The organism is Mucilaginibacter sp., assembly GCF_028288225.1.
Lineage (GTDB): Bacteria > Bacteroidota > Bacteroidia > Sphingobacteriales > Sphingobacteriaceae > Mucilaginibacter.
This window is the reverse complement of sequence record NZ_JAQBOC010000028.1, coordinates 57,672-115,342: the sequence shown is the minus strand read 5'-3', so window position 1 is coordinate 115,342 and position 57,671 is coordinate 57,672. Positions and strand designations below refer to the sequence as shown.

The following is a 57,671-nucleotide window of genomic DNA, read 5'->3' as shown; positions in this document are numbered from 1 at the left end:
CCCCATGCTGCCGCAAGGGCTTTTCCGTTGCCGCAAGCGTCATACTGTGTAAAAAAGCAAATAAATCAAGCACATTTTTCTAAATATTCTTGATCGCTTTTCCATAATGAAAAAACGAGCAGGAGGAGTTTTCTTTGAACCGCGATTATGCCTTGCTTTTTAGCTTTTTGTCTTTCGTTAAGTTTGTTATAAAAAACCTTCATGGTTTTATTGGTCCTGCACGCGTTTAAAGCCGGCATATAAAGAACTCTTCTTAAATGAGAGTTCCCTTTCTTTGATATCCGGCCTTTTTTATTTTTTGTTCCGGATTGCTCTACTTTAACATCAAGGCCGGCATAGCCGATCAATTGTTTTTGATTCAAAATGATATTAAAACCATCTGTTTCTGCAATTATGGTAACCACCGATACAAAAGACAAACCCTTCACTTTCGTTATTCGCTTTATTTTATATTCAATATCCTGATTCTGTTTTACAATCAACTTCATATCTTTTTCGGTTTCCCTGATCTGCTTATCTAAGAATTGTATATGCTTTTTGATGCGGCTTATTGTTTGCGCTGTTTTTATAAATGCTGTTTTATAAGCATGTAATTGATTTTTAAGCTTGCTTCGCTGCAATACTAATGTTTCCCGCTCCCTGGTCAATGTTTTTAGTGTAGCAAAAACGGACGCTGGAGGCTGCCAGGGACTTAATTTCCTTTCAAGCCCCATCTGACTTAATAATTTAGCATCAATAATATCTGACTTTGCCCTAATGTTTATGCTTTTACTAAATGCTTTTGCCTTGTTAGGTAAAAGAATAACAATGGGCAGATCATTGCCCGCAAGTGTGTAAGCAAGTTGCTCATGATAAACACCTGTTGCTTCCATTACAAAGTATACCTGGGTTTCTTTGTTTATCAAATCACTTATGTCTTTAATAAAAAGTTTAATGCCTTTTGCATCGTTTGCATAAGTATGTTCATAAGTTAAGCTTATTTCAAGCTGTTCATCAATAACGCCAAGACATACTTTAAAATCATTTTTTGATACATCAATACCAATGGATTGCTTTAAGATTTTCATAAATTTGTTTTGAGATAATAAAAGTTGTTGGAAAATCTTTATTCCCTGTGACGTACTATTATGCGGGATGCCCCAAGCTCCCTAAATACTGTTCGGGTTATAAAGAAGGAGAGGAAAGAATGTAATGACGCTTACGATATCCTTCAAGAGGTATCTGCCGGCTTGCCTTCTTTTCTCTCTCCAACAAAATTAATGGCTAATTAATCTCAATTCAAACATACGTCCCCGGCTTGTGGCCCGAAGGACAGGTAGCCAACAAGCAAAGTAACCTGCAGGACAATAACCTGCACGCTATTTTACTATATAAATTATAAGCAAAAACTGTACTTTTAAATATGAGCTGTAATTATAAATTTAATAAATTGGAAGTATTATAGAGCGTAAAAGCGGATTACTTAGCATGCGGGCCACAAGCCGGGGACGTTTGCGGCACCGGGCGGAGATTAATGTTAGTTATCAACAACTTACCACCTCGTCATTGCGAGCCGGGCTGCTTGCAGACAGGTACGAAGCAAACTCTAAGCTTGCCGGTAATAAAGTATGATTTATGTGGCTGCCAAACAAGCTGGTATAACGCTCACCAGTATCAAGGTTCATTGATTGTCCTTCGCAGAGTTTGCTTCGTTCCTCGCAATGACGATCGGATCCAACAACTATAGTTCTATATTCTCCAAATACTTATACCCGCTGCCGGTATTTATCATCAAAACTTTTTCTCCCGGTTTTATCCATTGGGTAGCTTTCAGTTTTTTATAGGCCTGCCACAGGGCGGCGCCTTCGGGGGCAACCAGCATACCCTCATGGCGGGCTATCTCTTTTACTGCTGCATTCATTTCCTGGTCGCCTATGGTAATTGCAGCGCCGTTGGTTTCGCGCAGTACCCGTAATATCACTTTATCGGCATAAGGCTTCGGAACCCTTAACCCATTGGCAATGGTAAAGCCACCGTCCGCAAATTCAGATACATGCTTACCCGCATTAAATGCACTTACAATGCCGTTGCAGCTTTCAGACTGTACGGCCACCATCCTCGGGCGTTTGCTGCCTATCCAGCCCAATTGTTCAAGCTCATCAAACGCCTTCCACATTCCTATCAGGCCGGTGCCGCCACCGGTTGGGTAAAGTATCACGTCGGGCAACTGCCAGTTAAACTGCTCGGCAATTTCGTAGCCCATTGTCTTTTTTCCTTCAAGCCTGTAAGGCTCTTTTAAGGTTGATACCTGGAACCAGCCGTTTATCTCAGCAAGCTCATTTACCAGCCTGCCGCAATCGCTGATATTGCCATCTATCTCAACCAGTTCGGCACCGTACAGGCGGCATTCATCTTTAAAAACCTGCGGGGTTTGTTTGGGCATGTACACCACGGCTTTTATCCCGGCACGTGCCGCATAAGCAGCCAAAGCTCCACCAGCATTACCGGCGGTTGGGGTAGCAATTGTGTCAATCCCCAGTTCCTTTGCCTTTGAAACTGCTGCGCTGATCCCTCTTGCCTTAAATGAGCCGGTAGGATTGCCGGATTCATCTTTCCAGAAAACTTCATTGTCGCCTATAAATTGCTTTAGGTTTTCAATGGGTATTATAGGTGTAAAGCCTTCGCCAAGGGTAACAATATTCTTCTCTTCAGCAATCGGCAAAAATTCCTTATAGCGCCACATCGTAGCCGGGCGGCCAATCAAAATTGACTTATCTATATTGTCGCTTAAATTGTATTTTGCAAACAGGGTTGATCTGCATGCCTCATTTATACAAACAGTATTTACAACCGCAGCACTATGGATGGTGCCGCATTCAGGGCAGGTTAAATTTATTATAAGGGAGCCTGTCTCCGTTTCTGTATCGCTAATCATTATTTTAAGAATCAAGAAATTAAGAATTAAGAGCAAAGATAATAAGAGGCAGGCAGCAATAAATAGAATATTACTTCCATTTTATGTCGATTCCTGACTCTTAAATCCTGCCGCTACTTTACAGCGAAAATATCCCCCGCGTTCCAAGTTGGCCGCGCATCATCCTGTGCCACCAGGTAACCTATCAAAAAGTTAAGCTGCGCATATTTTTTACCTGCGGCAAAGTCAAAAATGCCGTTTATGTCATCCTGCGGCTTGTGGTAATATTTTGCGCGCCATTCGGCCACAAACTCGTTTAAGTTGTTTTTACCATCGGCGGTTTTGCTGCCATATTTAATGTGCAGCGCCGGGATCCCGTTCACCACAAAGCTATATTGGTCACTCCTGGTAAAACGGGCCTGTTTAGGTTCAGGATCAGGCTCAACGCCTAAATCTAAATAACCTGCTGCCTGGTTAACCTGGTTTATTAATGATGAATGCTCGGCGCCCAAAGCTGTAACTGAAAGTAAAGGGGCAATAATGGTTGGCATATCTGTATTAACATCGGCCACTATATTTTTAACCGGTACGGTTGGATGCGAAGCAAAATATCCTGATCCCAAATCGCCTAATTCCTCACCGGTTAACAATACAGTAAGTATAGAACGTTTAGGTTTATGTTTTATGCTGTTATAAATTTTAGCAATACCCAAAACGCTGGCAACTCCTGATGCATTATCATGTGCGCCGTTATAAAGAGAATCGCCCTCAACAGGCTTGCCAATCCCAAGGTGATCAAGATGGGCGCTATGTACCACATATTCATTTTTTAACTTAGGATCTGATCCTTCAATTTTACCCACCACATTATAGCTTAAAATATCCTGGTAGGTTGACGTGTAAGAAACACTTACTCCCGCATTTATTGCAAACGAGCCCGGCTGCCCGGCCTTAAGCTGTGCTAAAATTGTGGGAATGGTCTTTCCGGCCTGTTGTAGCAGCGAATTAAACACCGTATAGTTAAACAAACCCAGCACCTTTACCTGGCTTGAATAATAAACCCGTGATATTGCAACCGAGCCATCTTTATTCATCACACTGTAAGTGCCTCCCTTCGGGTTATTTAAGCGCGAGGCAGAATCAGTTGAGCATATAATAACCCCCACTGCGCCATGGTCGGCGGCGGCTTTTAATATGGTTGTAGGATTCATTGTATGCGCTGATACTGACGAAGAAAACTTATCAGGTGCACCACGCACCACCAGTACAATTTTGCCTTTAACATCAATCCCGGCATAATCATCATAACCAACGGATGGTTCGCTTGTACCATAACCGGCAAAGGCCAATTGTGCATTTAAGGTAACATCCGGCGTTTTGGGGTTGGGCAATATTACATAATCAAGGCCTGCTTTTAGGCCAGGATTGCTTCCCTGCCCGGTTAAAGAAAGTTCAGCGCTTTTAACAAATGCTTTACGGAATTTCACCTCCTGCAGCCAGGTGTTATTTTCACCGGCCGGTTTAACGCCCATGCTTTTTAAACGGCCCACTACATAATCAACCGCCATCTGGAAACCTTCGGTTCCCGGTGCACGGCCTTTTAACTTGTCATCAGCCAAATAAGCAATATCAGCCTTAAATTGAGCGGTATCAACTTTGCTTAACGCCTGCTCAACTTCGGCGCTTAATTTAATTTGCTGTGCAAAGCCTGCATGAACCAGGGAGATAAGGGAGAGTATCAACAGTGTTTTACCAATTCTGATCATTATTATGAGGAGATTAATTATGCCAATTACTAATAGCTCACAAGTTATTAACTAAGCAACTTAACCGCAAGATAATAATGAGATTGTAACACGAATGATGGAATAACACGATTAAAGGATTTTTAATGATTAACAGGATTGGTGTTAAGTCCAAAGTTTTTAGTCGTAAGTCATGAGTAAACTCTTTTTTCCGGCTTAGCACTAAAGACTAAATGTCAATTCATATATGATACGACAGTAGATCAAAAATCCTTACCTTGTCAGTCAATAAACCCTAAATCCTGTCAATTCATATAATCCCTAAATCGTGTTAAAAATTCTTCAAACCTTTTGGACTGGTCCATCCAACATAAATAATGAAAACCTGGTAAGCATGAAGGCCGGGTGGCTCTCGTGCGAATATCATTGGATGAGCTGGGCGCTAAGCTGTTTACAGGCCAAAAAAACTTTTGGAGAAGTTAGCCTGGTAACGGATTTAAAGGGAAAGCAGATTTTAATAGATCAATTACAACTGCCATATTCGCATGTATCCACTCAATTAGAAGGGGCACTCGATCATTACCATCCCAGCTTATGGGCCCTGGCAAAAATTTATACTTATAGCATCCAAACAGGGCCATTCCTTCATTTGGACGGGGATGTTTTTATATGGCAAAAGCCTGATGACAAATTTCTTAATTCACGATTGGCAGCTCAAAACCTGGATAAAAACCTGGAATTTTACACTAATGCTTTAAATGAGATAAATGACCATTTTATCCATATACCATCATCCCTGTTAAAGAAAAGCTATGAGCACAGGGATGTTTATGGAAGTAATGCGGGTTTACTGGGTGGAAATGACCTGGAGTTTTTTAAAACCTATTGTGAGCAGGCCTTTAAATTTGTGGATGAAAACAAAGCCAGCCTTGATAAGGTAAATACCGGCAGCCTCAACTTTATTTTTGAGCAATATCTTTTTTGCCGGCTTGCTGCTGAAGCAAATATTTCCGTAAGCTATTACGGGAAAATGGTAGATAACCCTGTGTTTAAGGACTACATTAAATTTGAAGACCATCCGCATACACAAATGGTACACCCGGTTGGCGGCTTTAAAAAATACCATCATGTATGTGATCATGTTGCAAAAAAACTAAGGAATGATTATCCTGATTATTATTACCGGGTAATTAACATGGTGCGTTCGGCCGGTGTAAATATGCGGTCGGCCATATATGTTTCGCCATTGCTTCACCTGGATGAGTTGCTTCCATTGGCAGAAAAATCATTAGCGCCAAAAAAAAACGAACCATTATTTGAGCGGACTAATGCCGCTATAGAATATTTAAATAAAAAATATCCGCTCAAGCTTTCAAGCCTTAAAACCCATATAAGCCGCAACGAATTTATAAAACAGGTAAAACTAATGCTGCCCGGCAGTGCAGAGCGTAACTGCTTACTGGAAATATTCAGGATAGAATCAACAACCAATTCTTTATTAAAAAAACTGTATGCCAGTCAAACTGCCATAACCGGGCTTTACAAGGCGGAACTTAAAAAATATAAACAGATCCAGGATGTGTTTTCATTACCTGAAAGCGAGCTGCTAAAAATCGAAATAGACCGGCCCGAACATTACAAATTACTTAGTACCGGATGGAACTGGAAACTTGATTACAAAGAACAAGTTCACGCGCTTATTGAAAGAAATTTTAATGAAGAAAAATCATCCCTGCACGTACTTTTAATACCAGATGAGTTACCGGGCAGCATTAAGGAATACTATTTAGATGAACTGGATCTGGTTATTTTCGATACCCTTAAAGATACTTTTACCATAGGTGACATTTTGCCTGAAATGAAACAATACTTTTCCTTAGATGAAATAGAGGAAGATTATTCGACATTTAAACAATTGATTATAAGTACAATTAAGGGAATACTATATGCCGGGGTAATTAAAATCAGTTCTTAGCTATTAATTAAATAATGCTTGTTTATTAAAAAACATATGTCTACATTTAATTAACCAATTTTAAATTTAAAAAATCATGAAAAAACAACCTAAACCTGCAGGCAAATTAAGCCTGATGAATGAGTTAACAAAAAAAGAATTAAAACAAATTACCGGGGGCACATTGCAACAAACTTATTGTTCTTCTACCACCAATCCGTTTCCGAACGGCCAGCAGCCAATTGGTTGTCAGCCGGCCTATTGTGCGGGAGCGGGTCACGGGTCCTTCCTGTATTGTGCCTGATTTTTTTGTTAAGTCTTGTAAAAAAGGTGTCTTTTAATAAAATGCACCTTTTTTTATTGCCCTTTAGTTTTCCAGTACATATAAGCTATACAGCCAATAACCATTATAGCCAATACTATAAGCCCCGTTTTGCCCTTGCGCTTATCCTGCCGCATCAGCCATATTAAAAACGCAACAAACGGCAGTACAAAAACCGCCCAGAATATAAGTGATGGTATGTTCATTTTTGTTAGTCCATAGTCGATGGTCCATAGTCCATAGACAACTTAGTTTACGTAATGTATATTCTTCTAAAAACTATGGACTATGGTCCATGGTCTATCGACTCTCTTAAAAAGGCATCCTCGCCAGCGGCGTTACCTCCTGCCCAACGAATTCGCCTTTTAAAAATTTATAATACCCCGCAATAGCTATCATAGCTGCATTATCGGTGCAATACTCCAGCTTTGGGATAAAACAGCGCCAATTATTTTTTTCGCCTAATGCAAGCAGCCCCTGCCGTAAACCTGTATTGGCTGATACTCCCCCGGCTAAGGCAATATCTTTTATGCCATAGGCCTGCGCCGCTTTAGCCAGCTTATTCAGCAGGATGGTTGCTATCCGTTTTTCAACCGATGCACAAATATCGTTTAAATTTTGCTTTACAAAATCAGGGTTGGCAGCTACATTATCCCGGATAAAATAAAGGATGGACGTTTTTAACCCGCTAAAGCTAAAATTATAACCCGGGATCTGCGGCTCGGGGAATTTATAAGCATCAGGATTGCCCAAACGGGCGTACTTATCAATCAGCGGACCGCCAGGATAAGGCAAGCCTAAAATTTTACTGGTTTTATCCATAGCCTCGCCGGCAGCATCATCAAGCGTTTGGCCAATCACTTCCATATCAAAATAGGCTTTCACCAAAACTATTTGGGTATGCCCGCCCGATACGGTTAAACATAAAAACGGAAATGATGGTTTATTATCGCCAATAAAATGTGCCAGCACATGCGCCTGCATGTGGTTTATATCAATAAGCGGAATGTTTTTTGCCAACGCAAAAGCCTTTGCAAATGATACGCCAACAAGCAGCGAACCTAAAAGTCCGGGACCGCGCGTAAAAGCTACGGCATCCACCGCATTTTTACTTACTTTTGCGTTCAACAGCGCTTGTTGAACTGCGGGAACAATATTTTGCTGATGAACCCTTGAGGCAAGCTCAGGGACAACGCCTCCGTATGCTTCGTGTATGGTTTGATTGGCAATAACATTGCTTAATATCTCACCATCAACGCATACTGATGCCGAAGTTTCATCACATGAAGATTCGATTCCTAAAATTACAGGCACGTGTTTTTAATTAGTGATTTGTTGAATTAGTGAATTAGTGATTTTTATATGGCCAATTTATTAAACCAATTTGCTTAAGCGATGTTAAACAATTCAATAAATCACCAATTCACTAAATCAATAATTATTAAAAGGCAAAGTTATTAAAAAAGCACTCAAAATAGCGTTAAGTATTGTATTGGTTATCCTATTGATACTTAGCATCCTGTTGCTCGTATTTCAATATAAGCCTGTACAAACCTGGGCCGCAAAAAAAGTGACAGGTTATCTTTCTGAAAAATTAAATACAAAGGTTGAGATCCAAAGCCTTTACATCAAGCCTTTTTCATCAGTGGTACTTGAGGGTTTCTACGTGCTGGATAAGCAAAAAGACACTTTATTAAGCACGCCAAAGCTTGAGGTAGAATTAAGCGGCTTTTCACTGTTTAACAGTATTAGCAAACGGGCAATTGATTTTAAATTGATCCGGTTGGATAACGGATCGGTCTATCTTAAAAAACAAAGCGACAGCACAACAAACCTTCAATTTATTATTGATAAATTAAGCGGCCCGCCCGATACAACTAAAACAAAAAGCAAACCCTGGCAGGTTGTGTTTGAAAAGATAGCCATCAATAACTTTCATTTCCGTTTTAAAAACATGCTGGTTGATACCCTTATTAAAGGGATAAATTTTGATGACCTGGATGTAAAACATTTTAGCGCCGTTGTTAAAAACATGGACCTGACCAACCATCTTTTTAAAGGAAATGTAACCAACCTTACACTTCGCGAAAAAAGCGGCTTCTACTTAAAAAAATTTAATGCGGATGCCACGGTTGATACTAACCAGATCCTGGCGCAAAACATGTTTGTTTTAACTAATCATTCAAGCCTTAAAAATTATTTCAGGATGAAGTTTAAATCATTTAATGATGTAGGCAACCATATTGAAGATAAGGTTTATATGGATGGCGACTTTAAATCATCAAAAATTTCATCTACAGACATTGCTTATTTTACCGATGGACTTGAATATGTAAAGTTTGACCTCGGTATTGACGGACGTATTAAAGGCTATGTAAATAATCTTAGAGCCAAAAACCTGACCGTTACCGGCGCTAAAGCAACTTATATAAGAGGTGATTTTAGTTTGAAAGGACTTCCTGACTGGGACAATACTTTCCTTGAACTGAATTTTGACCAGATAGCCACCAACAAGGCTGATCTTGATTTTCTGTACAGCAACTTTGTGGGAAAGCATTATGCTAAAACACCTGATATTATATCCAAATTCGGCAACGTTAATTTTTCGGGGCGGTTTACCGGCTTGCAGAATGATTTTGTGGCCTATGGAACATTTAAAACAAAACTTGGCCGGTTTGATTCTGACATCAACCTAAAAATAAATAAAGACGGCGTGCCGGCCTACAGCGGCAAACTGGATACCTATGCATTTGATCTGGGTGAATTGATCGATGAACAGGACCTTGGCCGGATTACCATGGTTGCTACTGTTAAAGGCCGTGGCGATGCACTTGAAACATTAAATGAAAACGTTGATGCTAAAATAAGTGAGCTGGCTTTTAAAGGATATAACTATCACAATTTAGCTTTAAATGGCAGCTTTATTAAAAAAGTAGCCAACGGTAAATTATCAATAAATGATAGAAAAATTAAGCTTAACGGAAACGGAAGTGTCGACCTGAACCCTGCATTGCCTGTTTACAGCTTTGCCGGAAATATTGAGAATGCAAAGCTGCATGATTTGAAGCTTTTGGATGATACCGTATCTTTCACCACCCAAATGAAAGCTAATTTCTCGGGCAATAACCTTACTAACTTAACAGGCGAGGCTTCTTTACAAAAGATTAGGGTAGTTGACCCGCGAAATAATTACGTGGTTGATTCTTTATACATATCAGCCAGCGGAAAAGGCAACCAAAGGGCCATCAATCTTAAATCTGATATTGCCGATGGGTATATAAAAGGCAGCTTTGACCTCGCAACACTTCCATCCTATTTTAAAACCATCGTTAAAAAATATGTCCCTTCATTAAAAACAGTCATAACTACACCAAAGCCGCAGGACTTTTCTTTCAACCTGAAGCTCAAAAATATTAGCCCTTTGATCGCCATTTTTATGCCCGATCTTAAAATTCCAGACCAGGGGACATTTGTAGGCGAATTTAATTCGGAGAAGAAAACGGCAACGCTTAACGCATACATCAAAACTATACAATACGGTAAAACCGTTTTTCATGATTTTATTATTGATGAAGGCACAAGCGAAGATTATTTGGGTTTAAACCTTTCATTAAGCAAGGTTAACATTACTGACAGCCTGTTTATTAAAAACATTACCGTTACCAATTTTTTAAAGAATGATAGTTTAAACTTCAACGTTAAGCTATCGGATAAAGATGCGATAAATCAGCTGGACTTATACGGGCTGGTGAATTTTGGGCGGGACACCACGGCCAAACTGCACATACTGCCATCTGATGTGATACTGGAGCATCAAAACTGGAAAATACTTGAAAAAGTAAGGGTAAAATTCCTGGACGGCAAAACGCAGGTACAAGGTTTTGAACTATCAAACGGACAGCAAAAAGTTAAGATAGATGGTTTTATTTCTGATAATCCTGCAGATAAGCTCAAGCTTACCTTCCAAAAATTCAACATGACTACCTTAAACCAGCTTACCAAGTCGGCGGGGATCCAGTTAAAAGGCTCGCTTAATGGCGATGTTAATTTAACTTCCATTATGAAATCGCCGGGGGTTGATGCCAAACTGGGCATTGATTCGCTGATAATGAACAAAACGCTGGTAGGCGATGTGAAGATAGAATCTACTTTGGGTAATGACCGCAAGCAGGCTGATGTAAATGTGAACATTAAAAACCGCGGCCTCGAAACTATGAATATTTCCGGCGTTTACCAGATTGGGCATGGTACAGAAGATAATCTTGATTTTGATGTAAACATGAACCAAACCGAGGCTATAATTTTTGAACCTTTTATAAAAGACCTGGTTTCGGATGTTAAAGGCACCGTTTCATCCAACTTAAAACTAACCGGTCCTGTTTCAAAACCTAAGCTAAACGGCAATGTTATATTAAATAATACGGGAGTTACTGTAAATTATTTAAAAACGCCCTTTACCGTTACGGATACTGTTGATGTTGTTAATAGCGTAGTAAAAATTAACAGCATGACCCTTAGGGATATTAAAAAGGGAACAGGTAATGTTACAGGCACCATTGACATGAACGATCTTGCCAATCCTGATATTGAAGTGGTTGTAAACGCCAGGAACCTGATGGCCCTGAATACCAATTTTAAAGATAACCACGTTTATTATGGCACAGCCTACGGCACAGGCAGGTTTAGCTTTAACGGGCCGGTTGACGATATGAAAATTGATATTAAAGCCAGCACCGAAGCAGGTACGATATTTAATATCCCGCTAAATACTTCAATGACAGTTAGCGATTACGATTTTATAAAATTTGTGAGCCATAATGACACCACAAAGGCAGGCCCTAAAACATTGGCTTTTAATGGGGTTACTTTAAATTTCGATCTTACTGTTGATGAAAAGACCACTGTAAAAATTACTACCGATTATGGCGTACTGGAAGGCAGCGGACAGGCAAAGGATTTAAAACTGAACATAAACAGCCTGGGTGATTTTGAAATGTTCGGCGACTTTTTAATTACATCGGGCAAGTTTGAGTTTACAGCAAAAAACTTTATCAGCAAAAACTTTACCGTAAACCAGGGCGGAACCATCCGGTGGACGGGCAACCCGTCAAACGCTTCCATAAACCTGAATGCCATTTATGAAGTGCGTACGGATATTCAGCCATTATACCAGGCTGCCGGTTCACAATCGCCAAAAGGACGGTCGCTGGAACTGGTACAGGCCGAATTGATATTAACTAAAACACTGTTACAGCCAACTATTGATTTCGACTTTAATTTCCCGCTCGATCCATCAATTAAAGATGACCTGAGCACATACCTGTCTGATAATAATAACCGCAGCCAGCAGGCGCTCAGCATTATTGTAAGGCGTAATTTTAGTAATGGGACCAACAACAATTTAACAAACCAGGTTTTGGGTACAGCCGGCGAGGCAGTTAGTGAATTTGCATTTAACAAGCTAAACAGCTTTATATCGCAATCAAACATAAAAAACCTGGATTTGAATATCCGGTCGTTTAATGATCTTGGTATATCATACAGGTTTAAGGACAGGTTGATACTTACAGGCAGCTTGTTTAACTCCACCTCAGGCAGCAGCGATCTTTTTAACAATAATACAAGCCTGTTTAATTCGAACTTTAGCCAGCTTACTAAAGATTTTGAAGCGCAATACCTTATCCGGAAGGATGGCAATCTTAGTGCAAGGTATTCATACCGGGTTTTAAACAGCACCACGTTAAACACGCTCCAGGATGCCCAATTAGGCGTTCAATACGTAAACGGTATAGGTTTAGTTTACCAGCGCGATTTTGACACTTTTGGCGAATTTATCAGGAACATATTCAGAAAAGGGAACAGGCCTAATGCACCCGTTAAACCTACACCGGTGCCGCCAACCACGCAAACACCGGCTGTTATAACCAAGCCCGATGACGAAGATCAGTGATCGCGCATAATTGCGTGATCCATCTTATCTCTTTTGGTTCTCAGGTAAGCCTCATTATGCGGATTTGATGCAATTTCGATAGGCACATTCTCTACCACTTCAAGCCCGTATCCTATCAAGCCGGCACGTTTTGTTGGATTATTGGTCATCAAACGCATTTTTGAGATACCCAGGCTGCGCAGTATTTGTGCTCCAACGCCATAATCACGCTGATCCATTTTAAAACCCAGCTCAATATTTGCCTCAACGGTATCCATGCCGTTTTCCTGCAGATGGTAGGCTTTAAGCTTATTGATAAGCCCTATTCCACGCCCTTCCTGGTTCATATATACAACTACCCCTTTGCCTTCCCTATTTATCATCTCCATTGCTTTATGCAGTTGCGGACCGCAGTCGCACCGGCACGAGCCAAAAATGTCACCGGTAACACATGAGCTGTGAACACGCACCAAAACAGGCTCACCGGGTTCCCAGCTACCTTTTACCAATGCTAAATGGTGTTCCCCGGTGTCTGCCTGCGTATAAGCTATCATATCAAAATCTCCCCATTGGGTTGGCATTTTTACAGATACATCTTTATGGACCAAAGTTTCGGTTGCTAACCGGTAAGCAATGAGGTCTTTTATTGAGATTATTTTAAGATCAAATTCTTTTGCCAAAGCTAAAAGCTCAGGTAAGCGTGCCATATCGCCATCTTCTTTCATTATTTCACAAATAACGCCTGCGGGTTCAAATCCGGCTAAAACAGCCATGTCAATAGCCGCCTCGGTATGACCGGTGCGGCGCAATACTCCACCATCTTTGGCAATCAGCGGGAACACATGGCCCGGCCGCCCCAAATCTTCGGGTTTTGTAGCGGGGTTAATTAGTGCCAGCGTAGTTTTTGAACGGTCAGAAGCCGAAATACCGGTGGTGCATCCCGCCAACAAATCAACCGAAACCGTAAAATTGGTTTCGTGCGATGTTGTATTGTGGCTAACCATGGGCTCAAGATCAAGCTCTTTAGCACGTTTTTTGGTAATTGGCGCACAAACCAGGCCACGCCCGTGGCGCACCATAAAGTTTATAGTTTCAGGGGTCGCATTGCGTGCAGCCGTTAAAAAATCTCCCTCATTTTCCCGGTCTTCATCATCAACTACTATAATTGTTTTTCCGCTTTTTATGGCTTCTACTGCTTCTTCTATTGTGTTTAACATTTATACAGTTTATTTGAATATGAACGCCGGTTAAAGCAACTCATAAACATTGTTTTTTGAACTTTACGCAAATTTAACTGTTAATAAGATCATTCCCGTCTGCGCTTTGTAAATTATGGTTAAGTTATAAGGGTTGTAAAATAAGTTGTAAGGGTTGTAAAAGTTGTAGTTGTTGTAAAGGTTGAATTATCTTAAACATTTACAGCTTACTTAAAGTAGTACGTTGTTTAATTAAATAGGTTGCCTGGTGGTGGTTGTAGTCGTTGTAAGGGTTGTAAAGGTTGAAGACATGTCCGCTTAGCGATTATCTTTTTAACTATTACAACCCTTATAACTTATCTCAACCACTACAACTTTTACAACCCTTACAACCTGTTTCAACTAACCACAACCTTCTTCTTAAATAACCTGGTAAAAAACCGCTTATAGCTCTCCATGTCAAATATTACAGAATCGGTAGCGGCCTTATAGGAAAGAAACATGCCTATTGGGGTAATAATAACAATTGCAACCCATGAACCAATAATTGGCGACAGATCCCCATCCTTAACTGCCTTTTCTCCAATAGTTGAAATGATATAATAGATCAGGAAAAAGATAACAGAAACTACAACTGGCAATCCCAGGCCGCCCTTACGGATAATTGCCCCAAGCGGAGCGCCAATTAAGAACAAGGCAATACATGCGGCAGAAAGTGTGAATTTTTTCTGGTATTCAAGCATAGCCCTGCGGATACTGTTATTCAAATCCTTATCCCTTTCCGACCTGCTTTTTAAAAGATCCTGTATCGAGCGTGCTTCGCTTGATGCATTTGCTACAGCACCTAACTGCTCATTAGTTTTTAAGTCGGCTATAGTTGCATCAGTGTGTTTTGCAACCAAAGCAGCATATTTTTTTACCGAATCGGGCTTGGGCGCAATTGAGTAATATTTAAAATAGGCTGTTATTAATTTATAATTTACGTTTAAGCCACTGTCAACCTGGCGCCGGGTAAAGTTTTCGTTAATTTTTAGCTGACTGAGGTTCATCATCTGGAAAGCGTTCTTAAACTCATTCTCATCCGTACGCTTCATTTTAAGGCCTGAGATATCAAATTTCTGCTCGGTTGCCTTAAAACGGTAGCGTGTTAGTATTTGACGGGTATTAAAATTCTCGCGACCATGATCTTCAGTATATCTTACACCATCTTTAAGCTTTAAAACAAGGAACTCGCCATTGGGCGTACGGTACATTTTCCCTTCTTTGGCTATTAAAACATCAGTATTATTTTCTGCAGCATTTTTTGAGTAGATCATAATATCATACAGGGTTTGCCCATCAGCATCCTTTCTTTTTACCCTGATAACATGCCCCGGAAAGCTGTTGCTAAATACGCCTTCCGGCAAAAAGTTAGCCGACTTTTGCTGGCGTGCATCATATAACAGGGAGAAATACTTCAGATTGGCAATTGGGAGCATATAATCCGAAAAAATAAAAGCCGAGATGCTTAAAACTGTTACTACCATAAGCATAGGATACATAGCGCGCCGCAACGAGATCCCGGCAGATTTAATGGCTACCAGCTCATAATTTTCGCCAAGGCTGCCATAGGTCATGATAGATGAAAGGAGCACTGATAAAGGCAGTGCCATGGCTACGTTGGTTGCAGATGCATACATCATCAGCTCGAGGATGATATACCATTCAAATCCCTTGCCAATAAGGTCGTCGACGTATTTAAATAAAAACAGCATCAGCAACACAAACATCACTATCAAAAACGTGACAATAAATGGCCTTATGAATGATTTAAGTAGTAAAAGATGTATTTTCTTCATAACCGGTTTTGCATAAACCATTTGCCATAACCTGCCGGCCTGGCACTTACATGCGTGTTTTATTGAACGTAATAACGGCGCATGATGGTTTTACCATACAAAAGTAGAGATATTTAAATTTTTTTTAAGCTCCTAAGGTGCTTATCAGGTATTTTATCTGGTTATCCCAAATCAGCCTGCGTTCGCCCATTGTATCATCACTGGCAAAATCGGTAATACTCAGGGCAACATCACTTGTAAGCTCATCCTGGATGATTTCCATCTCAAAAAAGTATGCCGGATCATCATCCACCCACCTGAATCTCACTAATTTGTTTTCTTTTATTGCTATTAGCTTGGCTGTTTGCTGCTCACCATCCCACGTAAAAGTATATACCTGGTCCCTTACACTTACATCATCAGCAAACCATTGTGTTAATCCATTGGGCTCATTCAGAAAGCTATACAGTATCCGGGGAGACGATTTTATCTCATACTCGATATTAAATTTCTTCTTTTCAGACATCTGGGTTTATTATTGAAATACTCGTAAAGCTGTAAATGTTAACATTTTTTCTAAAGAAAACGAATTTCTGCTATATTTGCAAACCTTTTTCAATGGGGTGGCGGGTTTGAGTTGTTAATATCACTTAATTAAGCCCAATAGCCTTTTTTGCTGAAAACAAAATAATCGGCGGGGTAGCTCAGATGGTTAGAGCGTAGGATTCATATCCGCTAATAAGCGGACGGCAGTTCTGGAAGTGATTAGTTGTTAAAAAAAATATTAACCCGGCGGGGTAGCTCAGATGGTTAGAGCGTAGGATTCATAACCCTAAGGTCGGCAGTTCGATCCTGCTCCCCGCTACAAGGCCACTCTTTCGAGTGGCCTTATTTGTTTATATTGTCTGCACATGTTTACTGTTTACGTCTTATACTCTCCGTCTTTCAAACAGATTTACATCGGTTTTACTTCCAGCTTTTAATAAAATTTCTGTTAAAGGCTTGGATACATGACCTGCGCCTCCTGTAACTACATATTTGCTCATAAATATTTTTTATGATGCAAAGTTACTCCCGGTCTGTTCCTGGGGACTGATACAGAAGTAGGAATATGTGAAACGTTTTTACGTAAGTATTGAGTTTTACGTTAATATAAGTTTATTCGACAAACGGTAATCACAGTGATGTTGATCTCCACTTTTGCTTATAGTATAGACTAAGTGTTATAAATAAAAATTTGGTCTAGTGACATATTCCTTGAAAAATAAAAATCCACGCAAATTAATTGGGTCGATTTGGAGTATTATGCATCGCGTAAAACAGATATTTTAAACCTATTTTAACTGCTTTTTTGCAGGGCCTCCATTGCAACAAGCAAACGCCCTTTTTGATGATCTGAGAGCGGTTTTTGATTTTTAATTTTGTGCATTTTTGGGTGTTTTTGGCAGAGTTTTGGCAGAGTTTTTTTACAATAAAATCATTAAAAATCGTTGTTTAAAACATTAAAAAGGCCATTTTTAAAGATGTCATAAAAACTGCTTTTTATAAAATTAGGTGATTTTTTTCAATTTTTCACCAAATTTCACCGTTTTTCACAGCAATTTTCGCCTGTTAAAAGCCCATTAAACCCTACATTTTCATGCCCGCCATGTTATCATTTCCATTTTTAAATATCGCTTCGCTGTTCAGTAAATAAGCGCCACTGGTCACAACAATATCACCGGAATTTAAACCGGAAAGGATAGGCACATAATTTGAGTTTCCAGCGCCCGGATTAATCATTTTAGGTGAAAAGCTGCCATCTGAATTTTTCACCCAAACCATACTGCCTTTACCACCTGTTAAAATAGCTGAAGCAGGTACGGCTAAAGAATGGTTATTACCATTTGTTATCGAGATATAAGCCATCATACCTGGCTTTATGAGTCCTTGTGGATTGGGAATACTGATTCTTATTAAATCCACTTTAGAGGCATCCGATAACTCAGGATTGATAAATGCAATTTTCCCATTTATAACCTGTCCGGCTAAATCCGGAAAGAAAACGCTCACCCTGTCATTTTCCTTGTAGGTACTTGTTTCACCGGCATAGATCTGTGCCTGTACCCATAAATTATTTAACGCCTGTGTTTTAAATATGGACATACCTTCGGTTACATAATCTCCCTCATGAACCGCTATGTCGCTAACAGTTCCACCGATCCTACTTAATACAATGGTTGATGCAGACACTTTCCCGCTGGCTGATAGACTTTTGATCTGGGCGGCTGACAGGCCCCACAATTGCAACTTATTTTCGGCTGCGCTGATTAGTTGTTGGTAATCCACATCGGGGTTATGCAGCACTTTTTGTTGCTGCTTTGCCAATAAATATTCTTTTTCTGCTTCCTGCAAATCTTCGCTGTAAATAGAATAAACTGGTTGGCCTACAGAAATTTTTTCACCTACTGTTCTTACAAATAGTTGCTGTATCCTTCCGGCTATTCTTGCGCTTAATTCTTCTGCTTTATTTTCATCGGTGGATACTGTTCCGGTCAATGTTTTGTCACTGCTTATATTTTCTTCGCGAACAGTATCCGTCTGTATACCGGCTAACTGGAGCTGTGTCGCCGTAAGGGTGATACGGTCTACAGTTTTATCACTTGTGCCGGTAAGTTCCACCTTAATCAGTTTCATACCGCATATCGGGCAATTGCCATCATGATCCTCATGTACCTGTGGATGCATGGAACAGGTGTAGTAAGCTTTGCTTTGGGTTTTAACTACTATTTGTTGCGGTTTTGGTTTACACGCCGCAAACAAAAGGGTACTTAGCAATACCAATAGTTTTATCTTATTCATCATTTTTCGTTTTAATGAAGCTCTCGCTGTCTGTTAAATATTGTGCATTAGCTGCCAGGCTATCCGTTGCCTGCAGTCCTTTAGTAATCAATATTTCATTGCCGTTTATCGCACCTGTTTTTACTTGTTTAGCATAAAAGGCCGGTCCATTTTTTAACCAAATAATTTGTGTCTGGCCTAAATCGACCAATGCAGTTCTTGGTATCCATAAGCCACTGGTTTTCCCGGTCTGAATTTCCGCCTTAACCAGGCTATTTACTTTCAACTCATGATCCATGTTATCCAGGTAGACGCGAATACTGGTTGTTTTATCACCGTTTTCTAAAACAGGTTCAATGAAATCCACCTTTCCGGTAACTGTCTTACCAGGCAGATCGGGCAATGTCATTGTTACTGGCTGGTTTAATTTTAACGCAACCATAGCTGATCGGTCAATTTTTATAATAGCCCAAAGCATGTGAGGATTGACCACGTTAAACAAACTCTGCCCTTTCTCAACATACATTCCTTCTTTGATCGAAAGCGGAAGATTATCAGCATAAGATGGTGGGGTTTCTGTAGCCGTGCTTCCCGGCATTTGACTGTGTGGCATATCATGTACATGGCCCTCATAAGGACTATAAACAGGAAGACCGTAAAATGGCTTGCCAGATTTTATAACCTCGTTAACCCGTTCATTGGTCATCCCTTCTAATAACAATTTCTGCTTTGCTGAATTTATTAAATCTGTTTCCTGTGCCGAGTTTTTTGTTAGGTAAATCAAGTCCTGCTGGGCTGTGACCATATCAGGACTATATATATCAAAAATGCGTTGCCCTTTATGTATTTCCTGAAAGGCAAATTTAATATACAACTTTTCAATTCTGCCTGAAAAACGTGATGCGATATTGTTAATATCGCGCGTATCAAAATCAAGATAGCCCTGCGCGGAAATGGTTATTGCCGCATCCTTTTGCTCAGGCATAATAGCTGCTACAGTAGAGATTACCGTAGAATTGACCGGCTGTAAAACCGTGTTCAAACTGATACCTGAACCTTCGCTGGCTTGCTCTGATTTTTTTACCAGTGTCATTCCACAAATCGGGCAGTTTCCGGGATGGTCCTCCAATATTTGCGGGTGCATTGGGCAGGTGTATTTTACATCACTTTTTGCCTGTACCGTGGCTTGTTGCTTTTTCTTGTCAGAACAAGCAGTAAGCAGCATAGTGCTTAACAGGATGCCAGTAAACATTATGCTAATTGCTTTCATTTTCTTTTTCATAAGTCACCTGTAAGGTTAAAAGTTCCTGTAAACGATCCAGATATGCCATACGGGCTATTTGTAGATCCTTTATGCCATTTAATACCGATGGCAAGTCGCCGGTATTCTGATCGTAGGCCAGTAAAGCGGTTTTATAGCCGTTTTGCAGGGCGGGAATAATGTTTTGCTGATAATTTTTTAGCTGTCGTTTTTTGCTGCCGATGTCAGTGCTTATTCCGGCTAACTGTCCGGCAGCCTGGTTAACCAGATCCAGTTTTTTCTGTTGTAGTTCTTCCACCTCATATTGAATACCTTTCAGATTGGCTTTATATTCTTTGGATACCCAGGGGACAATGGGTATGGTCACAGAGGCCATTAATATATACTGATTAGGATAACCGCCATAACTGAGCATGTGCGCTGCCTGGATACCAAAATCCGGTTTGCGTTTGCTGTATTCCATTTGCGCGTTGAGTCGCTGCAATTCAATATTCCGGTTGATGCCTTTAATGTCACTGCGGCCATTTGCAAGTGCCGAAGTATCGGTTATAGCCGTTTCATAATCCTTTAATATTAGGTTCGTATCCACTGAAAATGTCATCCGTTTATCTCTGTTCATCAGCGTATTAAGCATGATGTTCTTTTGAAGGATTTCGTTATTCAGCTGCTCGCGGGTATTGTCCAGTTCGTACAGGTCTGCTTTAGCCTTATAGATATTTGGAAGCTTTTCCTTTCCGTAGGTCAGGCGGATGTTAGCATCTTTCAGCATATATTCCAACAGGCTTTGGGTATTTTGCAATAAAGCCAGTTTCTTTTCCAGCACCACGAGCTCATAGTAATATTGCTTCGCCTGAGCTATCAACTGATTTTTCAAATAGTTCTTATCCTCGGTTGTTACTTTAGACAAGCCCTTCATATAATCTTCCTTTGCCCGGAGTTTAGCAGGATTAGTAAACATTTGTTCAGCCTGTATCATAAACGAACCTCCGTTCGGATTAAGTTGATAGGGCGTTTGATATTGTCCGGCACTAATTTTTGGCGCATCCAAACTTTTTGCCCCGGCTGCATATGCAGTTTGCGCACTAACTTTTGCATCATAAGCCTGTAACGCCGGATTATCTGCGACACGGGTTAAAACGCTATCCAAGGACAAATGCTGGGCTCTTACTGATAAGCTTGTAAAGCAGATTAGCAGGCTCACTATAATTTGATTTCTTGTTTTCATTATTCTTTTACCTCCAATACTTCCAGTTTGCCATGTTTCTTTAATTCATACTCCTTAACCATCAAAAAGATAAGCGGGGTAACTAATAAAATATGGGTGGAAGACGTTAATACACCGCCGATCATCGGCAATACGATAGGCAGCATTACATCACTACCTGTTCCGGTTGCCCAAAGCACGGGCACTAAACCAAACAAGGCCACGCATACTGTCATTAGTTTTGGCCGCAGGCGTTTTACAGCACCATTCATTACATAAACACGCAAATCCTCACGGGTGATAGTCTCTTTTGAATTTCCTTTTAAAGCGACGAGTTGCTGCATGGCATCATTCAGGTAGATCACCATTACAATACCCGTTTCCACGGCGATCCCAAAGAGCGCGATAAAGCCCACGGCTACGGCAACCGACAAATGAACCCCAAAAAAATACACCATATAAGCGCCTCCGATTAAAGCGAACGGGATTGAAATCAGGCTGAAAAATGCTTCACGGATAGAATGAAAAGCAAAATACAGGCAGCCGAAAATAATGATGAGTACAATGGGTAAGATCAGCTTTAGAGTATGTTCTGCACGGATCAAATTTTCATACTGCCCGCTCCATTCAATGTAATAACCTTTGGGCAGGGTCTTTACCATTCTGTTTAATCTTTCTTGCGCTTCCTTAACCGTACTGCCCAGGTCACGGTCACGAACATTGAACAAAACGGTGCCCCTTAACAAAGCATTTTCGGATTGTATCATAGCCGGTCCATCGCTGATCTTTATATCAGCAACTGAGGATAGTGGGACCGGACCGTTATTAGGTGTTTGTACCAACGTCCGTTTGATCGCCTCCAAATTACTTCGGTAACCCTGGGCCATACGCACATTCACGCTGAAACGCTGCCTGCCCTCTATTGTAGTAGTTAGATTCATACCGCCCAAAGCGCTTTCCACCACCTCATTCACGTCATCCACGCTTAAGCCATAACGGCCTATGGCATCTTTATTGACCTGTATATCCACATATTTACCGCCTGTTATCGGGTCAACATACATATCCTTAACACCGTTTAATCCTTGCAAAGCCTGTTTCATCTGATTGGACAAAGCATTGATGGTATCCAGGTTCTGTCCGTATACTTTAAGTCCAACATCTGTCCGGATTCCTGTGGATAGCATATTGATGCGGTTAATGATGGGCTGCGTCCAACCGTTCACTACGCCAGGTATTTGGAGCTTGGCATTGAGCTCATTGATGATGTCCTCCTTTTTTATGCCTTTGCGCCATTCGTCTTTGGGTTTCAGAAGGATGATCGTTTCTGTCATACTGATCGGTGAATTGTCTGTAGCAGTATTGGCGCGGCCAGCTTTTCCTAAAACGTTGGCTACTTCGGGTACGCTTTTAATGATCTTATCTTGTACCTGTAAAAGCTGTTTCGCTTCGGCGTTGGAAACATCGGGCTGGGTAACGGGCATGAAAAGTATAGTACCTTCATCCAGCGGCGGCATAAACTCACTGCCTAAAGAAAGCAGCAACGGGATGCTGATGAGCAAGGCAACAATATTGATGATTAGTGTTGTTTTTCGCCAGGTTACGCACCAGTTGAGTATGGGCCGGTATATTCGTTCCAGTCCACGGTTCAGCGGGTTGTGGTCATCCGTCCGTAATTTTCCTTTCAGGAAAAAGGAGATCAGTACCGGTGCGAGTGTTACGGCAAGGATGGCATCAATTGCCAGTATGAATGTTTTTGTCCAGGCCAGCGGACCAAACAACTTACCTTCCTGCCCCTCCAGTAAAAATACTGGCAGGAAGGATGCCACAATGATGAGTGTAGAGAAAAATACGCCACGCCCGACCTGTTTGCAGGATGCTTCTATAATTTTGATTCTTTCTGCTGTGGTCATGATCTTTCTTTTTGTTGTGCGATGGATAAATTCCTATGCGAGTTTTCAACCATGACGATCCCATTGTCTACAATAACCCCGATAGCTAAAGCGATCCCTGTTAAGGACATAATATTTGAACTGATGCCAAAGGCATTGAGCAGGATAAAGCTCGCGGCTATGGTGATAGGAATTTGGATAATAATACTTAGAGCGCTGCGCCAGCTAAACAGGAACAGGATAACGATGACCGACACGGTGATCATTTCCTCGATCAAGGTATGTTTGACAGAATTAACCGCATTTTCAATGAGTTCACTCCTATCATAGGCAATCTTAAAGTTAACACCCGCAGGTAACCCTTTTTGGATATCGCTCATTTTATCTTTTACCGCATGGATTACCTTATCGGCATTTTCACCGTATCGCATCACTACAATGCCGCCAACAGCTTCACCTTCGCCGTTCTGATCAAATATGCCGAGCCGTTCATCGCCACCCATCTGCACGGTTGCTATATCTTTTATTGTGACCGGTATAGTATTGTTTACGCCAACGGGGATGTTCTCTACGTCCTTTAGAGTTTTGATATAGCCCAATCCGCGCACAATGTAACCCGTTCCGTTCATTTCAAACTTGCGCCCGCCTACATCATTGTTATTGCTTTTTACTGCCTTTAATACCTGCGATAAGGGGATATTATAATAATTGAGTTTATGCGGGTCAATCGAAACCTGGTATTGCTTTTCAAAGCCGCCGAATGAGGCGACCTCGCTGACACCGGACACGGTTTGCAAGCCCAATTTTATGTACCAATCCTGTAGGGCACGCAGTTCACCAAGGTCGAATCCTTTGGCGTCCAAAGTGTACCATAAGATATGCCCAACACCTGTTCCATCAGGGCCTAATGTTGGTGTAATGCCCTGGGGTAATAAACGCTGTGCGTAGTTCAATCGCTCAAGTACCCGGCTTCGTGCCCAATATATATCAGCTTTGTCTTCAAAAACGATATAGACGAAACTCATCCCGAACATCGAGGTCGCCCTAATCGCTTTTACTTTGGGAATGCCCTGCAGGTTGCTCACCAATGGGTAAGTTACCTGGTCTTCCATAATCTGCGGGCTGCGGCCCTGCCATTCGGTGAACACGATCACCTGGTTATCTGACAAATCGGGAATGGCGTCTATCGGGTTCACGCTGACCGCATATGCCCCCCAACTAAAGAGAGCAACCGCTATCAGCAGAACGATATACCTGTTTTTTAAGGACAGGGTAATAAGTTGATTGATCATCTTAATGTGTTTTAATAAGCCCGTCCGCCGACTGGCGGACCGGGCTTAAATGAACTTCCCGCTTATTTTGCCGCTTTCTTTTTAGCAGGCTCTTTTTTAACTAAGGTCATACCGCAATTAGGTTTAGGGCATTTACCGGGTTTGTCGCTTAATACATCCGGGTGCATAGGACAGGTGTATTGCACTTTTGCAGGTTTAACCTTTTTGGTCTTAGTGGTATCTGATACCAAAGTTGTCGAATGGACAGCGAGCACACTCATGCCGGAAAACAATATGGCTATAGCCATCAATGTTACTTTTTTCATGGATTTTTAAATAGAGAATGGATAAATAGCATCAGGCTTTAGCAAGGCTAATGCGTTGATTATAAATTAAACTGATGAATTTAAAACTATGGGCTAGCCGGTACAGAATGTACGGCTAATAGGAAAAGTACAAATCAGATTCTGTAAGCGCAGTTCAGGGTATAGACAGGTATATCTGAATGTCCCGGTGGGGCATTTCCCTTATAAACTATTTGCGTATGTAATATACTGACAACAGGTTCATTGACCAGGCTAATAAATGATGGGACTATTGCTGGTACAGGTAGGTTCAAAGAAATAGAAACAGCACTAAAGTGGCTATCCTTTACTTTGAAACTTTGTTTTTGATGGTCGCAGCACTTATCCTTTTTGCCTGTCTGGCCGGTGTTATCGCCAGCACCATAGGTATAGGTTACCGAAGCTAACTTTCCGCAGCAATAGAAACGATCAACGCTCATACCCATGCAGGATACGATGTAGATAGCCGTTAATAAAATGAGCACGGGACGTTTCATTAGTACAAATATAATAAAAGTATACGTTTTGCGGATTAATATAGTTGTAAGCCGCCCCGGTTTAGAGGCGGCTTGTTATATGATTATAATTTACATATGGTCTTACAATTACCGGATGCCTTGCAGGTTTTGCTGCAATAATCCTTGCAGTTTGGCCCGCAGCCGTGCGAGCAGGTTGAACAGTGATTCATCTTGCTGTTGCAACAAGGCGTATTGGCGTAGGTAATGGAAACAGCAGATAACAGCATCACCATACTGATGAAAAGAAACTTTTTCATGATTTTGAATTTAAAGATTAATAATTAATGGTTTTGTCAATCTTGGATTGACGTGTTCAAGCTTTAATTATTAAGCTTTCGGCGGGTTCCAGCCATTGCCGTGATAGTCGGATAATTGGCCTATTGGAAAAGGGTGAACGGCCTGGCTACTTAAAATGGAAATGATGGGAGGAATAGAAACAGATGATACAATAACAAATCCGCACGTTCCGCAAGACAGCATCGCGTTACAATTGCCTTTGGCGCAATCATCAGCAGCACTATGTTTTTGTTGTTTACAGCAATCCTTATGCGTTTTTGCTACGCAGCATGATGCCTTTCCATGATGGATGTTCGCTATACCTGTAAATGAAGATAAAAGCAAAATATTCAGGATGAGAAAAACAGCTATAGATTTCATGTGCTTATTATAGTGCTAAGATACCGGCAATATCTGGCGCAATTTTATATAATTCCGTTAAAAATTTACATTCTATTGCAGATGTAAACGATTAGATCTTATCAATCGCCTTTCTGCCTGCTTTTTCGGAAGCTTTGAACTGGCTGGGTGTTAAGCCGGTAACGCTTTTGAATTGTGTAGATAAATGCGCACTGCTGCTGTAACCCATCTGATAGGCAATTTCATTGAGGTTCAACTCACCGTATTCCATCAGCTCTTTTATTTTTTCCACTTTTTGTTCGATAATGAACCGTTCAATAGTTGTATCCTGTGCGTTGGAAAATAAGCGGCTTAAATGGGCATAGTCCTTGCCAACACGCTTCGCTATCAAATCTGAAAAGGATATATTAAGTTCGGACAAATCGGAATGATGCACTAATTCAATGACTGCATTTTTAATTGCTTCAACGGTCTTATCCGTTTCCTTGTTGATCAATTCAAAACCCGGAACTTTCAGAGCCGCAGATACCAATTGCAATTGTTCCTCATCGGGTTCAGGCGCTATTTCCGCACTACCCAACGCGACCTGTTTAACGGTAAAGCCCAGGTTTTCCAACTGCTGCCGGACGATCATCTGGCAGCGGTCGCAGACCATGTTTTTAATATGTAATAGCATGAATATCCTCTTTCTCAAAATTAGCATTATTTCATGCTTTTCCTTCCCCAATAAAAGTAAATCAGGGATAGTGGTATAAAGATAAGGTTCAGCCAGGTTTGATAGTTCCAGCTAAAATCTTCGCTTGCCATTTGCATACGGCCGGTATGTGCTTTGGGTATCCAGTGCAAGGCTGCAAAAGAGTAATCCAAAAACAACGAAGTAAAGGAAATGCTAACTACCAAAATGATCAATAAATACCACATCGTTTTATTGCCGTAATATTTACGGAATACCATCAGCATAGGAATTGTAACCAGGTCAGACAGTATAAATGCGATCACGCCGCCGAAAGATATACCGCCTTGCCATAACACAGCTGCCAAAACGATATTTCCTACCGAGCAAACAAAGGCAATTATGGCAATGAATATTCCTACAATGGCGTTCCAGCTCAATATAACAATGTGCGGTAGGGTGCTGTTGCCGCTTAAAAATAAACCTTTCCAAAATCCGCCTGGAACTACAACCATTAAAATAGCCGATACGGCGAGTCCGATCAAAATATCTTTGCCCACCATTGTTACATCCATATAATAATGCCCGCTGGCTTCCTTTAGTTTAGTAAATAAACTGGTTTTCGCTGGAAGCACTTCTTTGATATCCATCTTCATCTCATGATGGCAGCAAGAGCTTTCCATCTTGTGATGCGAATGAGAGTCATTTGATTTTTCTCCTTCTGATGCCGCAATGTGTTCTTTGGCTTCATCCTTTACTTTCGCTGGGAAAAACCAGCTTATGATTATTGCCGAAATGATAATAAAAAACAAACCGCCGATCACCTCTCCGCCAAAGAACGCCCAGCCTAAAAGCGAGACGATCACGATAAATATTTCAAAAACCAGGTTGGTGCTTGCTACCATAAAGGCAACAGCATTTGACCACGTAGAACCCTTTATCATTAATGCTCTTGCCATCGAAGCTGCTGCATAAGAACATGAAGAAGATATGGCTCCAAAAAGCGTAGAAAGACTAATCGCAGTTATCGAATCTTTACCCAATCTTGCAGATATGCTTTCCGTAGACACGAAAGCGCGGATTAGCGATGACAGGATAAAACCCAGCGCCAACCCCCAGTATATGTCCCATATCATATGGGCCAGTTGTGATAAGATATTTGTTATTACGGCCATGGTGAATCAATTAATGTAATACAAATTTACCCTGGGCCTGATTTTTAAGTTTACAGTTTAGCGTAATTAATTTATAGGATTTTGATGTACAGTCTGATTTACGACGCTTTACTACAACCTTTGTAGAAAGTGGAGAACGCGACATTTTCCACTTTATCGAAAAATTGCGAATAAGTATTCTCCACGTTGTAATTTTGTCAAAAAACACTAAAATAATAATTGATTTTAAGGGACTTTACTTGATTTAGTGGCAGAGTTTTTTTATTTCTAAACGAGTTTAAATAATTGAAAGTCAATCACAAATAGATGGTCTTTATAATGATCTTCGAATTATTTTGATTAATGGGCCAAAATTAAATTTGCCATCATTTTTAATTTTAGATTAGGCTGCCTCACATTGTCGTTTTTGAGAATCGTTTATTCTCTACTAAATACCGACCTGACGTTATAAAATTTGACGAAGTGCTTTATAAGGCTTTGATCAATAAGCCAATGATGGCTGCCATACCGATGATATAAGGCTCCTGTATTTTCTTTACATACAGCAAGGCCAAAACAGTAACTATCGCAATTAACGCGGTAGGAAGATCAATAATCGAACGTAACCCAATAATAATCACAGAACCCACTAACGCTCCAATAACGGAAGAAGTGATTCCCTCCACGAATGCCTTGATACTTGCATTTTTTGCGATCTTCTTAAAGGATGGCGCCAACGCTACCGTAAACAAATAACAAGGCAGGAATGTAGCCAGGGCAGCCACGCAGGCACCGGGAAACCCTGCTACCAAATAACCGATAAAACCTACTGTAATGACTACCGGCCCCGGAGTAATCATGGCCACGGCCACCGCGTCTACAAACTGGTGTTCATTCAGCCAGCCAAATTCTTTAACCACACCTCCGTGAAGGAAAGGAACGATAGCCAGGCCGCTACCAAATACAAAGGCTCCTGCCTTCAGAAAGAACCAGCCGATCTCCTGCAAAGTTTTTCCATTATAATTCCAGAAACCGATACTTAATAAAATACCCGCGGGCGCAATAGCAGGTCTTTTAAGCCATTTTGGAGGAGCTTTGATGAGCATATAAAGTATACCACAAGCGAGGAACAATAGTATTTCTTCCCTTTCGGTAATGACGGTTATTACAATTCCAGTAATATAGAACAGCCACAATAACCATTTGGATTTGATAGCAGCCGGTTCAAACTTGCTGATGGTTTTTGCTGTCAGCTTATAGGCACTCATGGCAATAATACCGATAACTGCAGCACCCACGCCATAAAACACCGCCTGCATCCAGGCTAAGCCGCCGTACAACTGGTAAGCCATACCTAACAGAACAACCATAATAAAAGACGGCAACACAAAAGCCAACCCTGTGAGCGTCGCGCCAATCAAGCCATAATGAACAAAGCCGATGTAAATACCTAATTGCGCAGCTAATGGCCCTGGTGCCAGTTGCGCTAATGCCAGGCCCTCTTTATATTCTTCTTCGGTTAACCAGCCTTTATTTTCTACCAGGTCGCGGTGCATATAACCCACCAAAGCCACCGGACCGCCGAAGCCCCAGGTGCCCAGCTTGAGATAGTATTTGGTCAGATCAAGCAGGGAATAGGCTGGTTTTGGTTTGATCAGTTGTTCTGCCATGTATGTTTTTCCTCCTGAACATATTTTGCCCAACTGTATAAAGCGTCGTAAACTTTCATTCCGAAGGCTAACTGTTCCTGGTCGTTTTTAAAGTTATAAGAAAGTCCTGCCGAAATGGCCCAAAGCCCGGCTGCCTGCGGTGCCAGGTCAAAACGGGCTGTATCAGCACCCCTTACGATCTCCGCAATCTGTAATAGGGCCGGATCGGTCAAACCATGCTTTTTGATAATATAGTCAAACGTGCATCGCTCACCCTCATGAGTATATTCAGCTCCGGGAATATCATAAGGTATTGCATTTAATGCTTGCGCCTGTTCAAAAACTACTTCTTTAGGCACGAAAATAAATTCTGCATCTACGTCAACAAAATTTTTGATTAGCCAGGGGCAGGCAATGCGGTCAATCTTTGGCCGTTCCCTTGTTATCCATTTCATAGTGTCCTTAAATTTTGTACCATCTATACAATAATACCTGTATTTCAATCCCGGAAATAGAACAGATTTTACTGTTAGAACCAATTTTACTTTTTAGTATGGATTTGACGGGATTATTAAAAAGTAACCCTCCAGACAAATTTGAGCACACCATTGCTGATCGTTGGTTTCAAATAATCTGCTCTTGTTAACTGGTCATAGCCATTGTTCCAAACCAAATAAAAATCCGATCCGATCTTGGGTATCCAGTGCAGGTTAAAGTTTGAAAGAAACTGGTCTTCTTGGGAGTCGTATTGCGTAAGCAAAGCAATATCAATTTTATTGGTGAAGGCATAACGAATGGTGGATACCCATTGCCGGATTTGATCATCAACTCCATTGTGTTGAATGGGGTTCAAATTATACTGCTCCTTAAAACTCAGGTGTTTGTTAACATTAACGCCCAACACTAAAGTCAACGTTTGAATGTCACCATTATAGAGTGTTCCCCAATTATACAGTACCTGTCCGTAAATCCTTCTGCCGGTGAAAGTATTGAACTGGAACTCGTAATTATGCATGTGGTATTTACCAATTTGAATTTCAATTTTATTAGTTAGGGTAAAGGGCACGTCGATCCGGTCGTAGGATTGGTAAGTATTGAACTGAAATTCATCCCCGGTTTTAAAAAGCAGGCCAAAGGGGCGCGTTTCATTATTAAAAGATTCAAGCTCACCTGTGCTTTGCGTGTGGAACAATGCAAAATTCCAGGGCATAAATTCTATTTTCCTGATCCCGTATTGATTAAACCACCTGGGCTCAACAACCAGGTGCCAGTTCAGGGCATTGTAATTATCCCGGGTCAAAAAGCCTAATTGCGGGTTAAAGTTCTGCGGTAATGAAGATATAGCGATGAAGTGATCGATCAGGTCATTCGGATAATCCACAAATATGCGGTAAGCAAGGGAGTTAGCTTTAAACTTGCCATTATCAATGTTTTCCGCGAAGGTAGCTGCAACTTCCAGGTTTTTATTTTTTAGGAAATGCGAGGTTAAATAATGACCGTCGACGCCCGCGATCAGGTTATTACTCCTGCTGCTTATTTTTGATGTTACAATACCTCCGATATAGGACTGCTCGCCAATATTGTATTTGTACCGCAGCACGGTATTATTTACAGTGGGAATGGTATCGGTAGCGGCCGTTTGCAGGGAGAGAAAACCGATGTTACTTTGACCCGCCTGTCCAAATAGCCGAAGCCCTCCAAGAATGTCTACCGGTGCAAAGTTTTCCAGGCCTATTTTCCGTGAGTAAAAAGCACTGTTATTATTGCCAAGGTTAAATTCAAAATTACCTGCTCCCTCCAGGAAAAAGTCCCTTTTTTCAGGATAATACAAATTGAAACGGGTCAGATTGACTTGTATAATATCCGCGCCTACCTGTGCAAAATCGGTATTGACCGTTAAGTTAAGTTTGAGGGATGGTGTAATATTATAATTCAGGTCAGCGCCGATCTTTTTTACCAGGGTGTATGGTGTAGTGTCTTTTTTGAAATCCCAGCCTGCAAGTACATAGGGCTTAAACTCAAATCGTTGCGAGTAAGTAATATTTTGTAAACCGGACAGGGTTCCGGCAAGCGAAAAATTTTCCAGGCTGTTATTCCGCGACCAGTTTTGCCACCTGTCCTGCTCATTGTTCGCGCTGATATCACGTTCAAAATTGACGGCCCATATTTGTTTAGGCGCGTTTTTGAACTTCAGCGTATTGTAAGGAATTTCAACTTCTGCAAACCACCCATCACTATTTACGATAGTAGCGGCATCCCAAACACCGTTCCAGTCAGAATTGGTATCATCATTTGCCGCTATTAACAGATCAGCTCTCGCTCCGTTCGGATTGATCACAAACTCATAGCCTGTTCTGCCGTCGTTAAAGGGGCTGATCACAATTTTAAAGTTATCCTCGCCCGTAAAATCGAAATCCCGCTGCAGGGATTTTGCAATAATTTTGTGATGTACCTGGTAGCACCATATACCGATGTATAAGGCTGTGGAAGTATAGACGACCGCCACCTGTGTTTTCTCAGTTCCAGGTTTACCAAAATCAGGATCTCTTTGTATAAAATTGGAAATTGGAATTGCCTGTGTCCATACAGGCTCATCCAATTTCCCGTCAAGTTTGATCTTTTCACCCGAATAGGTCGCTTTTATAGTATTGGACGAATTTATCTGTCCAAATAAACAAATTGGCCAAATAAGCCCTGCTATTATCGGGTATAGAATTTTCACTACATTTTCATCCCACCTCCTGAACTCTTTTTACCCAATTCATCCAATGCGGCCCTGAATCCCTTGGCGAGGTCCAGTGCCGGACCTTTGCCTAAATAGTGCAGGAAGATGATATGCGGGTCATCATTCAGCATATGGCTGTGCACTGCAACCACTTCAATGTTATGCTGACGCAGCGTTTTAATCACATTATTAACTTCACCGGGCAACATGGCAATATCACCGGCTATCTGGGCATTATCCTGCTTCCCTGCAAAAGAGGCCCAGGTATTCAACCCGATATTGGTGGTCATTTCAACCCCCATCATCATTACCTTAAGGTCGCTGCGCCCGATGGTATATTTATAGGTCGGGCCATTTACACTGCCGGTATATTTAACGATGGCATCAAGGGCCGGAATATCAAAATTTTCTTTACCCGTAATTGCTGAGGGCGTACCCGGAGTTGGTTGATTTGCCGGAAAGACTTTACTGTCACGGATCGTATCGGCATATCTTTTAGCAAGCTCGGCAATCGTACCCATGCCATGGACATGCACATAAAAAATCCGGGGTTCTTCATAAAAAAAGTGGTTATGGATAGCGCCAATCTCCAGGCCATTTGCCTGTGCCGCTGATATTAAGGGGTTAACTTCTTCCTGCAGCAATACCGTATCACCCATTACCATGGCTGATTTTCCGTCAACAGATTTTTTAAAAGAAACCCAGCCACCAAAGCCAAATGGGATTGGGATGGGTTCTCCCTTAAGTTTAACTTTCAGGTCATTGCGGGGCAAAGGCGTAGTATGCGTAGCTTCTGCTTCTTTGTAACTGCCTTTTTTACCTATAGCCGTTTCTATGGCTGTAATCTCTTCAGATGTGAGCGCCGGAGTTTTGCCGGCAAATAAAGATGTTGCCTGTAGTTTCTGTACCGGCAACAATAAGGTGGTTCCTAATACCGCAGTTGCCTGTAAAGCCTGCCTGCGGGTGAATTTTTCTGTTTTCATATTTAAAGATTGATGTATGTTATAATGGCAAACAAATTTATGAGTTAATTGACAGATATTAAGATAGTTCCAAATTAAACAGGTGTTTTGTTCTAATAAGGTATCTTCATGGTTTTACTTGTACCAGTGTGCCTTCTTTTAATTCTTCATTGGCCTGGGCCACTACCTGGTCCCCGGCTTTTAAGTCTCCTGCAATCTCCGTCTTATCTTTATTGGTAAAACCGGTCTTCACATCCACCCATTTTGTTTTGCCGTTCTCCACCCTGATCACAAATTTGCGTTCCTGTGTGGTGACGACGGCTTTGAAAGGAACCATGAAGCCGTCTTTGGGACGAATAACGGGCAATATAATCTGGGCAAACATGCCCGGCTTGAGTTGTCCACTGGTATTCGGGAATGTAAACTCCCAAATTTCACTTCGGGTTTGAGGATCAATGGCGTCCGATTTTCTCGCCAGTTTCGCCTTAAATACTTGTCCCGGATTGGCGGAAACCGTGAAGGACGCCTCGTTATCCTTTAATTTAGCGGAGTTAAAAGCTTCCGGCACCGCTACATCTACTCTTAAGGATGAGTTATCCTCTATGCTGAATAGCATGGTTTTCCCGGTATTATCTACAAAATCGCCTTTAAATACATTTCTCGCAGTAACCACACCATTAAACGGTGAACGGATTATCAAATAGTCTTCAATAGCTTTAGTAGCCTGTGTTGCTGAACGGGAAGCCTGGTAAACCGCACTGTCCGTTTTCATCTGGTTCCGGGCAATATCCAACTCGTTATCAGATACTGCTCCCGGTGTTTGGGCTGCCTTTAACAACCTTAAATAAGTGGTCCTGCCTGTTTCGTATTTTGCTTTTGCGCCCATACTGTTGCTTTGGCTTTGCGCCTGTGTTGCATTTAATTCGGGAGCATCAAGAATGCACAATATTTGTCCTTTTTTTACCTTTGAACCAATATCAACTTTTACTTCCCTGACATATCCGGGTGTGCGTGCATAAATATTGGCGCGGTCAAAGGGAATGATTTCCCCCGTTAAGCTGAGTTTATTGGAAACCGGTTCCAGTTTAAGTGTGAGCAGTTTGACCACAGGTTTTTCCGGCACGCCTTGGGGGGCAGCCTTTTCTTCCTGGTTCCCGCCGCAGGCTGACAGCAGGAAAACAGGAACTAAGAATATATACTTTATAGCTTTCATGATTGATTTTCGGTTAGATTATGGTACTTGCTTTGCGGATCATCCGGGTCTAAAGAAATAACCGGTACCGGGCGGTTTCCGATAGCCGATTGATAGATTAATGGTAATAAAACTAAACTGGAAAACATTGAAAAAAGGAGCCCGCCAATTACAGCTGTACCCAACGGAGAGGTTTGGTCCCCGCCTTCACCCAGACCTAAAGCCATTGGGATCATACCTGCGATCATTGCGAAACTGGTCATGATGATGGGCCTGATCCGGTCTTTGATACCAATTAAATAAGGCTCTTTGATTTTTCTCCTTCGGTATTTTTCTGCCTGTGTCACAAACAGGATCGCATTTGCAACCGCCACGCCAATCGCCATGATACAGCCCATATAAGATTGTATGTTCAGCGTTTTTCCGCAAATCCAAAGCAGCAGGAAACTGCCCGCTACAATTCCGGGAATAATGGATATGACGACCAAAGACAGCCTGAATGACTGAAAGTTCACCGCCAGCATCAGGAAGATCACGACAATGGCCAGTAAGATACCCTGCTGTAATTCCTGGAAGGTTTGACCAAACACTTCGGCCTGACCTTGCTGCTGTATCTTCAGGCCTTCCGGCAACTTGCCCGTCCCGGCAATGATCTTGTCAATATCATTGATGGCTGCACCCAGCGCTTTACCCTCTAAATTTGCTGTAATGGTGATAAACCGTTTCTGGTTTAAACGGTCATATTCGCCCTCCACGTTACCCATTTTCCAGGTCGCCACGTCGCGCATGTAAACCTGTTTACCACCATTGGAACCCAGGAGTATATTATCCACCTGACCGGGATCATTCATGACAAACTCCGGTACCTGCACCTGTACCTGGTAGGCAGTTCCCGCGGATTTATCCACCCAGTAATTCGGCTGCGTAAAGCGGCTGGACGAAGTAGCGGCAGCCAAAGATTTACCGGCCTCCTCAACGGTTAATCCCAGCTGACCAAGCTTAACCCGGTCGAACTCGATCTTCATTGCAGGATAACCCTGCGGTGCGCCATAAGTCACATCGCGGAGATAAGGCAGGGCTTTGAGGCGTTCAACGATTTTTTTGCCAAACATCCTGTCCTGCTGCAGGTTTTTACCTAATACCTGTATCTGTATGGGTGTGCCTGTACCCTGGCTCATCACCTGGTCCACCAAGTCTGCCGGTTCAAAAGAAAGGTGCACACCCGGCATTTCTTTAAGGGCAGCTTTGCGGATCGCTTCTTTAAAATCATCCAGGTGTACCCCGGCACCCTTGATAAATTTCACCTTCATGACTGATTCCTCGGGCCCGCTCGTCCACAAATGGATCGCACTAACCGGGTAACTGGATGGCAGCAAGCCTACGTAGGCGGATGATATAGCGATTTTATTACCACCGGAAAGGCTGTCGACCAGGTGCAATAACTGTTTGGTTTTTGCTTCCGTGCGCTCGATCCGGCTGCCTTCAGGCAGCCGTAACCTGACCTGGAACTGCCCGGCATCGACTTTTGGAAATAGTTCTTTACCTATGGTAAAAAACAAGAGCCCCGCTAAAACAATAGATAAAACAAGATAAACAGGAATGAAAACATTCCTGATCGGTGAAAGACGGTGGATCAGCCGCTCATGCCGTTCTTTAAAGCGGGTCATCCGCCTGCCTTCTTTGGCGTTTGCTGCCAGGTGGTCCTTAAAAAGCCAGTTCGCGATTACCGGCACAAAAGACTGTGATAACAAAAAGGAAGCGATCATGGCAAAACCAACCGATAAGGAAAGTGGCAAAAACATCGCTTTTGGAATTCCCGACATAAAGAAAGCCGGGAAAAACACGGCCAGGATACAAAGCAGGATCAATAGTTTCGGCAAGGCAATTTCCTTACAGGCCTCCAGTATCGCCCGGCCTTTCTGCTCTCCTTTTTCCTGGTGGTGGTGGATATTTTCTATCGTTACGGTGGCCTCGTCTACCAGGATACCAATTGCCAGCGCAAGACCGCCCAGTGTCATGATGTTGATCGTTTGCCCGAACAATTTCAGACAGATGACTGCAGAAAGTAAGGCTAATGGGATGGTCAGAACAACGATAAGGGAGCCACGCCAGTCGCGCAGGAATAATAATACCATCAGCCCGGTCAGCAAAGCGCCTAAAACACCTTCAGTCGTTAAGCTTTTCAGTGAATTGAGCACATAACCAGACTGGTCAAATTCATAGCTCACTTTAATATCAGCGGGAATAGCAGCCTGCATATCTGGCAAGGCGGCTTTTACCCTTTGTACCACATCCCAGGTAGAAGCATCGGCCCTTTTAGTTACCGGAATATAGACAGATCGCTTGCCATTGATCAAAGCATAACCAGAGGTCACATCACCGCCATTGTCAATTTGCGCCAGGTCGTGTACATAAATTGCAGGCCCGCTGCCGGTTTTTAACTGGATATTCCCCAGATCCTGGATATTATCTACTACCGTATTTTGGGGTGCGATCAGCATCTGGTCGCCCACCCGTAAATTACCCGCTGGTATGATCGTATTTCCTTTAGCAATGGCAGTTACCAGTTCGTCGGGACTAATTCCGTAACTCCGCATTTTGTTAGGATCAGCTTTGATCAGGACGGACCGCTGGTTGCCGCCAAATGGTGGTGGTGCAGAAACACCCGGAAGCGTAGAGAACATAGGCCTTACCTTAAATAACGCCAAATCAGACACTTCAGCTAAAGATCGTGTCGGGCTGCTGAAAACCAGCTGGCCAACAGCAATACTTCCGCCATCAAAACGGGTAACGAAAGGCGAAACCGTTCCAGGCGGCATAAAAGCCCTTGCCCGGTTCACCATGGCGACCACTTCGGCGGTCGCCTGCCCCATGTCAGTGCCCTCATAAAAATTGATTTTAAGAAGTGTAACACCCTGGATGGTTTTACTTTCTACCGACTTGACACCGGAAACAAACAGGAAGTGATATTCATAATAGGAAGTGACAAAACCTTCGATCTGTTCAGCAGATAATCCGCCATAAGTTTGCGCCACATAAATGGTGGGTGTACCTAACTTTGGAAATATATCTATCGGCATTGTTTTGATGGAAACAACAGCAAAAAAGACGATAGCGATCACAGCAACAACAATGGTGACCGGCTTTCTTAAAGAGGCGTATATAAATTGAATAATGTTCATTTGCCGTATTGATTTAAAAACAGGTCCAGATTTCCGTAATAAGCGGCTTTATTTAACAAAGATTTCCAGGCGTTGTAATAAGCGATCCTGACATCAGCTTCGGACCGGAACACCAGTTGCTGAGATTGAATCACATCATAATAATTGATCAGGCCTGACTTATACCGCGACTCGATGGCATTATAGGAATACAAAGCTGACTTAAACTGCTGCGGTGCGAGTTTTGCCGACTGCAAAGCCTTTTGAAAAGTTGATTCCGCGATTTCTTTTTGAGCATTCAAATGTAACTCGGTCAGCGATAACTGTTCCCGGCTTGCCGCGGTTACGAGTTCCTGCTGTTTCCATAAAGGCTTTTGACGGAACACTTCAAGGATCGGAAAAGATACCTGGGCTCCAACGCCGTAGTTATACCGCTCAAAGTGCCAGCCATCACTGGAGTTAACGGAACCATCTGCGCCAATACCTGAACCCCTGCCGTAACCGGTGCTCCAAAACGTTAACCGGGGCATAATGCTTTTCTTTAAGGATTTTAAGGCTAATTCATTAGCGGCCACATTCGCCTTTCCTAACTGCACCTCGGGATGATCCTTCAGGGAGGTATCCGCTAAAGTCAGTGCGGGAAGATTCTTGAAAAGCGAGGAATCTACCGCCAAACCTGCCGGAAGCTTGCCGCCAACGAGTTCTTTGAGTACAATAAGCGTGGAGTCTCTTTGCCTTTCAAAAGCGATCATCTGTATCTTCGCCCTGGTATATTCTGAGCTAAAGGATGAAGAATCCGTTCCGGGCCTTAATCCGCTGGTGACTAAGCTTTGTGCCTGTTTAAGGTTAAACGCCGACCGGTCGATATCCGACTGGTAAACCTTGATCAGATCATTAATCAACGTATAGTTTAACCAGGCGTTGGCCACATAGACTTGTTGTTGAAACAGGGTTAGTTCTTCATCTGCCTTGCCATATTGCAATCTTCCTTTAGCTAATTCGACCTCTGAATTTCGCTGGCCGAAAGTAATAGGTTCCCATAGCAGATTGAGTGCCGCGGCACTGCCGGGCACCCCGCTATAGTCATTGCTCTTGCTGGGCGGCCCGCTGATCGGTGTAATGTACTGCGGGTAGATCATACCGGTGATATTATTCGCAGTGGCATAGTCAACCTGGTAGGATGCATTGAGCGAAGGGATCAGCCCATTCTGTTTATACTTTACCGCATATTGCAATGCCTGCGTATTTAGCCTTTTGGCTTTGATCAGCGGGTAATTTGACTCAGCAGTTTTTAAAAGTGAATCAAGATAGATTTTTCCTTGCTGTGCAAGAACACGATCAGGGAAAAATAAACAAATGAATAAACCACCAATCAGGCTGATCTTTCTGAAGGCACCAAAAATAGTGTATTTCATAGCTGGATATCCAGTGCTTTTTATGTAAGCACAATGCTATAAAAGTTTAAAAGCGTAAAATAGAACGGATTTTACTAATAGAATAGATTTTACTTTTTCAGCAGGTTTTTGCGGTATTCCGAGGCCGTTATTCCGGTCTGTTTTTTAAAGATCCGGTTAAAATGACTTTGATCCGAAAAACCGGTCAGGTACGCGATTTCTGTTAATGGATAAGCAGTTGTTTCCAGCAGGCTGGTGGCCTTTTCGATACGAAGCTTACGGATATAGTCGCCAAAAGACAGGTTCTCGAAGTATTTGGAAAATTCACGCGAAAGATAGGAAGGATTGATCTCCAGATCCTGCGATACCTGTTGCAAACTCAGATGCATATTGGTGTCAATCTGGTCCTGGATCATTTCCTTGAGCTCTTTGGTCCATTCAGGCGTCCTTTTGGCGCTGCTCTGTTTTAGATATTTATTGTAAACCTCCAGCAACATTTGTTCGACCGGGGCCTCTTTGGTATGTTTCTGTTTGTATAAATATTTGGCCCAGGTATATAATCCGTCGTAAATCCACATACCCAATTCCAGCAATTCATGGTCATCCGGGATATTTTTAGACAGTCCCATAAAAATGGCAGATAAACCAGCTGCCTGTGGCGCAAAATCATGGCGATCTGTATCGGCACCGCGAACAATTGCGGCTATCCTATCCAATGCCACATCTTTAAGGTGGTGTTTCCTGATAAAATAATCGAACGTACATTGGTCGTCATAATGCGTGTATTCAACGCCTGGCAGATCAAATGGAACAGCATTTAATTCGGCGGCTTTATTGATCACCAGGTCAACCGGTACATAGATAATTTCGGCATCCGGGTCAATAAAGCGTTTGATCAGCCAGGGGCAGGCAATGCGGTCTATCTTGGGGTGTTCACGGGTAATCCATTTCATAAGCATTTCAAAGTTAAAAATCTAATGCGGTATTTATTAGCAGGTAACCGGACTATGTTAGGGCTGAAATCTGTAACAATTTTGGATGGAGCCATAAAATGGCGGCTTAACCGAGGAGTTCATTAACAAATTCAAATTCATTTTTCAGTCTGCACTAGTTTAACAAGCGGGAAATTCATTTTTTTTAGTTACCATGGAAGGGCGGCCAAAAGATAACTGTTGAAGACAGAGGATGAATCCCCCCGGCAATAAAATACACACGAGCTAATTCTGTTAAATTTTTTAAAACTACTGTTTACCATAACTTATTATATCTTTGGATTCAAAATTTACAAAGGTATTTTCATGGCAAAGGCATCTGAAATTAAAGTAGGAAATATATTACGTTATAACGGCGAACTGGTAACCGTTACAGAAGTTCTACATCGTACACCAGGCAAAGGAGGGGCATTCTATTTAGATAAATTTCGCAATATTAAAACCGGAAAAATTGTAGAGGCCCGTTTAGCTACTGACGAACAGGTTGAAATTTGCCGGGTAGAAACTAACGATTTCCAATATCTGTACGAAGAAGGTGATTTCATGGTAATCATGGATAACACCACTTTTGATCAGTTCAATATTCCAAAATCACTATTCGGCCCGTCTGTAAAATTCCTAAAGGAAGGAATGAACGTTATAGTTTCATTTGAAAGTGAAGAACCTATTATGGCGCAGGCACCTAACAGCGTAGAATTAGAAATTACTTATGCCGAGCCGGCTGTTAAAGGCGACACTTCTTCCGGAGCTTTGAAATATGCAACAACAGAGAATGGGGTAGAAATAAAAGTACCACTTTTTGTAAACCAGGGCGATAAGGTAAAAGTAGACACACGCACCGGAGAATATCTTGAGCGCGTGAAATCATAAATATTAATTGATTTCCGGGAACTAACATAAATATTTGTTCCATCAGTAGCTTGGCCGGCATAATGCCCGCTGGGTATCAGCCCCCATTTTTTGGTTCCTGTGCCACATCAACGGCATATCATAGCGTTGCCACGGGTAGTATAAACCGTTTGATTGGTGATTATCGGACTGCTCACATTTACGTTGCCAGGCGTGGACATAACAAAATCCATTTGACGGAATGCGTTTTGCAATCTATCGCATACGGATGTTCTGTTACTCCGGACGCGTTCCCGGTGCAATAGATCGTGCCGGAATGATATAACAAGGAATAGAGAGGCTCTGCCGAGTCAAATCAGAAAGCATAGTTTAAACAAGCGTTTGATACTCCATTTAAACCTGTAAGAACATCTCAGCATTTAATGACATTCAGGGGGAATTATTTTAACTAATTGTTAAATAGCTATTTATAGCTATTGTTGTATTGAATGGGTCCCTGTACCTTTAGTAATTCAAACTAACCGAACTTATCATGAGCAAATCATTAGTTCGAAAATTATTCCTGCACCTGTTCACCTGCTCTGATTCAAGACTTAAAGTTAAAAGACCTTACGCATATTAAACAACAAAGTTCATATTGCCCAAATATTAATATAAATAAACTTGATTATGGCCGGACGTCAATCCGCTTGCGATCAAACAATGATAACGGCACTCTGTTTGTGTATTTATTATGGCATTGAAAGAGAACCAAAAGTAACTTCAAGTAAAATAAGTTCAGGTAACGCATCTATAATAAATAAGAATGATATGGAAAACGAAAAAAGACACAGGGTCGGAACAAGAGAAGAGTGGCTGGAAGCACGGCTGAAGCTGCTTGAGGAGGAGAAAGAATTAACCAGGCGTAGTGACGAGGTGGCGCGCCACCGGACGGAAATGCCCTGGGTTAAGGTAGACAAAGCGTATCAATTTGAAACCGAAAAGGGAAGTGTCCCGCTGGCAGATCTCTTTGAAGGTCGCTTACAACTCCTGATATATCACTTTATGTTCGGGCCTGATTACAAAGCGGGATGTCCGGCCTGCTCGGCAATCGCCGACGGCTTCAATGGAATAGCTGTTCATTTGGCGAATCATGATGTGATGCTTGCCGCAGTATCGCGCGCACCGCTTGCTAAACTGCAGGAATATAAGCAGCGAATGGGCTGGACGTTTCCCTGGGCGTCTTCGTTCGGTAGCGATTTCAACTTCGACTTCAATGTTTGGTTCACTGAGGAGCAGCAGCGCAGCGGCGGTATCGAATACAATTACAGGCATGAGACCGGAACAGGTGAGCCGCTTGCGGGACAAGTAGTGCAGGAGTGGAAAACTGAAAATGACCAGGGCCCTGTGGCACAGGTTGCAAGCATGGCCGGAACCGACCTCGCAACGTTTACCCGTGAGCGACCCGGCTTGAGTGCTTTTGTACTTGAAGACGGTGAGGTTTATCATACCTATTCTACCTATTCGCGTGGATTGGATGGCCTTTGGAGCGCGTACCAATGGCTTGACCGCGCGCCCCTGGGACGCAATGAGACAGGTTTTTGGTGGCGCCGGCATAATGAGTATTAAGATGGGCAAATTTTTAGTCGCCTTAATAAACCGAAACTAAAAAATATGACCTCTGATAGAAATGCCCTTCAAACGTTTTGGGGAATCATTGCATTGCTCTTTATTGCCAGTGCGGTCATAACGATTGTATGGTGCACATCCATGTCGGCGATGGAAGAAATGCCGATGCCCGGTGGCTGGGGTATGTCGATGACATGGATGCCCATGTCTGGACAGTCAGGGTTCGATGCAACAGCATCCTTCCTTGTTATGTGGGATGTCATGATGTTGACTATGATGATCCCGTGCCTGGTGCCGATGCTGTTGCGCTATCGTCAGGCCGTTCAGAGGACAAGTGCACCGCGTCTGGGCTGGCTGACAGCCTTAGTAGGACTTGGTTATTTTCTTGTCTGGACGATCATCGGATTGATCGTTTTTCCAGTGGGTGTTGAACTTAATGCAATCTTAATGCAACATAAGGAGTTGTCCCTGGTTGTACCGGTTGCAACCGGAATATTGGTATTGGCGGTGGGTTCACTCCAGTTCACTAACTGGAAGTTGCAGCAACTTACCTGTTGTCGGGAATTGCCCTTCCGGGGCCAAACAGCACCGGACGACGCCTGCACGGCCTTGAAACATGGGCTGCGGCTCGGAATCCAATGCAGCCGGTGCTCCGCGGGTCTGATGTCTATTCTGCTTGTAATGGGGATGATGAACCTTTTTGGAATGGCTGTTATAACCGTAGCAATTACTTTTGAGCGCCTCGCACCTGCCAGAAAATGGGTTACCGGTACTATCGGAGCCATTGGTATTGGCGCCGGATTTTTTCTGATCGCACAGGCAGCCGGAATCTTTTAACTGAAAGTGTTCGATTAGATAGCATAGATTGTACGGTTATAGTATAGACTGACCCGTCCGATATTTAGATGACAAACCGTTCAAGTTTGCATGTTATCGTTTATCAGACCAAATACAAGTCATAAACTTTTTTATCGGAAGAAACTTATATCAATTGCAAAATCTAGGAGAATCAACTATTCTTTATTTTTATAAACCCCTCTAATTATGCTCAAAATTCCCTCCATGCGTTGCAACGGGCTCCCTTCGTCCCAGCTGAGAATCTTCTAAGACAATAAACCATCTGATCGATTGGCGACCTGCAAGACAGGATCAAGTTTAAAAAGCATTTCTTTGTTAAGATCTATTTTGCTTGCAGCGAACCAGATTATATATTACCTTAGGGCTCCCCTTATCATGCTATTTAAACGGTTACTTTTTTTACTCCTGATACTTACAGGCCTTAAGGCATATGGCCAGCAGGACGTAGAATTTCATTTAAATGCTCATCTCTTCCCGGGTAAAAATATTTTAAAAGTCAAGCGCGATTTCCGGGATCCCTATTTGTGGGTTCTTGCACAAAACAACGAGGTTTACCGTGTAAACAGTACAACACTTGCTGTTGACAATTACACCAGCAAGTTTGCCGCCTACAGCGGATTGAAGTTTATCGATATTGCTGGCCGCAGCCAGGATACGGTGTTCATAGCTACCAATTCTACTACTGTTATCGAATACAAAAAAGGGGTTACTACCGTAATAGGTACGGCGGACGGCATCTCTACGGCAGTTAATTCAGTTGGCATTGCCAAAATTCAGGCTTATTCAAATGATACTTTTTCACTTGTTATCGGGTCGGATAAAGGCATCTATTACTATAACTTTGTTAATGAAAAAATCACTGAAAGTAATTTTGCAAACGCCAGCCAGGTTTATCAGGCAACCTATCGTGATTTGGTTTATAAAGATAGCTCCGCTACTTACCCGGATTGGGACGGGAGGAAATACGTGCCTGTACTTATAAAAGGCGAGTTGGACGTATATCAATATTTCATGTCTGAAAGTGACATTATAGCGCATACCATCAATACCGCTTACCTGGCTTTTGGCTCGATGTATGACTATGACGACCGGGTTGACTACACAGCTCTTTTCTGGGGAACACCTAATGGTATGTTCCAGGTTAATGGCAATGAGAGCTATTTCATAAACCGGCCTTTAGCACATTACCTGGATGGTATTAATGTGAATAAAATAACCACCATGTTTGGCCTTACTGCATTTGGTAACGGCCATTGGAATGGCGATCGTGGGTTGATTAAACAAAATATGTTAATAGGGACTGACAAGGGATTATATTTCAGCAGTTCAATTTATCAGCGCTACAGCGCGCAGGTGGCTGGCACGCGCCAGGTAGATCTTTTTCATTTTGACGCATTAGGAAATACGGTTATCAATGATATATGCGTTAATACCGCATCTGCAACAGAGCCGGTTTGTGATGACGGTGCATGGATAGCGGCACAGAACGGACTTTATCTTTTAAAACCGGATTACGGCAAATATCTCACAGCAACAGCAACCAGTGCCATACAATTTACCGGGCAAGAGGCTACCATTTCGGAAATGCAAATATGCTCGGGCAGCACTGCAACTGCCACCGTCAACACCGCGGTTTACAGCGGCCACACCATACAATGGTATAAAGATGGGGTTGAGTTGCCGGGCGAAAGTGACCATACGCTTACGGTTACAACATCAGGCAATTATAGTGCTATTGTATATGATCCTTGTGAAAATATTCATCTTAACACAAATCACCTTAAAGTAACGGTTATTACAGCGCCAACCGTAACGCTTAATTACCCGGATAAAAGTTTTTACTGTGACGGAAGCACAGCAACATTTAAGGTTGATGCCAATACTAACTATCAATACCGCTGGTACAAGGATGATGTATTAAATGGCAACACCTCAAATATTATAAATGTAACCCAAAGTGGTAAATACAAAGTTGAAGTTAGCGCATGCGCGGGTACCTGGGTGACTTCAAAAGAAATTGAAGCGGAGTTTGTTAAGTTACCCGTGCCTACACTTACCACAGATAAAACCTTGTATTGCATTGGCGACCAAGCCACCCTGGCGGTTAATGTGCCTGCAAATGCATCCTATACCATTAACTGGCTGCGCGATGGTATCGAGTTAAACAACAACACCAACGCCACTACCTTAACTACTGATGTGGCCGGTAATTATTCGGTTAATATCAGCAGCAATAAAATAACCTGTTCAGCAAGTTCCACGTCATTGCCGGTTATATTTAATCCGCTGCCCGCAATTAGCCTGGAAAAAATTGTGAACACCACCCTTTGCAGCGGACAAACGGTTGATCTTCAAGCAACCTTTTCTGGCGGCACGGTTATATGGTCGACAGGAGAGACCAATAGCCGCATCAGCGTGGAGAATCCCGGGGACTATACGGCTACGGTAACGTCGCCCTCGGGTTGCACGGATAGCCGTATGATAAATGTACAGTTTTTTAACAACCCTGTTTTAAGTTTGCAGGATGCAACACTATGTCAGTTTACGCAACAGCAAATCACTTTAAATGCGCCGCCGGGTTTTACTAAATATGTGTGGAACGGACAGGAAGGCGGAAATGCTTTCACAACTGGTTCGCTTGGAAAGGTTGAACTTACGGTGACCGACCAGAACGGCTGTACAGCCTCGCAAACGATAAATATCGCAAGTCATTGTACAGAAATAAAAATGGGTAATACATTTACACCCAATGCCGATGGTATAAATGATACCTGGACTATTGAAGGTCTTGACATTATCGCATCCGTAAAAGTTTACAACCGTTCAGGAACCCTTGTGCTTGACAGTCGTGGTTATACCGAGCCCTGGGATGGGACCTATAAAGGCAGGAAATTACCTGCAGGTACGTATTACTACGTCATCTATGCCAGGGCTGGGGCACAGGCTTTAAGCGGGTGGGTATCTATTATCTATTAGCCACCTGTAAATTGATTTGAAAAAATTAATATCTTTTAGGAGTCATAACTTTTTTTACTCGTTAAAATTTGTTTTATAATCTCCAAAATTCTCTTCAGGTGTTCTATTCTAATCGAATCTCTATATCCCCCCAAGACAGGACTCATTATGATTTAGCTTAATGCATTATTAATGCTATATTGCTGAATAGAAACTTGATTTGTCAGGCTATGTTTGGGAGCTGTATAAAGTATTACTCCCTAAGTGTTACATCACACAGTAAATAATAAAAAGATTCCATGAACCCACCTATGTAATTGAAGAACACTATTGTAAAAAAGTATTTGTAATTTGCTTTAAAATAAAACGGACCTAAACATTCATATAACCTATGCCCTTCACCCATTACAAGCAACCTGACCAAATGGACTGCGGCCCCACCTGCCTGCGCATGGTGGCAAAGCATTACGGTCGTAATTTTACCGTGCAAACACTGCGTAAATTTTGCGAAATAAACCGGGAAGGCGTTTCCTTACTGGGTATCAGCGATGCATCTGAAAAAATAGGGTTCCGCTCATTGGGGGTTAAGCTAAATCCGGAACAGCTAAAGGAGGCTGAACTGCCCTGTATTTTGCATTGGCGGCAAAATCACTTTGTTGTGCTGTATAAAATAAAAAATCATAACTACTACCTTGCTGATCCTGCTGCCGGCCTGGTAACCCTCAGTGAAGCTGATTTTACCCGCAGCTGGCTCAGCGATACGGAAAATGGTGAAGGTATTGCATTGCTTATCTCCCCAACACCGCAGTTTTATGAACAGGACAATGAAAAAGGCACCGAAGTTAGCTGGTCGTTTTTGTTCCGTTACCTTATAGCTTACAGGAAGCTGGTTCTGCAGTTGCTGTTTGGTTTGGGTATTGGGAGCTTACTGCAGCTGATCACACCTTTTTTAACACAATCAGTGGTTGATATAGGTATCAATACCCGTAACCTCAACTTTATTTACATAATCCTCATTGCCCAAACCGCATTGATTATCGGGCGGGTAAGTGTGGAATTTATCCGGTCGTGGATCCTGCTGCACATCAGTACGCGCATAAATATCTCCATCCTCACCGATTTTTTGATCAAGCTGATGAAGTTGCCCATGAGCTTCTTCGATACCAAAATGACGGGCGACATTATGCAGCGCATGAACGATCAAAAAAACATTCAAACATTTTTAACGGGTTCAACGCTAAGTACCGTATTTTCCATGTTTAACCTGCTGGTTTTTTCTGTAGTGCTGGCTTATTACAATACAGGCGTATTTTTTGTATTTGCAGTAAGCAGCGCTTTATACATTGCCTGGATAGTGATTTTTTTAAAGCAGCGCAGGGTATTAAACTATAAAAGCTTTGAAGTTTCGGCAAAAAATCAAAGCAGTATAGTGCAGCTTATCGGCGGCATGCAGGAAATAAAGCTGAACAACTGTGAGCAGCAAAAACGCTGGGAGTGGGAGCACATCCAGGCACGCCTGTTTAAATTTAACGTAAAAAGCCTTGCGCTTAGTCAGTACCAGCAGGGCGGCGCCACTTTTATAAACGAGGGTAAAAATATCCTGATCACCTTTTTAAGTGCACAAGCTGTTATAAACGGTAATTTAACTTTGGGTGCCATGGTTGCGGTGCAGTATATTGTTGGCCAGCTAAGCAGCCCAATTGAGCAGCTGTTAGGCTTTATGCAGGGCTTCCAGGATGCGAAGATCAGTTTGGAAAGGCTGAACGAGATTCACCAGATGGAGGATGAAGAGCCGGTTAGCAAAGAATACAACCATAACCTGCCCGAGGATAAAAGCCTTAGTCTTAATAAACTTACCTTCCGCTATCCCGGTGCAGGCAATGAGCCGGTATTGGAAAATATCGATCTGCAAATTCCGCAGGGAAAAACTACAGCCATTGTTGGCATGAGCGGCAGCGGGAAAACTACCATATTAAAACTGCTGCTCCGATTTTATGAGCCTCAAAAAGGAGAGATAAAAGTTGGCGATCAATCTATTCACAATATTGGCTTTAAAACCTGGCGGGGCCAGTGCGGGGTGGTAATGCAGGATGGTTTTATTTTTTCAGACTCGATAGAAAGAAATATTGCTGTTGGTGATGATTATCCGGATAAGGAAAAATTGCGACACGCCATTAAAGTGGCCAACATACAGGATTTTATTGATGGCCTGCCATTAGGGCTAAATACCAAAATAGGGGCCGAAGGAAACGGAATTAGCCAGGGACAGCGCCAGCGTATGCTGATAGCCCGCGCGGTTTATAAGAACCCGCAATACATATTTTTTGATGAAGCTACCAATGCCCTTGATGCCAATAACGAAAGGGTAATAATGGATAACCTGGCAGAATTTTTTAAAGGACGAACAGTAGTTATTGTGGCACACCGCTTAAGTACGGTAAGCAACGCCGATAATATTATTTTGCTGGACAAAGGCCATATAATTGAACAGGGAACCCATCACCAGCTAACTGCTATTAAAGGTGATTATTATAAGCTTGTAAAAAATCAGCTGGAATTAGGAACGTAGGGGGTAGTTGGCAGTTTTGAGTTTGCAGTTAGCAGATGTCAATTCAATCAACATAAAAATCAGTGAAATCATTTTTAATAATCAGTGTAATCAATAATACTTATGCCAACAATATACACCCATAACAATAACACGGAAACCCGCCATACAGACGACATGCAGGACATTATAACTGCAGTACCGGGTTGGCTATTGCGATGGGGCATCTCCCTGTTTTTTGGGGTATTGGTGCTGATTGTTGCTTTGGCTGCATTGATAAGATACCCGGATATTGTAAACGCACAATTAAAAATCGACTCGCCAAACTCACCAAAGCCGGTGGTGTCTAAAATATCGGGGAAATTGGTTCAGCTGCTGGTAAAGGAAAATGAAATGGTTAGGGCAAATGAGCCATTAGCCTACCTTGAAAGTACAGCCAGCCACACTAAAGTACTGGTGCTGATAACCAACCTAAAGCAATTACAGCAGCAGGTATTGCAAAATAAGCCGCTTAATAATGTGCTTTTTAACCAGGCTGATAACATACAGTTTGGCGAGCTGCAGGCCGCCTACCAGGTGTTTTTCCAGGAATATTTGTTGTACAGGTCGACAGTTGATAATGGGTTTATAGTAAAAAAGAAAGTTTACCTGCAAAGGGACCTTACCGACCTGACCAAACAGCAAGAGCAGCTGAAAGCTGAAAAAGCTATTGAGCAAAATGACTTTTCGCTTGCCGATGATGAATATGAAATGCATAAAAAACTTGCCCAGCAAAAGGTAGAAACAAGAGCTGAGCTAAGGCAGGAGGAGAGCAAATACCTGGCAAAAAAAACAGCCTTATTACAAACAGAATCGGCATTAATAACTGGCGATAATAACTATGCAACCAAGCAAAAGGAAATACTGGAGCTGGATAACCAGGTGCAGGAAGAGCGGTCGAAATTTTTACAGGCCCTTAACAGCCTGATAAGCACTGCTGAAGACTGGAAAAGTAAATACATATTAAGCGCATCGCAGGCGGGCAAGCTTTCATATGCCGGCATTATACAGGAAAACCAGGTGCTGGCCCCAAACCAGGAAGTATTTTATATCGATCCGGGTAATGCGGCGTTTTTTGGGGAGATGACCATCTCGCAAAATAACATGGGCAAGGTAAAAGAAGGTCAGCAGGTATTGGTAAAGCTCAGAAGCTATCCTTTTGAAGAATATGGAATGATCCGTGGAAAGATAAGATACATAGCCGATGTGCCTTATAAAGACAGCGTTTTTATTTCGAAGGTAGATTTTAAGATCAGGAACTCATCCGATCTTAAAAAGCCTATCCATCTAAAACAGGGCATGATGGCAGATGCCGAAATAATTACACAGGACGCAACCATTTTGCAGCGCATTGGCCGCAGTTTTTTTAAAATTATAGGTAACAAATAAATAACTGAAATGGTTAGACTACCTGTATTAATATTTATTGCTGTGTTTGCCTTATCAATAACACTCACTCAATTTTTGGCTTACCAGCAATATAAAATATCAAAAGAAACAAGGCGGGCCGAATTGGTACATGAAGCAACAGAAGCTAAAGACCGTTTCCGTAATATTTTATTTAATGATATTGCTGCAGCCAATACCTTGGCCATTATTTATAAACAATATGGCATTCCGGCTAATTTTGACAGTGTAGCTCATCAGATAATACAGGCCAGCCGTTATGCTGATGCTTTGCAGATAACTGAAAACGGTATAGTCAGAAATATTTATCCTGATATCCGCTATAAAACTACCATTGGCACCAACGTTAACGCCGACCCGGTGCGCAAGGCAGAGGAGGTTCGGGCAATTGAACGTAAGGACATTTACTTTGCCGGCCCCAGGCTCCTCAGGTTTGGTGATACAGGTATCCTCGGAAAAGTACCGATTATAAAAGATAACAAAGTAGTAGCCGTTGCCACTGTGCTAACAAGACTACCCGCCATAAAAAAAATGCTTGCAAGCCAAAGCGCCGACAAAAATAAGTTCACTTACCAACTGCTGAAAGCACATGGTAAAGACATCTCATTCTTCTTATTGTCTGATTCAAAGCCGGCCGCTAAAAGTGAATATATTGACATAGCTATATCTGAAGGCGACTGGCTGCTGCGTGTGTCTTACGGCGATGGATATACTGCCAGTGAATTTCCATTCGAACTATCGGGATTAGGGCTTTTATTTTCATTTTTCGTTGCTCTGCTGGCTTACAGGAAAGCGCAAGAGCCTGATAAGCTAAAAAAAATAATTGACGAAAAGACAGAACAGTTAAGCAAAAGCGAAAGATACTTTAGGACGCTGATCGAAACAAGTTCAGATGCCATCGTTTTACTGGATGCCAACGGGCAGGTACTCTATCAAAGCCCTTCGACAGATAAAATACTCGGGTATACATTGACCGAAGTACAAAAAATAAATAATCTTCAGCTTATCCATCCCGACGACAGGGGAGAGGACAATAACTTTTTTTATACGGAAATAAGTGAACCCGGCGCAATCGTTCAGCGCAGTCACCGGGTAAAACATAAAAAAGGGAATTATATTTATATCGAAGGAACTTATCGCAATTTGCTGCATGACGAGAATATTAAAGCCATAGTATATAGCTATAAGGATGTTACCGAAAAGGTATTGTCCGGGCAAATTCTTATCGAATCCGAAAACAGGTTTCGCAGGGCTTTCGAGGACTCGGCTATAGGCATGGGGCTTACTTCGATACAGGAATATTCGATGGGGAGATGGCTTAAAGTGAACAGGTCATTGTGTGATATGCTGGGTTATACCGAAGATGAACTCTTATCCCGAACCTTTATGCAAATCACTCATCCGGACGATCTGGCAAAGGACCTTGCGGCCCAAGACCGGATATTGCAGGGGGAGTCGGATACTTACCGGCTCGAAAAAAGATATCTGCATAGGGATGGAAGCTTTGTTTGGATAAACCTTAACGTGTCGATCGTTACGGATAAGGATAAAAAACCCATATACCTGGTTGCACAAATAGAAAACATTACCGAAAAATTAGAGTCGCAAACCAAATTCCAAAACCTGGTTGAGAACTTTGTAGTTGGCGTTTACATTCTTCAGGATAATAAAATTGTATACGTGAACCCAAGAGTAACAGAAGAAACCGGCTACACAGAAGACGAGGTCATCAATATGCCGTACGCTCCATTTATTTACCCTGAAGACCTGGAACTTGTAAGTGATATTATAGATCACAGAACAAAGCAAGGCATAAAAACAGCAAGGTATGAGGTTCGTATACAGCGAAAGGACAGCAAGCCGATATGGTATGAAATATTAGGCGGTTCAATATGGTATAGGGGCGCCCCTGCGCTAATCGGTACCATGGTAAATATTACTGAACGAAAAGCGATATATGATGAACTGATAAGATCCGAAGCCAATCTTAGATCGATATTTGATACTACCGATATCTGCTATCTGCTTCTGGATACCAGTTATAACATCATAGCGTTTAACCAGCAGATGAGGAATGTATATATTGATATTGCCGGTTTTGAGCTGAAAGAAGGTGATAACCTCATTGAATTGATGCTTCCTGAAAAAAGGGAACCTGCAAAGGCTGTTTATGACCGGACCGCCCAAACAAACCAATCTGAAGATTATGAAACATCATACGAAAAAGATGGCACCTGCAGGCATTTCCTGGCTAACGTAAAACCGATATATGACGGCACAAAGGTAATAGGTATTTGCATTTCAGCCATTGATATCACCGAGCGTAAAAAACTGACCCTTGACCTGTTAAACCATGTCAATGCTATTGAAGAACAGAACAAAAAGTTACGTGAAATTGCCTGGATACAATCCCATGTGGTTAGAGCGCCTCTTTCCAGAATAATGGGGCTGATCGATCTGTTCACAAATCACGAAAATGAAGATGTGGATAAGCACACGATACTTAATTACATATTGATCAGTGCAAAGGAACTTGATGAAATTGTGAAAAGTATTTCAGATAAGGTGTATGATGACAATGGTGATGGCGATCCGGAATTACATTAGCTACTATTTATCCTCTCTTTGTAAACTTCTCTAATAATCCTTAAAATTTCCTGCAGGTGTTCTAATAGAGTCCTTAGCTCCCCCGCTTAATGCCCAGGCCTATTGCCGGGGCTTTTTTTGTTCAACGTGTTTGTACAGTCAAGCGGAGGAGGGCTCGACCGGGCAGAGAATAATTGAAAATAAATTACCTGTTTAATTATGACGATCTAGCTAAAACTGAAGAACACAAAACGATGAATCGTAGATAGTTATATAAAAAATGTCATCTTAATGTCATTAAATGCGCACGCTTCTCAACTTTCAGTGTTATATTTTACATCATTTTACACATGTAAATCACTCATAGCTTATTTTTGAACCATTTTTAATTTTGGCCTATAACTTCATAAAAAAATCAACCGTAATTTTTAAGATACAGTCGCGTTCCATTGACCAACCATAAAAATCCAAGTTATGCAAAAAAAATCCTTAGAAAGAAGGCGTTTAGTCAGCTTTGCACTAATTGCCGTTTTTTTGGCCGGGAGCTGTAAAAAAAATGCAGACGCGCCTGGTATTCCGGTTGATTCTATTTCAATGGGAAGTTTATCTACATCAAATGCAGCAAGTGTTGCGCCAACCGTTTATTCAATTAATTCCTCCACAATCAGACATGATGATGGTCATGCTTACAAAACGGGACCAATTTCTAACACAGGCGATTCAAATGAAAAGCCAACCAGGTCAACGCTTAAGCTTTATGAAAATGGTGTCGCGTTAGGGCCCGCGCACATAGCTCATAATGACATCCGCGACATCGGAAGAGGAGCGTTCAGTCATTGGGGACCAGATTTGTATTTTTCTGCTTCGGATAACAGCAGCCCAATTAATAACGGCAGGAAATACACGTATACACTTACCAGAACAGCGGCAAGTGCCCCAAGTGGGTCCGGCTCTTCAACAGCACCTGTAGGTCCAGTTTTAAGTACTGAATTAACAGGATACGCATCCGTCGGTTCATCAACAAGAGGAGGTAAGGGCGGTAAAACTGTTACGGTAGCATCATTTGCAGCTTTTAAAGCGGCTGTGGCCAGTAATACCCCTAAAGTTGTTTACGTTGGCGGAACTATTAAAGGAACCGGATATGATCCTGTTTATGTGGGATCCAATACCACCCTTATAGGTAAAACAGGAGCTGTTTTGCAGGGTATGAATCTATATCTGTTTACCGTAAACAACGTTATTATTCAAAATATAACATTCAAAAACTATGTACAAGAGTGCGGGGTTTATATCAAATTCAAATCACACCACATATGGGTAGATCATTGTGATTTCTCAACAGACAGAAGTCATGGCTGGGATTATTGGGGTAAGGACATCGGTGTTGCTGAGGGTGCTGACTTTGTAACCATTTCATGGAACAGGTTCCATGACACTAACTTATCGGTACTTATAGGTTCGGTAACAAGTGATGCGGCAGCGACTAACACCGGCAAATTACGTGTTACCTTTCATCACAACTTTTGGTATAACATAGGCGAAAGAGAACCAACCCTGATGTTCGGATCAATTCACATGTACAACAACTACCATTTAAACAATTCGGGCTATTCTATCGGTGCCAGGTATCGTGGTACTGTACGCACCGATAATGAATATTTTTCAGGCTGTAAAAAACCGCTTACAACTAACCTTGACGGGGATCCTGTAGGTTATTTTAGTGGCACATCAACTAATATCTATTCCAATTGCGGTGCCAATAATATTACTACATCATTATCAAAGTGGGTGCCGGGTTATCCTTATTTGTACCTCCTTAATGCTGCTGAAAATGTGCCCGGAATTGTTAAAGCCGGTGCAGGTCCAAAAACACTTTAATTAAGTGATTTATTAATCAAACTAGTGTTAAACTAACAGTCTTTAGTCTGAAGTCAAAGTGAATTTTATTCTTTTGGCTTAGGACTAAAGACTTTTGGCTGTGTGAAATTAAAGCAAGAATAACAGTTGCTGGACTAAAGGCAGCAAGGTCCGGATCCCTCTCCCTGCATATTTTTTATGTGCGCCCGACTGGCGCACATAAAAAATTTCGTATAAATCCTTTTAAAATTTATAAGCCAATGTTGTTAACAACTGACGAGGGGCAATTGGCGTAATGCTATAATTATCATGTATCAAATAATTCAATGTATTGGTAACATTAGTTACACTTGCCAGCAGCGAGATCTTCTTATAAGTATAACCTGCTGAAAGGTCGAGTGTTGTAAATCCGCCAACGGGAACCAACCGGCTATAGGCTTGTCCTTGCCCAACCGTATTGTTATAGCCTGCCATCCTGTTACCTGTGTAAAACGCTGTTGCCCCAACTTTAAACCCCTTTAAGCCCGGATTGCTAAAGGCATAAAACAGGGTTGCATTAGCTGTACTTACAGGACTAATAACCAAGCGCTCACCCAATATGGGAGATCCTTTTAAACCTGACACTTTTGTATAGCGTGCATTGTTGTAAGAATAGCCCGTAATAAAATAAAAATTCTTAGAAAGGTGCCCCGTTATATCAACATCAAAACCATCACTGGTAGTTTCTCCGTTAAGTTGTTTAAGGGTGTTATCGCTGTTAATGGTTCCATCGGCTTTAAACGGCGCTACCACAGCCAGGTTGCTGTTGATAATGCGGTATACACTCAAATTAGCAATGATCTTACCATCAAACAGTTCATTTTTTAAACCAGCTTCATACTGGTTCACCAACGATGGCTTAAGGCCCTGCCCTGTGCTTACATCAGTGCCGCTATTAACCATAAAGTTATTGCTGTAACTTATATATACTGAACTTGTACTAATGGGCTGGTATATAAACGCTACTTTTGGTGAAAATGCACGGTCATACCGGGTTATAGCTGTTCCGTTGCCTGAAGTTTGTTTTAGCAGGTATTGAATATTGGTTTGGTAGGTTTGCTGCCACGACCACCGGATTCCCGCCAGCACCTTAATTTTATCTGTAAGGCTTACCAGGTCTTGTACGTAGGTACCCAAACGATATACAGGGGCGGTTGTTCGCGCTGTATCTGTAGCGTTTGGAATATCGGTACGTTGGCTATATTTATTCAGGTCGATAGTATTTATTTTATCATAAACATAAGTACTGATATTTTCGCCTTCAACACTGTAGCCATTGGTAACATTTACAACTTTGGTAACATCTGTTCCGATCAGTATTTGATGTCTTACCGATCCGGTTCTAAATTTACCTGTTAAATTTACCTGGCCGGTGTAGTCATTTTCTATAGTATTTGCGCGGGCAAGGCGCCTGTTCCATTCACCCGTTGCGCTTACGGTATTAGGCAAGCTGGCCTGGTACGCATCTATGTGGGTTCCCTGTCCTGATACAATGGCATTTAAATGCCAGTTATCGCTAAATTGGTGGTTCAAAGTTGCCATAGCCGAAAACTGGTTCATGTGGCTATATGCCCATGAAGTATTGATGTATTGTGAGCGTGGCACCATCGTAGGAATTGCCTGGCCGTTATTTAAAGAACCTATGCCAAAATCGGGGGTTAGACTTTCACGTAAGTAATCACCCTCAACCAGCAAGGTGGTTTTTTTGCCGAGATTGAACAATAAAGAGGGATTTACATATTTCCGTTCAGTATATACATGGTTACGGTAGCTACCATCGTTCTCATAGACTCCGATCAGTCTAAAGGCCACATCCTGGCTAACCGGCCCGTAAACGTCTACACTTGGTTTAAACATATTGTAACTTCCATACCGCATGGAAACCTCTCCTCCACTTTCAAATTGCGGCTTTTTAGTAACCATATTAATAATAAGCCCGCCAGATACGTTACCATAAAGCAGCGCCGCACTTCCTTTCAATACTTCTACAGATTCCAGCGTGCTTGCTTCAGGAAAACCGGCTGTATTGGTTAATACGCCGTCTTTAAAAATACTGCCGGACGCCCCGGTTATGCCAATGCTGTAGCCCCGGGCAGAAAACGTTTCACCTACGCCACCTCTTATTTGCGTTAACGAAACACCGCTTACATTTTTAATTGCATCGCCCAAACGGTTAATTTGCTGGTCTTCTATAACACGGCGGCTTACCGTTCCGCCACTTTGAGGAAGATCAAGGGCACGAATATTCGCTTTATCCAATGATACAGGCTTAGGTGTTCTATTTGCATTAATAATCACCTCATTTAGCTTCGACGAATTTTCTGTTAATATGAAATTTACTGTAACTGTTTTTGATGCCAGCACCGTAACCGGCTTTTCCTGGCTTTCTGTTCCAACAAATGAAACTACTAAAGTATAATGGCCGGCCTTAATATTGCTGATAATAAAGCTACCATCCTCTTTTGTGCTGGTTGTCCTGTTTAATTCTTTAATAGATACAGTTACAAATGCTGCCGGTTGGCCGTCAGAGGTTTTAACTATCCCGGAAATTTTGCCGTTTGCGAAGTCATCTGCCTTAACGATGCTGCAGAACAACATGAACATCAAAAAAGAGAATTTAATAGATAAGTAATAGATTGTTTTCATGCCTTATTTAGATTAAGTCTAATTAAGCGCAAAGATATAATCACAAATCAAATTCCCAAATATTATTTATAATTAGTTTAAATAAGAATTGCAGCGTAAAGCGATTGGCAAATTCATTGTCACATTTATACTTCATTTTACTGATGTTAACAATTTACTAATATCAATGGGGTATGTTGCCAGCCAAACATAAACTCATTAAAATTGATAGATAATTTGATATGACAATCAAAAACAACAGAAAAATGATACTGCTTATGGGCAGGGCCCGTACAGCATTGCTGGTGATCATAGCAGGTTGCATTGGCGGTCTTGCGCAAGGGCAGCCGGGCCACAGCAATCCCTGGGCACCTACGGAAATTGGCGCGCTACCCCCCATCTCCAGCCTTACCAACGGCGTGTGGCTAAAGGGTGAGCTACATGTGCACTCAAGACACAGTAAGGAGTCTTCAAACAATCCCATAGCAAAGATCATCGCCTTTTCTAAGGCTGTCGGCATGGACTATCTCTGCATCACCGATCACGACAACCATGTAAACGGCGATGTTGCGAATAATACCTGGGCAGATCCCGAG

Annotated in this window: 40 protein-coding genes and 1 tRNA gene (1 of these 41 only partly in view); 13 read left to right on the top strand and 28 right to left on the bottom strand. The window is 42.0% G+C overall.

What is annotated here, in order from left to right; translation table 11 throughout:
* Positions 1–65 precede the first annotated feature (65 nt).
* The 4 genes from JWQ54_RS08515 to JWQ54_RS08500 all read right to left on the bottom strand — a co-directional run bounded on the left by JWQ54_RS08515 (position 66) and on the right by JWQ54_RS08500 (position 4,659).
* Positions 66–1,067 (bottom strand): IS110 family transposase, encoded by a 1,002-nt coding sequence (locus JWQ54_RS08515; protein WP_299583049.1) that lies wholly within the window; start codon positions 1,065–1,067, stop codon positions 66–68.
* 456 nt (positions 1,068–1,523) lie between these two features.
* Positions 1,524–1,664: a hypothetical protein gene (locus JWQ54_RS08510; RefSeq protein ID WP_299583046.1), complete on the bottom strand. Its 141-nt coding sequence runs from the start codon at positions 1,662–1,664 to the stop codon at positions 1,524–1,526.
* A gap of 56 nt (positions 1,665–1,720) precedes the next feature.
* Positions 1,721–2,914 carry a threonine synthase gene (locus JWQ54_RS08505; RefSeq protein WP_299583043.1) on the bottom strand — a complete coding sequence of 398 codons (1,194 nt, stop codon included), beginning with the start codon at positions 2,912–2,914 and terminating at the stop codon, positions 1,721–1,723.
* Positions 2,915–3,027: 113 nt separating this feature from the next.
* A complete protein-coding gene (locus JWQ54_RS08500; RefSeq protein WP_299583040.1) occupies positions 3,028–4,659 on the bottom strand; it encodes a M28 family peptidase in 1,632 nt (543 codons plus the stop codon).
* Positions 4,660–4,966: 307 nt separating this feature from the next.
* Here JWQ54_RS08500 and JWQ54_RS08495 point away from each other — a divergent pair, with 307 nt between their 5' ends.
* Positions 4,967–6,613, top strand: coding sequence for a DUF6734 family protein (locus JWQ54_RS08495; protein ID WP_299583037.1), 1,647 nt, complete (start codon positions 4,967–4,969; stop codon positions 6,611–6,613).
* 76 nt (positions 6,614–6,689) lie between these two features.
* Complete coding sequence (locus JWQ54_RS08490; RefSeq protein ID WP_299583034.1) at positions 6,690–6,896, top strand: bacteriocin; 207 nt, start codon at positions 6,690–6,692, stop codon at positions 6,894–6,896.
* Positions 6,897–6,949: 53 nt separating this feature from the next.
* Here the strand turns inward: JWQ54_RS08490 and JWQ54_RS08485 are convergent, their stop codons facing one another.
* Both JWQ54_RS08485 and tsaD read right to left on the bottom strand, forming a co-directional pair.
* Complete coding sequence (locus JWQ54_RS08485; RefSeq protein WP_299583031.1) at positions 6,950–7,120, bottom strand: hypothetical protein; 171 nt, start codon at positions 7,118–7,120, stop codon at positions 6,950–6,952.
* Between the two features lie 106 nt (positions 7,121–7,226).
* A complete protein-coding gene (gene tsaD / locus JWQ54_RS08480; protein WP_299583028.1) occupies positions 7,227–8,228 on the bottom strand; it encodes a tRNA (adenosine(37)-N6)-threonylcarbamoyltransferase complex transferase subunit TsaD in 1,002 nt (333 codons plus the stop codon).
* 178 nt (positions 8,229–8,406) lie between these two features.
* Between tsaD and JWQ54_RS08475 the strand changes: the two genes are divergently transcribed.
* Positions 8,407–12,864: a translocation/assembly module TamB domain-containing protein gene (locus tag JWQ54_RS08475; protein WP_299583025.1), complete on the top strand. Its 4,458-nt coding sequence runs from the start codon at positions 8,407–8,409 to the stop codon at positions 12,862–12,864.
* Here the strand turns inward: JWQ54_RS08475 and JWQ54_RS08470 are convergent.
* The 3 genes from JWQ54_RS08470 to JWQ54_RS08460 all read right to left on the bottom strand — a co-directional run bounded on the left by JWQ54_RS08470 (position 12,858) and on the right by JWQ54_RS08460 (position 16,382).
* A complete protein-coding gene (locus JWQ54_RS08470; protein WP_299583022.1) occupies positions 12,858–14,060 on the bottom strand; it encodes a bifunctional 3,4-dihydroxy-2-butanone-4-phosphate synthase/GTP cyclohydrolase II in 1,203 nt (400 codons plus the stop codon). The genes JWQ54_RS08475 and JWQ54_RS08470 overlap by 7 nt on opposite strands.
* 377 nt (positions 14,061–14,437) lie before the next feature.
* Positions 14,438–15,877: an LptF/LptG family permease gene (locus JWQ54_RS08465; protein WP_299583019.1), complete on the bottom strand. Its 1,440-nt coding sequence runs from the start codon at positions 15,875–15,877 to the stop codon at positions 14,438–14,440.
* Between the two features lie 124 nt (positions 15,878–16,001).
* Positions 16,002–16,382 carry an START-like domain-containing protein gene (locus JWQ54_RS08460; protein ID WP_299583016.1) on the bottom strand — a complete coding sequence of 127 codons (381 nt, stop codon included), beginning with the start codon at positions 16,380–16,382 and terminating at the stop codon, positions 16,002–16,004.
* 265 nt (positions 16,383–16,647) lie between these two features.
* Here JWQ54_RS08460 and JWQ54_RS08455 point away from each other — a divergent pair.
* Positions 16,648–16,721: transfer RNA gene (locus JWQ54_RS08455), tRNA-Met, on the top strand.
* Positions 16,722–17,485: 764 nt separating this feature from the next.
* On the opposite strand, the gene JWQ54_RS08450 is transcribed toward JWQ54_RS08455, so the two are convergent.
* The 18 genes from JWQ54_RS08450 to JWQ54_RS08365 all read right to left on the bottom strand — a co-directional run bounded on the left by JWQ54_RS08450 (position 17,486) and on the right by JWQ54_RS08365 (position 39,665).
* A complete protein-coding gene (locus tag JWQ54_RS08450; protein ID WP_299583014.1) occupies positions 17,486–18,697 on the bottom strand; it encodes an efflux RND transporter periplasmic adaptor subunit in 1,212 nt (403 codons plus the stop codon).
* On the bottom strand, positions 18,690–19,958 hold the full coding sequence (locus JWQ54_RS08445) for an efflux RND transporter periplasmic adaptor subunit (protein ID WP_299583012.1): 1,269 nt from the start codon (positions 19,956–19,958) through the stop codon (positions 18,690–18,692). The genes JWQ54_RS08450 and JWQ54_RS08445 overlap by 8 nt, the downstream gene beginning before the upstream one ends.
* Positions 19,933–21,162, bottom strand: a complete 1,230-nt coding sequence (locus tag JWQ54_RS08440; protein ID WP_299583010.1) for a TolC family protein — start codon at positions 21,160–21,162, stop codon at positions 19,933–19,935. Before JWQ54_RS08440 ends, JWQ54_RS08445 begins: the two co-directional genes overlap by 26 nt.
* Entirely contained in the window at positions 21,162–23,054 is a 1,893-nt protein-coding gene (locus JWQ54_RS08435; RefSeq protein ID WP_299583008.1) for an efflux RND transporter permease subunit, read from the bottom strand. The genes JWQ54_RS08440 and JWQ54_RS08435 overlap by 1 nt, the downstream gene beginning before the upstream one ends.
* Complete coding sequence (locus JWQ54_RS08430) at positions 23,051–24,325, bottom strand: efflux RND transporter permease subunit (protein ID WP_299583005.1); 1,275 nt, start codon at positions 24,323–24,325, stop codon at positions 23,051–23,053. The genes JWQ54_RS08435 and JWQ54_RS08430 overlap by 4 nt, the downstream gene beginning before the upstream one ends.
* A gap of 62 nt (positions 24,326–24,387) precedes the next feature.
* A complete protein-coding gene (locus tag JWQ54_RS08425) occupies positions 24,388–24,630 on the bottom strand; it encodes a heavy metal-binding domain-containing protein (RefSeq protein ID WP_299583001.1) in 243 nt (80 codons plus the stop codon).
* Between the two features lie 134 nt (positions 24,631–24,764).
* Positions 24,765–25,145, bottom strand: a complete 381-nt coding sequence (locus JWQ54_RS08420; RefSeq protein WP_299582998.1) for a hypothetical protein — start codon at positions 25,143–25,145, stop codon at positions 24,765–24,767.
* Between the two features lie 348 nt (positions 25,146–25,493).
* Positions 25,494–25,823, bottom strand: a complete 330-nt coding sequence (locus JWQ54_RS08415) for a hypothetical protein (protein ID WP_299582995.1) — start codon at positions 25,821–25,823, stop codon at positions 25,494–25,496.
* A gap of 91 nt (positions 25,824–25,914) precedes the next feature.
* On the bottom strand, positions 25,915–26,478 hold the full coding sequence (locus JWQ54_RS08410) for an AraC family transcriptional regulator (protein WP_299582992.1): 564 nt from the start codon (positions 26,476–26,478) through the stop codon (positions 25,915–25,917).
* A 26-nt stretch (positions 26,479–26,504) separates the two neighbouring features.
* The gene (locus JWQ54_RS08405; protein WP_299582989.1) at positions 26,505–27,650 is read right to left on the bottom strand and encodes a permease; all 1,146 of its coding nucleotides are present in this window, start codon (positions 27,648–27,650) and stop codon (positions 26,505–26,507) included.
* Positions 27,651–28,117: 467 nt separating this feature from the next.
* Positions 28,118–29,299 (bottom strand): chromate transporter, encoded by a 1,182-nt coding sequence (locus JWQ54_RS08400; RefSeq protein WP_299582986.1) that lies wholly within the window; start codon positions 29,297–29,299, stop codon positions 28,118–28,120.
* Positions 29,284–29,733 (bottom strand): chromate resistance protein ChrB domain-containing protein, encoded by a 450-nt coding sequence (locus JWQ54_RS08395; protein WP_299582983.1) that lies wholly within the window; start codon positions 29,731–29,733, stop codon positions 29,284–29,286. The genes JWQ54_RS08400 and JWQ54_RS08395 overlap by 16 nt, the downstream gene beginning before the upstream one ends.
* A 116-nt stretch (positions 29,734–29,849) precedes the next feature.
* Positions 29,850–32,000, bottom strand: coding sequence for a DUF5916 domain-containing protein (locus JWQ54_RS08390; protein WP_299582980.1), 2,151 nt, complete (start codon positions 31,998–32,000; stop codon positions 29,850–29,852).
* Positions 32,000–32,986: a DUF1259 domain-containing protein gene (locus JWQ54_RS08385; protein ID WP_299582977.1), complete on the bottom strand. Its 987-nt coding sequence runs from the start codon at positions 32,984–32,986 to the stop codon at positions 32,000–32,002. The genes JWQ54_RS08390 and JWQ54_RS08385 overlap by 1 nt, the downstream gene beginning before the upstream one ends.
* 106 nt (positions 32,987–33,092) lie before the next feature.
* Positions 33,093–34,178, bottom strand: a complete 1,086-nt coding sequence (locus tag JWQ54_RS08380) for an efflux RND transporter periplasmic adaptor subunit (protein WP_299582974.1) — start codon at positions 34,176–34,178, stop codon at positions 33,093–33,095.
* The gene (locus tag JWQ54_RS08375) at positions 34,175–37,339 is read right to left on the bottom strand and encodes an efflux RND transporter permease subunit (protein ID WP_299582971.1); all 3,165 of its coding nucleotides are present in this window, start codon (positions 37,337–37,339) and stop codon (positions 34,175–34,177) included. The genes JWQ54_RS08380 and JWQ54_RS08375 overlap by 4 nt, the downstream gene beginning before the upstream one ends.
* Complete coding sequence (locus tag JWQ54_RS08370) at positions 37,336–38,733, bottom strand: TolC family protein (RefSeq protein ID WP_299582968.1); 1,398 nt, start codon at positions 38,731–38,733, stop codon at positions 37,336–37,338. Before JWQ54_RS08370 ends, JWQ54_RS08375 begins: the two co-directional genes overlap by 4 nt.
* Before the next feature lie 89 nt (positions 38,734–38,822).
* On the bottom strand, positions 38,823–39,665 hold the full coding sequence (locus JWQ54_RS08365) for a chromate resistance protein ChrB domain-containing protein (RefSeq protein WP_299582965.1): 843 nt from the start codon (positions 39,663–39,665) through the stop codon (positions 38,823–38,825).
* 345 nt (positions 39,666–40,010) lie between these two features.
* Between JWQ54_RS08365 and efp the strand changes: the two genes are divergently transcribed.
* The 8 genes from efp (at position 40,011) to JWQ54_RS08325 (ending at position 54,432) form a co-directional block, all read left to right on the top strand.
* Complete coding sequence (gene efp / locus JWQ54_RS08360) at positions 40,011–40,574, top strand: elongation factor P (protein ID WP_299582962.1); 564 nt, start codon at positions 40,011–40,013, stop codon at positions 40,572–40,574.
* 681 nt (positions 40,575–41,255) lie between these two features.
* Positions 41,256–42,161, top strand: a complete 906-nt coding sequence (locus tag JWQ54_RS08355) for a thioredoxin family protein (RefSeq protein ID WP_299582959.1) — start codon at positions 41,256–41,258, stop codon at positions 42,159–42,161.
* Between the two features lie 45 nt (positions 42,162–42,206).
* Positions 42,207–42,998, top strand: a complete 792-nt coding sequence (locus tag JWQ54_RS08350; RefSeq protein WP_299582956.1) for a DUF2182 domain-containing protein — start codon at positions 42,207–42,209, stop codon at positions 42,996–42,998.
* 396 nt (positions 42,999–43,394) lie between these two features.
* Positions 43,395–45,995 carry a gliding motility-associated C-terminal domain-containing protein gene (locus JWQ54_RS08345; protein ID WP_299582953.1) on the top strand — a complete coding sequence of 867 codons (2,601 nt, stop codon included), beginning with the start codon at positions 43,395–43,397 and terminating at the stop codon, positions 45,993–45,995.
* 370 nt (positions 45,996–46,365) lie between these two features.
* Entirely contained in the window at positions 46,366–48,543 is a 2,178-nt protein-coding gene (locus JWQ54_RS08340; protein ID WP_299582950.1) for a peptidase domain-containing ABC transporter, read from the top strand.
* A gap of 102 nt (positions 48,544–48,645) precedes the next feature.
* A complete protein-coding gene (locus JWQ54_RS08335) occupies positions 48,646–49,950 on the top strand; it encodes an HlyD family efflux transporter periplasmic adaptor subunit (protein WP_299582947.1) in 1,305 nt (434 codons plus the stop codon).
* Between the two features lie 9 nt (positions 49,951–49,959).
* Positions 49,960–52,575: a PAS domain S-box protein gene (locus tag JWQ54_RS08330; protein WP_299582944.1), complete on the top strand. Its 2,616-nt coding sequence runs from the start codon at positions 49,960–49,962 to the stop codon at positions 52,573–52,575.
* 453 nt (positions 52,576–53,028) lie between these two features.
* Positions 53,029–54,432, top strand: a complete 1,404-nt coding sequence (locus tag JWQ54_RS08325; protein WP_299582941.1) for a pectate lyase — start codon at positions 53,029–53,031, stop codon at positions 54,430–54,432.
* A gap of 222 nt (positions 54,433–54,654) precedes the next feature.
* Here the strand turns inward: JWQ54_RS08325 and JWQ54_RS08320 are convergent, their stop codons facing one another.
* Positions 54,655–57,096, bottom strand: a complete 2,442-nt coding sequence (locus JWQ54_RS08320) for a TonB-dependent receptor (RefSeq protein WP_299582938.1) — start codon at positions 57,094–57,096, stop codon at positions 54,655–54,657.
* Positions 57,097–57,317: 221 nt separating this feature from the next.
* On the opposite strand from JWQ54_RS08320, the gene JWQ54_RS08315 reads away from it, so the two are divergent.
* A protein-coding gene (locus JWQ54_RS08315) for a CehA/McbA family metallohydrolase (RefSeq protein WP_299582935.1) crosses the window boundary here: on the top strand, positions 57,318–57,671 show its 5' end (the start). Its footprint extends 879 nt past the window's final position; the window shows 354 of its 1,233 coding nt (coding positions 1–354); the start codon lies at positions 57,318–57,320; its stop codon lies off the right edge, out of view.

What these genes read in the sequence shown, in the direction of transcription:
- JWQ54_RS08500 (WP_299583040.1), bottom strand. Translation starts at nt 4,659, where the DNA reads ATGATCAGAATTGGTAAAACACTGTTGATACTCTCCCTTATCTCCCTG.
- JWQ54_RS08450 (WP_299583014.1), bottom strand. Translation starts at nt 18,697, where the DNA reads ATGAATAAGATAAAACTATTGGTATTGCTAAGTACCCTTTTGTTTGCG.
- JWQ54_RS08400 (WP_299582986.1), bottom strand. Translation starts at nt 29,299, where the DNA reads ATGGCAGAACAACTGATCAAACCAAAACCAGCCTATTCCCTGCTTGAT.
- JWQ54_RS08510 (WP_299583046.1), bottom strand. Translation starts at nt 1,664, where the DNA reads ATGAACCTTGATACTGGTGAGCGTTATACCAGCTTGTTTGGCAGCCAC.
- JWQ54_RS08335 (WP_299582947.1), top strand. Translation starts at nt 48,646, where the DNA reads ATGCCAACAATATACACCCATAACAATAACACGGAAACCCGCCATACA.
- JWQ54_RS08505 (WP_299583043.1), bottom strand. Translation starts at nt 2,914, where the DNA reads ATGATTAGCGATACAGAAACGGAGACAGGCTCCCTTATAATAAATTTA.
- JWQ54_RS08340 (WP_299582950.1), top strand. Translation starts at nt 46,366, where the DNA reads ATGCCCTTCACCCATTACAAGCAACCTGACCAAATGGACTGCGGCCCC.
- JWQ54_RS08515 (WP_299583049.1), bottom strand. Translation starts at nt 1,067, where the DNA reads ATGAAAATCTTAAAGCAATCCATTGGTATTGATGTATCAAAAAATGAT.
- JWQ54_RS08385 (WP_299582977.1), bottom strand. Translation starts at nt 32,986, where the DNA reads ATGAAAACAGAAAAATTCACCCGCAGGCAGGCTTTACAGGCAACTGCG.
- JWQ54_RS08490 (WP_299583034.1), top strand. Translation starts at nt 6,690, where the DNA reads ATGAAAAAACAACCTAAACCTGCAGGCAAATTAAGCCTGATGAATGAG.
- JWQ54_RS08370 (WP_299582968.1), bottom strand. Translation starts at nt 38,733, where the DNA reads ATGAAATACACTATTTTTGGTGCCTTCAGAAAGATCAGCCTGATTGGT.
- JWQ54_RS08395 (WP_299582983.1), bottom strand. Translation starts at nt 29,733, where the DNA reads ATGAAATGGATAACAAGGGAACGGCCAAAGATTGACCGCATTGCCTGC.
- JWQ54_RS08485 (WP_299583031.1), bottom strand. Translation starts at nt 7,120, where the DNA reads ATGAACATACCATCACTTATATTCTGGGCGGTTTTTGTACTGCCGTTT.
- JWQ54_RS08345 (WP_299582953.1), top strand. Translation starts at nt 43,395, where the DNA reads ATGCTATTTAAACGGTTACTTTTTTTACTCCTGATACTTACAGGCCTT.
- JWQ54_RS08325 (WP_299582941.1), top strand. Translation starts at nt 53,029, where the DNA reads ATGCAAAAAAAATCCTTAGAAAGAAGGCGTTTAGTCAGCTTTGCACTA.
- JWQ54_RS08470 (WP_299583022.1), bottom strand. Translation starts at nt 14,060, where the DNA reads ATGTTAAACACAATAGAAGAAGCAGTAGAAGCCATAAAAAGCGGAAAA.
- JWQ54_RS08435 (WP_299583008.1), bottom strand. Translation starts at nt 23,054, where the DNA reads ATGACCACAGCAGAAAGAATCAAAATTATAGAAGCATCCTGCAAACAG.
- JWQ54_RS08440 (WP_299583010.1), bottom strand. Translation starts at nt 21,162, where the DNA reads ATGAAAACAAGAAATCAAATTATAGTGAGCCTGCTAATCTGCTTTACA.
- JWQ54_RS08380 (WP_299582974.1), bottom strand. Translation starts at nt 34,178, where the DNA reads ATGAAAGCTATAAAGTATATATTCTTAGTTCCTGTTTTCCTGCTGTCA.
- JWQ54_RS08415 (WP_299582995.1), bottom strand. Translation starts at nt 25,823, where the DNA reads ATGAAATCTATAGCTGTTTTTCTCATCCTGAATATTTTGCTTTTATCT.
- JWQ54_RS08420 (WP_299582998.1), bottom strand. Translation starts at nt 25,145, where the DNA reads ATGAAACGTCCCGTGCTCATTTTATTAACGGCTATCTACATCGTATCC.
- JWQ54_RS08320 (WP_299582938.1), bottom strand. Translation starts at nt 57,096, where the DNA reads ATGAAAACAATCTATTACTTATCTATTAAATTCTCTTTTTTGATGTTC.
- JWQ54_RS08425 (WP_299583001.1), bottom strand. Translation starts at nt 24,630, where the DNA reads ATGAAAAAAGTAACATTGATGGCTATAGCCATATTGTTTTCCGGCATG.
- JWQ54_RS08350 (WP_299582956.1), top strand. Translation starts at nt 42,207, where the DNA reads ATGACCTCTGATAGAAATGCCCTTCAAACGTTTTGGGGAATCATTGCA.
- JWQ54_RS08375 (WP_299582971.1), bottom strand. Translation starts at nt 37,339, where the DNA reads ATGAACATTATTCAATTTATATACGCCTCTTTAAGAAAGCCGGTCACC.
- JWQ54_RS08445 (WP_299583012.1), bottom strand. Translation starts at nt 19,958, where the DNA reads ATGAAAAAGAAAATGAAAGCAATTAGCATAATGTTTACTGGCATCCTG.
- JWQ54_RS08465 (WP_299583019.1), bottom strand. Translation starts at nt 15,877, where the DNA reads ATGAAGAAAATACATCTTTTACTACTTAAATCATTCATAAGGCCATTT.
- JWQ54_RS08405 (WP_299582989.1), bottom strand. Translation starts at nt 27,650, where the DNA reads ATGGCCGTAATAACAAATATCTTATCACAACTGGCCCATATGATATGG.
- efp (WP_299582962.1), top strand. Translation starts at nt 40,011, where the DNA reads ATGGCAAAGGCATCTGAAATTAAAGTAGGAAATATATTACGTTATAAC.
- JWQ54_RS08430 (WP_299583005.1), bottom strand. Translation starts at nt 24,325, where the DNA reads ATGATCAATCAACTTATTACCCTGTCCTTAAAAAACAGGTATATCGTT.
- JWQ54_RS08355 (WP_299582959.1), top strand. Translation starts at nt 41,256, where the DNA reads ATGATAACGGCACTCTGTTTGTGTATTTATTATGGCATTGAAAGAGAA.
- JWQ54_RS08330 (WP_299582944.1), top strand. Translation starts at nt 49,960, where the DNA reads ATGGTTAGACTACCTGTATTAATATTTATTGCTGTGTTTGCCTTATCA.
- JWQ54_RS08460 (WP_299583016.1), bottom strand. Translation starts at nt 16,382, where the DNA reads ATGTCTGAAAAGAAGAAATTTAATATCGAGTATGAGATAAAATCGTCT.
- JWQ54_RS08365 (WP_299582965.1), bottom strand. Translation starts at nt 39,665, where the DNA reads ATGAAATGGATTACCCGTGAACACCCCAAGATAGACCGCATTGCCTGC.
- JWQ54_RS08410 (WP_299582992.1), bottom strand. Translation starts at nt 26,478, where the DNA reads ATGCTATTACATATTAAAAACATGGTCTGCGACCGCTGCCAGATGATC.